General features: G+C 68.7%; 49 protein-coding genes (2 of these 49 cut by a window edge). 19 read left to right on the forward strand and 30 right to left on the reverse strand.

Annotated features, from left to right (window positions below):
* Positions 1-602, forward strand: partial view of a DUF4832 domain-containing protein gene (locus AB0M15_RS27200; protein ID WP_363824273.1) — the 3' end only. The gene continues 1,150 nt to the left of window position 1, outside the view; 602 of the gene's 1,752 nt are visible here — the last part of the coding sequence; its start codon lies off the left edge, out of view; its stop codon occupies positions 600-602.
* Between the two features lie 15 nt (positions 603-617).
* On the forward strand, positions 618-2,039 hold the full coding sequence (locus AB0M15_RS27205) for a DUF4832 domain-containing protein (protein ID WP_363824274.1): 1,422 nt from the start codon (positions 618-620) through the stop codon (positions 2,037-2,039).
* On the opposite strand, the gene AB0M15_RS27210 is transcribed toward AB0M15_RS27205, so the two are convergent.
* Complete coding sequence (locus AB0M15_RS27210; protein ID WP_363824275.1) at positions 2,040-2,507, reverse strand: VOC family protein; 468 nt, start codon at positions 2,505-2,507, stop codon at positions 2,040-2,042.
* A 153-nt stretch (positions 2,508-2,660) separates the two neighbouring features.
* Between AB0M15_RS27210 and AB0M15_RS27215 the strand changes: the two genes are divergently transcribed.
* Positions 2,661-3,500 (forward strand): helix-turn-helix transcriptional regulator, encoded by an 840-nt coding sequence (locus AB0M15_RS27215; RefSeq protein ID WP_363824276.1) that lies wholly within the window; start codon positions 2,661-2,663, stop codon positions 3,498-3,500.
* On the opposite strand, the gene AB0M15_RS27220 is transcribed toward AB0M15_RS27215, so the two are convergent.
* A complete protein-coding gene (locus AB0M15_RS27220; protein WP_363824277.1) occupies positions 3,487-3,960 on the reverse strand; it encodes a helix-turn-helix domain-containing protein in 474 nt (157 codons plus the stop codon). The genes AB0M15_RS27215 and AB0M15_RS27220 overlap by 14 nt on opposite strands.
* Complete coding sequence (locus AB0M15_RS27225; protein ID WP_363824278.1) at positions 3,957-5,201, reverse strand: MFS transporter; 1,245 nt, start codon at positions 5,199-5,201, stop codon at positions 3,957-3,959. Before AB0M15_RS27225 ends, AB0M15_RS27220 begins: the two co-directional genes overlap by 4 nt.
* Before the next feature lie 86 nt (positions 5,202-5,287).
* On the opposite strand from AB0M15_RS27225, the gene AB0M15_RS27230 reads away from it, so the two are divergent.
* The 4 genes from AB0M15_RS27230 to AB0M15_RS27245 all read left to right on the forward strand — a co-directional run bounded on the left by AB0M15_RS27230 (position 5,288) and on the right by AB0M15_RS27245 (position 9,661).
* Positions 5,288-8,026, forward strand: a complete 2,739-nt coding sequence (locus AB0M15_RS27230) for an AAA family ATPase (protein ID WP_363824279.1) — start codon at positions 5,288-5,290, stop codon at positions 8,024-8,026.
* A gap of 83 nt (positions 8,027-8,109) precedes the next feature.
* Positions 8,110-8,535, forward strand: coding sequence for a VOC family protein (locus AB0M15_RS27235; RefSeq protein ID WP_363824280.1), 426 nt, complete (start codon positions 8,110-8,112; stop codon positions 8,533-8,535).
* 11 nt (positions 8,536-8,546) lie between these two features.
* Entirely contained in the window at positions 8,547-8,933 is a 387-nt protein-coding gene (locus AB0M15_RS27240; RefSeq protein WP_363824281.1) for a VOC family protein, read from the forward strand.
* An 11-nt stretch (positions 8,934-8,944) separates the two neighbouring features.
* Positions 8,945-9,661, forward strand: coding sequence for an SDR family oxidoreductase (locus tag AB0M15_RS27245; protein WP_363824282.1), 717 nt, complete (start codon positions 8,945-8,947; stop codon positions 9,659-9,661).
* Here the strand turns inward: AB0M15_RS27245 and AB0M15_RS27250 are convergent.
* From AB0M15_RS27250 to AB0M15_RS27260, 3 genes are read right to left on the reverse strand one after another with little or no spacing between them, the layout of a single operon-like run.
* Positions 9,658-10,533, reverse strand: coding sequence for a redoxin family protein (locus tag AB0M15_RS27250; protein WP_363824283.1), 876 nt, complete (start codon positions 10,531-10,533; stop codon positions 9,658-9,660). The genes AB0M15_RS27245 and AB0M15_RS27250 overlap by 4 nt on opposite strands.
* Positions 10,534-10,553: 20 nt before the next feature.
* On the reverse strand, positions 10,554-10,994 hold the full coding sequence (locus AB0M15_RS27255; protein WP_363824284.1) for a hypothetical protein: 441 nt from the start codon (positions 10,992-10,994) through the stop codon (positions 10,554-10,556).
* 60 nt (positions 10,995-11,054) lie between these two features.
* Positions 11,055-11,678, reverse strand: coding sequence for a VOC family protein (locus AB0M15_RS27260; protein ID WP_363824285.1), 624 nt, complete (start codon positions 11,676-11,678; stop codon positions 11,055-11,057).
* A 125-nt stretch (positions 11,679-11,803) separates the two neighbouring features.
* On the opposite strand from AB0M15_RS27260, the gene AB0M15_RS27265 reads away from it, so the two are divergent.
* Together AB0M15_RS27265 and AB0M15_RS27270 are read left to right on the forward strand one after the other, a co-directional pair.
* On the forward strand, positions 11,804-12,160 hold the full coding sequence (locus AB0M15_RS27265) for a hypothetical protein (RefSeq protein WP_363824286.1): 357 nt from the start codon (positions 11,804-11,806) through the stop codon (positions 12,158-12,160).
* Positions 12,161-12,263: 103 nt separating this feature from the next.
* Positions 12,264-13,712, forward strand: a complete 1,449-nt coding sequence (locus tag AB0M15_RS27270; RefSeq protein WP_363824287.1) for an alkaline phosphatase PhoX — start codon at positions 12,264-12,266, stop codon at positions 13,710-13,712.
* A gap of 56 nt (positions 13,713-13,768) precedes the next feature.
* On the opposite strand, the gene AB0M15_RS27275 is transcribed toward AB0M15_RS27270, so the two are convergent.
* Positions 13,769-15,100, reverse strand: a complete 1,332-nt coding sequence (locus AB0M15_RS27275; protein ID WP_363824288.1) for a condensation domain-containing protein — start codon at positions 15,098-15,100, stop codon at positions 13,769-13,771.
* A 148-nt stretch (positions 15,101-15,248) separates the two neighbouring features.
* Here AB0M15_RS27275 and AB0M15_RS27280 point away from each other — a divergent pair, with 148 nt between their 5' ends.
* Genes AB0M15_RS27280 through AB0M15_RS27290 form a run of 3 tightly spaced genes read left to right on the forward strand, consistent with a single transcriptional unit; the run spans position 15,249 to position 18,429 of the window.
* Entirely contained in the window at positions 15,249-17,126 is a 1,878-nt protein-coding gene (locus AB0M15_RS27280) for an AMP-binding protein (protein ID WP_363824289.1), read from the forward strand.
* Positions 17,123-18,214 (forward strand): SDR family oxidoreductase, encoded by a 1,092-nt coding sequence (locus tag AB0M15_RS27285; RefSeq protein ID WP_363824290.1) that lies wholly within the window; start codon positions 17,123-17,125, stop codon positions 18,212-18,214. Before AB0M15_RS27280 ends, AB0M15_RS27285 begins: the two co-directional genes overlap by 4 nt.
* Positions 18,214-18,429, forward strand: a complete 216-nt coding sequence (locus tag AB0M15_RS27290; RefSeq protein ID WP_363824291.1) for an acyl carrier protein — start codon at positions 18,214-18,216, stop codon at positions 18,427-18,429. Before AB0M15_RS27285 ends, AB0M15_RS27290 begins: the two co-directional genes overlap by 1 nt.
* Here AB0M15_RS27290 and AB0M15_RS27295 read toward each other — a convergent pair.
* Positions 18,417-19,667 carry a cytochrome P450 gene (locus AB0M15_RS27295; RefSeq protein ID WP_363824292.1) on the reverse strand — a complete coding sequence of 417 codons (1,251 nt, stop codon included), beginning with the start codon at positions 19,665-19,667 and terminating at the stop codon, positions 18,417-18,419. The two genes, AB0M15_RS27290 and AB0M15_RS27295, sit on opposite strands and share 13 nt — an antisense overlap.
* A complete protein-coding gene (locus AB0M15_RS27300) occupies positions 19,664-21,079 on the reverse strand; it encodes an AMP-binding protein (RefSeq protein ID WP_363824293.1) in 1,416 nt (471 codons plus the stop codon). The genes AB0M15_RS27295 and AB0M15_RS27300 overlap by 4 nt, the downstream gene beginning before the upstream one ends.
* Positions 21,080-21,234: 155 nt before the next feature.
* Between AB0M15_RS27300 and AB0M15_RS27305 the strand changes: the two genes are divergently transcribed.
* Both AB0M15_RS27305 and AB0M15_RS27310 read left to right on the forward strand, forming a co-directional pair.
* Positions 21,235-22,068 (forward strand): class I SAM-dependent methyltransferase, encoded by an 834-nt coding sequence (locus AB0M15_RS27305; RefSeq protein ID WP_363824294.1) that lies wholly within the window; start codon positions 21,235-21,237, stop codon positions 22,066-22,068.
* Between the two features lie 3 nt (positions 22,069-22,071).
* The gene (locus AB0M15_RS27310; protein ID WP_363824295.1) at positions 22,072-24,066 is read left to right on the forward strand and encodes a hypothetical protein; all 1,995 of its coding nucleotides are present in this window, start codon (positions 22,072-22,074) and stop codon (positions 24,064-24,066) included.
* A 1-nt stretch (position 24,067) separates the two neighbouring features.
* Here the strand turns inward: AB0M15_RS27310 and AB0M15_RS27315 are convergent, their stop codons facing one another.
* From AB0M15_RS27315 to AB0M15_RS27365, 11 genes are all read right to left on the reverse strand, one after another.
* On the reverse strand, positions 24,068-25,426 hold the full coding sequence (locus AB0M15_RS27315; RefSeq protein ID WP_363824296.1) for an NAD(P)/FAD-dependent oxidoreductase: 1,359 nt from the start codon (positions 25,424-25,426) through the stop codon (positions 24,068-24,070).
* Between the two features lie 24 nt (positions 25,427-25,450).
* Positions 25,451-26,020, reverse strand: a complete 570-nt coding sequence (locus AB0M15_RS27320) for a class I SAM-dependent methyltransferase (RefSeq protein ID WP_363824297.1) — start codon at positions 26,018-26,020, stop codon at positions 25,451-25,453.
* Positions 26,021-26,090: 70 nt separating this feature from the next.
* A complete protein-coding gene (locus tag AB0M15_RS27325; RefSeq protein ID WP_363824298.1) occupies positions 26,091-27,026 on the reverse strand; it encodes a hypothetical protein in 936 nt (311 codons plus the stop codon).
* A gap of 69 nt (positions 27,027-27,095) precedes the next feature.
* The gene (locus AB0M15_RS27330; RefSeq protein WP_363824299.1) at positions 27,096-29,675 is read right to left on the reverse strand and encodes a DUF4153 domain-containing protein; all 2,580 of its coding nucleotides are present in this window, start codon (positions 29,673-29,675) and stop codon (positions 27,096-27,098) included.
* Complete coding sequence (locus AB0M15_RS27335; RefSeq protein WP_363824300.1) at positions 29,672-30,364, reverse strand: response regulator transcription factor; 693 nt, start codon at positions 30,362-30,364, stop codon at positions 29,672-29,674. Before AB0M15_RS27335 ends, AB0M15_RS27330 begins: the two co-directional genes overlap by 4 nt.
* Positions 30,365-30,434: 70 nt before the next feature.
* Entirely contained in the window at positions 30,435-30,911 is a 477-nt protein-coding gene (locus AB0M15_RS27340) for an alpha/beta hydrolase (protein WP_363824301.1), read from the reverse strand.
* 92 nt (positions 30,912-31,003) lie between these two features.
* Entirely contained in the window at positions 31,004-33,388 is a 2,385-nt protein-coding gene (locus AB0M15_RS27345) for a glycoside hydrolase family 65 protein (protein WP_363824302.1), read from the reverse strand.
* Positions 33,385-34,137, reverse strand: coding sequence for a beta-phosphoglucomutase family hydrolase (locus AB0M15_RS27350; RefSeq protein ID WP_363824303.1), 753 nt, complete (start codon positions 34,135-34,137; stop codon positions 33,385-33,387). Before AB0M15_RS27350 ends, AB0M15_RS27345 begins: the two co-directional genes overlap by 4 nt.
* 78 nt (positions 34,138-34,215) lie before the next feature.
* Complete coding sequence (locus AB0M15_RS27355) at positions 34,216-34,464, reverse strand: hypothetical protein (protein WP_363824304.1); 249 nt, start codon at positions 34,462-34,464, stop codon at positions 34,216-34,218.
* Entirely contained in the window at positions 34,461-36,710 is a 2,250-nt protein-coding gene (locus tag AB0M15_RS27360) for a transglycosylase domain-containing protein (protein ID WP_363824305.1), read from the reverse strand. The genes AB0M15_RS27355 and AB0M15_RS27360 overlap by 4 nt, the downstream gene beginning before the upstream one ends.
* An 80-nt stretch (positions 36,711-36,790) precedes the next feature.
* Positions 36,791-37,714, reverse strand: a complete 924-nt coding sequence (locus tag AB0M15_RS27365; protein ID WP_363824306.1) for an MBL fold metallo-hydrolase — start codon at positions 37,712-37,714, stop codon at positions 36,791-36,793.
* Positions 37,715-37,776: 62 nt separating this feature from the next.
* On the opposite strand from AB0M15_RS27365, the gene AB0M15_RS27370 reads away from it, so the two are divergent.
* Complete coding sequence (locus AB0M15_RS27370; RefSeq protein WP_363824307.1) at positions 37,777-39,471, forward strand: glycoside hydrolase family 9 protein; 1,695 nt, start codon at positions 37,777-37,779, stop codon at positions 39,469-39,471.
* On the opposite strand, the gene AB0M15_RS27375 is transcribed toward AB0M15_RS27370, so the two are convergent.
* Positions 39,456-40,613 carry an acyl-CoA desaturase gene (locus tag AB0M15_RS27375; RefSeq protein ID WP_363824308.1) on the reverse strand — a complete coding sequence of 386 codons (1,158 nt, stop codon included), beginning with the start codon at positions 40,611-40,613 and terminating at the stop codon, positions 39,456-39,458. The two genes, AB0M15_RS27370 and AB0M15_RS27375, sit on opposite strands and share 16 nt — an antisense overlap.
* 13 nt (positions 40,614-40,626) lie before the next feature.
* The gene (locus AB0M15_RS27380) at positions 40,627-41,721 is read right to left on the reverse strand and encodes a ferredoxin reductase (protein WP_363824309.1); all 1,095 of its coding nucleotides are present in this window, start codon (positions 41,719-41,721) and stop codon (positions 40,627-40,629) included.
* An 86-nt stretch (positions 41,722-41,807) separates the two neighbouring features.
* On the opposite strand from AB0M15_RS27380, the gene AB0M15_RS27385 reads away from it, so the two are divergent.
* Positions 41,808-43,076, forward strand: a complete 1,269-nt coding sequence (locus AB0M15_RS27385; RefSeq protein ID WP_363824310.1) for a helix-turn-helix domain-containing protein — start codon at positions 41,808-41,810, stop codon at positions 43,074-43,076.
* Positions 43,077-43,727: 651 nt separating this feature from the next.
* Here AB0M15_RS27385 and AB0M15_RS27390 read toward each other — a convergent pair.
* From AB0M15_RS27390 to AB0M15_RS27405, 4 genes are all read right to left on the reverse strand, one after another.
* Positions 43,728-49,217, reverse strand: coding sequence for a carboxyl transferase domain-containing protein (locus tag AB0M15_RS27390; protein WP_363824311.1), 5,490 nt, complete (start codon positions 49,215-49,217; stop codon positions 43,728-43,730).
* Between the two features lie 134 nt (positions 49,218-49,351).
* Positions 49,352-51,535: a catalase/peroxidase HPI gene (katG, locus tag AB0M15_RS27395; RefSeq protein ID WP_363824407.1), complete on the reverse strand. Its 2,184-nt coding sequence runs from the start codon at positions 51,533-51,535 to the stop codon at positions 49,352-49,354.
* A gap of 49 nt (positions 51,536-51,584) precedes the next feature.
* Positions 51,585-52,013, reverse strand: a complete 429-nt coding sequence (locus tag AB0M15_RS27400) for a Fur family transcriptional regulator (protein WP_363824312.1) — start codon at positions 52,011-52,013, stop codon at positions 51,585-51,587.
* Between the two features lie 58 nt (positions 52,014-52,071).
* Positions 52,072-52,785 carry a LysR family transcriptional regulator substrate-binding protein gene (locus AB0M15_RS27405; protein ID WP_363824313.1) on the reverse strand — a complete coding sequence of 238 codons (714 nt, stop codon included), beginning with the start codon at positions 52,783-52,785 and terminating at the stop codon, positions 52,072-52,074.
* Between the two features lie 32 nt (positions 52,786-52,817).
* Between AB0M15_RS27405 and AB0M15_RS27410 the strand changes: the two genes are divergently transcribed.
* The gene (locus AB0M15_RS27410; RefSeq protein ID WP_363824314.1) at positions 52,818-53,210 is read left to right on the forward strand and encodes a DUF5997 family protein; all 393 of its coding nucleotides are present in this window, start codon (positions 52,818-52,820) and stop codon (positions 53,208-53,210) included.
* Positions 53,211-53,247: 37 nt separating this feature from the next.
* On the forward strand, positions 53,248-53,766 hold the full coding sequence (locus AB0M15_RS27415) for a VOC family protein (RefSeq protein ID WP_363824315.1): 519 nt from the start codon (positions 53,248-53,250) through the stop codon (positions 53,764-53,766).
* On the opposite strand, the gene AB0M15_RS27420 is transcribed toward AB0M15_RS27415, so the two are convergent.
* Genes AB0M15_RS27420 through AB0M15_RS27435 form a run of 4 tightly spaced genes read right to left on the reverse strand, consistent with a single transcriptional unit; the run spans position 53,740 to position 56,437 of the window.
* Positions 53,740-54,933: a low temperature requirement protein A gene (locus tag AB0M15_RS27420; protein WP_363824316.1), complete on the reverse strand. Its 1,194-nt coding sequence runs from the start codon at positions 54,931-54,933 to the stop codon at positions 53,740-53,742. The genes AB0M15_RS27415 and AB0M15_RS27420 overlap by 27 nt on opposite strands.
* Positions 54,934-54,978: 45 nt before the next feature.
* Positions 54,979-55,203, reverse strand: coding sequence for a hypothetical protein (locus AB0M15_RS27425; RefSeq protein WP_363824317.1), 225 nt, complete (start codon positions 55,201-55,203; stop codon positions 54,979-54,981).
* On the reverse strand, positions 55,200-55,649 hold the full coding sequence (locus AB0M15_RS27430) for a cupin domain-containing protein (protein ID WP_363824318.1): 450 nt from the start codon (positions 55,647-55,649) through the stop codon (positions 55,200-55,202). The genes AB0M15_RS27425 and AB0M15_RS27430 overlap by 4 nt, the downstream gene beginning before the upstream one ends.
* 5 nt (positions 55,650-55,654) lie before the next feature.
* The gene (locus tag AB0M15_RS27435) at positions 55,655-56,437 is read right to left on the reverse strand and encodes an NAD(P)H-binding protein (RefSeq protein WP_363824319.1); all 783 of its coding nucleotides are present in this window, start codon (positions 56,435-56,437) and stop codon (positions 55,655-55,657) included.
* 154 nt (positions 56,438-56,591) lie between these two features.
* Here AB0M15_RS27435 and lexA point away from each other — a divergent pair, with 154 nt between their 5' ends.
* Positions 56,592-57,122 carry the 5' portion of a transcriptional repressor LexA gene (gene lexA / locus AB0M15_RS27440; RefSeq protein ID WP_363824320.1) on the forward strand. The gene runs 129 nt beyond the window's last position, so 531 of the gene's 660 nt are visible here — the first part of the coding sequence; the start codon lies at positions 56,592-56,594; its stop codon lies beyond the right edge, outside the window.

Below are 57,122 nucleotides of genomic sequence, written 5' to 3' on the forward strand. Positions count from 1 at the left end.
TCGAATATCCCTACTTGCAGTCCGACACGACGTACGTCGCGATGGGTGGCGAGACCTGTGGATCGAACCCGCCGCGGTCGAGCTGCCCGACGGCTTTGAGCGAGCTCGCACAGTTCCACTGGTCCTTCATCAACACCGACTACGAGCCGACCGTCCTCAACTCGTGGAACACCGGCGGCTGCCTCGCCGACATCACCAAGCGCCTCGGCTACCGCTTCACCCTGCAGACCGCGACTCTCCCGACGACCGCCACCCGAGGCGGCAGCCTCCCCATCTCTATCACCCTGCAAAACAACGGCTTCGCGACGCCGTACAACCCACACAACGTCCAGCTCGTACTACGTAACACCTCCAGCGGCGCCATCACAGCCCTGGCCCTGAGCACCGACCCGCGCAGGTGGACCGCCGGCGCGACCACCACGATCTCGCAGACGCTCACCATCCCCGCCAGTCTGCCGGTCGGCTCATATGCCCTGCTCCTCAATGTCCCCGACCTGCAGCTGTCCGGCCGCCCCGAGTACTCCGTCCGCTTCGCCAACCAGTCCACCTGGGAGCCGGCGACCGGGATGAACTCGCTCCTCCGCACCATCACCGTCAGCTAGCCCAAGGAGTCCACCGTGAAACGGCTGCTAGCCGCCATCGCTCTCATGAGTCTGGCCCTGCCGACCCAGGTCGCCGTTGCCCATGGCAATGGAACCACCACCCGCACCTACACCGCCTCCACCGGCGTGATCGCCAACCCCGAGCGCGGTTTCTACCACCACACCGAGACGCACTACTACGCCGACGGCACCGGGTACACGCCGCTCGACCAGACGACCCTGCGCAACTTCCGCACGCAGGAGAACATCACGCAGATCCTCCGCGTCTTCTACCTGGAGAAGTTCTCCGGCCAGGACAAGCTCGACAAGGCCTACCTGGACAAGGTCCGCGCCGACTTCGCCACCATCCGCGCCGCCGGCGTCAAGGCGATCGTCCGCTTCGCCTACGCCCTCCCCGGCGAAGGCTGGCCACCACCTACGCCGTACGGCGACGCGCCGCTGCCCCGCGTCCTCAAGCACATCAACCAACTGACCCCGATCCTGCGCCAGAACTCCGACGTCATCGAATTGGTCCAGGAAGGCTTCATCGGCCTCTGGGGCGAGGGTTACTACACCGACCACTTCTCCGACCCCGCAGACCCAAGCATCGTCACCGACCAGAACTGGACCGACCGCAAGGCCGTCTCGGACGCGCTGCTCAAAGCACTCCCCCGCGACCGGATGATCCAGGTGCGCACCCCGTATATGAAGCAACGCACGTACGGCGTACCCACCGGCACCGCCGGCGCCCTGACCGCCGCCCAGGCCTACAACGGCACCCCCGTCGCCCGAATCGGCCACCACAACGACTGCTTCCTGGCCAGTCCCGACGACTTCGGCACCTACCTCAGCGACCCGATCCAGCTAGACAAGGACTTCGTCGCGCAGGACAGCAAGTACCTGCCCCAGGGTGGCGAGACCTGCGCCGTCAACTCTCCCCGCTCCGACTGGCCGTCGGCCTCCGCCGAGATGGCCGAACAGCACTTCTCCTTCTTGAACACCGACTACAACCACGACGTTCTGAACACCTGGGGCGACACCGGTATCACCACCACGAAGCAGAAGCTCGGCTACCGCTTCACCCTCCTGAACGGCACCTACCCCAACACAACCCGCCCGCACGCCAAGCTCTCCATCACCCTGAACATCCGCAACGACGGCTGGGCAACCCCGTACAACCCGAAGAAGGTCGAACTGATCTTCCAGGGCGACCGGCACTCCTACGCCGTCACGCTGCCGACCGACCCGAGGCGTTGGGCCGCCGCCACCACGACGACGCTCGAGCAGCAGGTCCACGCGCCGGCGGTACCCGGCAAGTACAAGCTGTTGCTGAAGATCTCCGATCCGCAGCTCGCCAACCGGCCGGAGTACTCGATCCAGCTGGCCAACCAGGGCACCTGGCAGCCGGCCACCGGCGCCAACGACCTCGGCCAGACGGTCACAGTCAGCCGGCGGTGATCAGGCGCCCGCGCCGGGCAGCATCTCGGACAGCTCGATCATGTTGCCCCACGGATCACGGAAGAACGCCAGCCGGCGACTGATGTCGTCGATCTCGAACGGCTCGCCGACGAGCTCCACTCCTCGGCGAGCCAGTTCGGCGACGGTGGCGTCGACGCTGTCCACGTGCAGGCAGATGTGCTGGTAGCCGCCGTACTGCAGGCTGACCGCCAGGTCGTCGGTCGGCTCCTTCGGGAACGGGATCGGCCCGGCGAGCAACTCGAGGTGGAAGTCGTCATCGTTCGCGGGGCTGAGATAGGCCAGCTTCAGCTCGCCGTACGGCCACTCCTGCAGCACCCGGAAGTCGAGTTTCTCCGTGTACCACTCCTTGGCCGCCTGGTAGTCCGGCACCCGGACCCCGACGTGATGCCCGCCGAACGAGGCGAACGGGCTGGCTGGATTCTTCGGTGGGTTGGTCGGCATCGGCATGAGGTCACTCCAGATCGAATCGGTTGGATGCCCCAAGCCAAGCCGCCGGACCGATCTCGTTGAAGACACTGACTGGCACCGCTCAGACCAGGTCTGGCAGACCTACCCAGACCGTCGCCACCGCCGGCGGGCGTCGCGCACAATGGATGCACGATGACTGAGCTCAGTGATTTCCTCCGGTCCCGTCGGGCCCAGCTGACGCCGCCCGACGTGGGGTTGCCGTGGAACGGCGATTCCCGGCGGGTGAACGGCCTGCGGCGGGAAGAGGTCGCCGTGCTCGCGGGGGTCAGCGCCGACTACTACACCCGGCTGGAGCAGGGGCGCGCGCGGAACGTGTCCGAGCAGGTACTGGCCGCCGTCGCCGACGCCCTCCGGCTGGACGACCTGGAGCGCAGGCACCTGTACGACCTGGCGCGGCCCGCGACGGGTGGGCCGGAGGCGGGTACGAAGGTGCCCAAGGCAAGGGTCGCCACGCAGATGATGCTGGCCGCCCTCGACCCGGTCCCCGCGATCATCCACGGGCCGCGGCTGGAGGTGGTCGCGATCAACCGGATGGGCAGCGTGCTGATCGACGACTTCGACTCGATGCCGGCCGCCGAGCGGAACATGGCACGCTGGATGTTCCTCAACCCGAAGGCTCGCATCGTCTACCCAGACTGGGCCGAGGTGGCCGCGCAGATGGTGGCGATCCTGCGGGCAGCCGTCAAGCCGCGGACCCCGGACGCCGCGCTGACCCGGCTGGTCGACGGGTTGCGAGCGGAGTCGGCCGAGTTCGACCGCTGCTGGTCGGAGTACAAGGTGTTCCAGCACACGCACGGGACCAAGCGGTTCCACCACGACGCTGTCGGTGAGATGGAGATCAACTACGAGTCCCTGGTACCACCTGGCGACCCTCAGTTGTCGCTGATCATCTACACCGCCGCCACCGGCTCGCCGTCGGAGGAGAAGGTCAAGCTGCTGAGCAGTTGGGCAGCGACCGTCAACGCCAGATGAGGTGGTCGGCGGGGCCGCCGGGGACCGGTTCGAAGGCTACGTCCTCAGCGGGTACTTCGTTGCCGTTGGCATCGACGAAGCCGACGGAGACCAGTTCGCCGGTCCGGGTGTTGCGGCGGAGGACGGTGGGGCCGTCTTCGCGGGGTTCGTAGACGTCGCCCCATTGCTGGAGGGCGGCGAGGGTGAGCTTCAGGTCCTTGCCTGCCTGGGTCAGGTGGTAGGAGGAGCGGGTGCGTTCGCCTTCGGCGCGGTAGTCGCGCTTTTCGAGGACGCCGGCTTCCACCAAGGTGTGCAACCTGGCGGTGAGGATGTTGGGGGCGATGCCGAGGATCTCCTTGAACTCGGCGAAGCGGGTGTTGCCTCGGTGGGCCTCGCGGAGGATCAGGACGGACCAGCGGTCGCCGATCACCTCCAGGGTGCGGGCTATCGAGCAGGTCGGCCGCGCCGTCTCAGTCTTCATCGGACCTCCGTCTCCAAATTGCCCCGTACTGCGAGCAGCCCAGCCACTCCGAACGCCAGAACCGTCAGCACCCCGATCGCCAGGACCCCGAGCAGCAAAGCCGTGCTCAGACCCGATGCGGTGGCGATGGCTCCGAGCGACAGCGCGACCGTCCCTTGGCCGACGTACGCGACCAAGTAGACCGCAGAAACCGTGCCACCCCGGTGATGCGCCGGTGCGTGAGTTGCCACGAGTCCAAGCCCACCGGAGAACAGCAATCCGTAGCTGACTCCGCCAAGCAGGCTGGTGAGGATGAACAGCGGCAGCGAGTGAGCCTGCGCCGACACCACCAGCAGCGTCAACGCCGCAGCGACGAAGCCGGTACCGACGAGCACCTGCCGCCCAGCCGGAATGCCACGGGTCAGGATCGCCGTCACGCCGCCCGTCGCGGACAGGATGGCGAGTACCAGGCCGGTGACGAAGATGTTGGTCGAGCCGATCAGGTCGCGGGCGAGTTGGGCACCCAAGGCAAGGAACACGGTGCCGAACGCGAACGACGTCGTCACGGCGAGCGCTGCAGCGGCGTACAGGAGGCGAATCCCCTTCGGCACCCGGATCGGGCGCGGCCGCCAGTGGCCCTGGCTCTCATCCTTGGTGTGCCGCGGCATCGCCCACACGAACGGGAACACCAGCGCGATCACACCCACCAGCACCCAGAAGTCCAGATGCCGCGGCGCCGGACCGTACTGAATCAACCCACCCCCGACGATCGTCGCCAACGACAGGCCGACTGTCGTTGCCGCAGTAGTCACAGACGACGCCCGCGCAGCCTTCCCGCGAGCACTGAACTCCACCGCGGCAGCCGTCGCAGGAGCCAGCGCCAGCCCGACGCCCACCCCCATCAGCGCACGCCCGGCATACACCCAGCCCACCGAAGGAGCGACCGCGAACAGCAGCACCCCACCCAGCATCGCGCCGAGCCCGTACAGCATCGTCGTCCGCCGGCCGATGTAGTCGGACAACTGCCCGAACACCAGCAGGAACACCACCAGCACGATCGGATAGACCGCGAAGATCGCCGTCGTCGCGGTCGGCGTCAGATGCCAGGTCTTCGCATACAGCGGGTACGTCGTAGTCGGCGCCGCGCTCGTCCAGAGGCTGAGCCCCGCGACGACCGCCGCCGTCCAGAAGCTCGCCTTCCGGCTCAACGTCCGTGGTTCCCGAGCGGTCACAACAGGCAGTTCGAGTGTGGTCATGTCCATCCACAACACCTGAATATCAAGTTGCAATCCAGCTTCTCGGGTGACACCGGTCACACTGGCGCCGGATTCTGTGCGAGCCTGGCCTCGTGGCTATCGGAGACCGTGAGCTGCGGGGGCGCCGGCAGGAGAACGCTGTACTGGACGGCGTGGTCGACGGTGCGCGGGCCGGGCGGGCCGGCGTGCTGGTACTGCGCGGCGAAGCCGGCGTCGGCAAGTCGGCCTTGCTCGATGCGTTCGTCGCCCGGGGCAAGCGATGCCAGGTCGCCCGGGCGGCGGGCGTCGAGTCCGAGATGGAGCTTGCGTACGCCGGACTGCAGCAGATCTGTCACCCGTTCCTGAGCCGGCTCGACCATCTGCCCGGCCCCCAGCGCGACGCTCTCGGTATTGCGTTCGGACTGGTGACCGGACCAGCGCCCGACCGGTTCCTGGTCGGCCTGGCTGTCCTCAACCTGCTCAGCGACGCGGCCGACCAGCAGCATCCGGTCCTGTGCGTCGTCGATGACGCACAGTGGCTGGACCGGGTATCGGCGCAGGTGCTCGCCTTCGTCGCCCGGCGGCTGGAGGCCGAGTCTGTGGTGATGATCTTCTCCGTCCGCGACGGTGAGGAGCATGAGCTGACCGGCCTCCCCGAGCTGGAGATCCGCGGCCTCGACGGCGACGACGCGCGGGCACTGCTGGACTCGGTACTGCCCGGGCTCGCCGACCAGCGCGTCCGCGACCGGATCGTCGCCGAGACCCGCGGCAACCCGCTCGCACTGCTCGAACTGCCACTCGCGTGGACAACCGCCGAGCTCACCGACGGATTCACCTCGGGCGGTCTGGCCGGCCGGATCGAGGAAGGTTTCGCACTACGCCTCGAACCCCTCCCGGCCGACACCCGGCTGCTCCTCCTCACGGCCGCCGCCGAACCGCTCGGCGACGCGACCCTGCTCTGGCGCGCAGCCGAGCAACTGGGCCTCGGCGCAGACCCGGCAGCAGCCGCGATCGCGTCGGGACTGATCAGCTTCGGCCAGCACATCCGGTTCCGGCACCCGCTGGTGCGCTCAGCGGCGTACCGGATGGCTTCGCCGCAGGATCGGCAAGCCGTGCACCAGGCCCTGGCCGACGTGACCGACCCGGCGGTCGATCCCGATCGACGCGCGTGGCACCGCGCCCAGGCGACAGCGCGACCCGACGAAGAGGTCGCCGCCGAACTCGAGAACTCCGCGAACCGGGCCGCCGGCTGCGGCGGTCTCGTCGCGGCAGCCGCCTTCCTCGAACGCTCGGCCGCGTTGACACCCGAGCCCAGCCTGAGAGCCAGACGAGCCCTCTCGGCGGCCGGAGTGATGCGCAGTTCGGGTGCGCTCCGCGGCGCACTCACACTGCTCGGCAGCGCGGCCGCGGGACCACCCGACCCGCTCCGAGCGGCCGAGATCGAGCGCCTGCGCGGAGAGATCGCCTTCGACCAAGGGCACGCCGGCGATGCTGCCAGGCTCCTGCTCAAAGCGGCCAGGCAACTCGAACCGCTCGATCCCAGCCAAGCACGGGAGACCTACCTCGAAGCCCTGTCGGCCGCGATGTGGTCCACCGGGGCTGAGGCACCGGCCATCCTGATGGAGACGGCGAACGCGGTACCGGCTGCCACGGCCTCCGACCGACCGGCCGATCTGCTGCTCGACGCCCTCGCGGTGCGCTTCACCAGTGGGTATCCAGCAGCCGCTCCACTGCTGACCCAAGCCCTCACCCAGGCTCTCCAGAGCGAGATCGGCACCGACGAGGTCAGCAGCTGGCTCTGGCTGGCCGGGAACCGGGCCGGCGGCACGATCGCCATCGAAGTCTGGGACTTCGACGGCGCACTCGAACTCGCACTCCGGCAGGACCGGCTGGCTCGCCAGACCGGCGCCCTGGTGCAACTGCAGTTCGCGCTCAACTTCCGCGCCAACCTCCAGTGCCTGACCGGCGAGCTCGCCGTCGTCGCCGGACTGCTCGAGGAGGATCGCCAGATCGCGGCCGCGTCGGGCAACCCGCAAGTCGCGTACGGCAACCTCATGCTCGAGGCGTTCCGTGGCAACGAGGCGACGGCGACCCACCTGATCGACACGACCATCCGCGAGGCGACGGCCCGCGATCAGGGCCGGATGGCGGCGTTCGCGACGTACGGGAAAGCGGTCCTGCACAACGGCCTCGGCCGGTACGACGTCGCGCTCGACGCCGCTCGCCAGGTGTTCGAGCAGGACGTCGTCGGCTACGGCGTACTGGTGGTGAGCGAGTTCGCCGAGGCAGCCTCCCGGACGGGCGACACGAAGCTCGTCGAGACCGCCCTCGCCTGGCTGACCGAACGCACCGGCGCCCTCCCGACCGCCTGGGGGCTCGGCATCGAGAGTCGCGTCCGCGCCTTGCTGACCTCGGACGAAGCGGCGTACCGCGAATCCCTCGACCACCTCAGCCGGACCAACCTGCGCGTCGAGATCGCCCGCGCCAAGCTCCTGTACGGCGAATGGCTACGCCGCGAGGGTCGTCGCGTCGATGCCCGCGAGCAACTCCGCTCGGCGCACGACCTGCTGATCGAGATGGGACTCGGAGGATTCGCCGAGCGTGCCCGGCACGAACTGCTCGCGACGGGTGAGACCGTGCGCAAACGCTCACCCGAGACGGCGAACGACCTCACCGCGCAGGAAGCCCAGATCGCCGGCCTGGCCCAGGACGGCCTGACGAACCCGGAGATCGCGGCGCAGCTGTTCATCAGCCACCGGACCGTCGAGTGGCACCTGCGCAAGGCGTACTCCAAGCTCGGCATCACCTCCCGGCGGCAACTCCGCGGCGCACTCGCCCGCTCCCCCGCCTGACGACAGACCAGGGTGTTCCACGGACGCGACGCACCGCGGCCGGACGCGACGATGCAGGCAGGCGCGTTCGAAGGAGTGGACCCGTGGATTTCAAGCTCGCAGCGGTCGTCGTGCCGGTCGCGGACGTCGACCGGGCCCGGCATTTCTACCGGGCGCTGGGGTTCCGGCTGGACACCGACCGATCACCCAGCGCTGACGCCCGGATCGTCCGGCTGACCCCACCCGGCTCCACCTGCTCGATCCTGATCGGCACCGGAATCGACATCGGAATCGACACTGGAACCGGCAACGGGACCGGCAACGGGATCGGCTCGGCCGTACCGGGCTCGGCCCGCGGCCTGCTGCTCAGCGTGACCGACCTCGCCGAGGCACGAGACCAGCTACTGGGCTGCGGCCTGGCCGTGGGGCCGGTGAGCGAGTTCCCCGGCGGGTGCGCCTGTGCGGAATTCAAGGACCCGGATGGCAACGGGTGGATCCTCGTGGAGGCGCCTATTGTGGCAACTCCATGAAGGAGGTGGTGATGCCCGCACTCGATGCGATCTCACACCTGTCGCTGACCGTGCGCGACCCGCAGTACAGCGCCGGTTTCTACAACCGCCTGCTCGGCTCCGAGACGGTCTTCGCCGCCGACGACGGCACCCTGATCATCCTCGCCCGGCCTGGCGTGATGCTCGCGCTCCGCGGCCACCCCGGTACTGCGGACGACACGTTCGACCCGGCCCGGATCGGCCTCGACCACGTCGCCTTCCAGGTCCCGACCCGCGACGAGCTGGAGGCCTGGCACAGCACGCTGACCGCCGACGGCGTCACCTGCTCGGAGATCGCGCAGAGCCCGTTCGGCCTGCATCTCAACCTCAAGGACCCCGACAGCATCGCGATCGAGCTGTTCGTCCCCGACCCGCAGTGAATGGAGCAGTGATGACCGAACTGGACGGCCAGACGGTTGTGGTGATCGGCGGCAGCCTGGGTATCGGCCTGGAGACCGCCCGGCTGGCGCGGGCCAAGGGCGCCAAGGTGATCATCACCGCCCGCAACGCCGAGCGCCTGGCGGCGGCCGGCCAGGAGCTCGGCGCCGAGACCGCCGCCTTCGACGCCACGGACTTCGCCCAGCTCAACACCTTCTTCGCCGGCTTGCCGACCCCGATCGACCACATCCTCGTCACCGGCCCGGGCCCGTACTACGCTCCGCTGCCGGAACTCGATCTCGACCGGGCCCGCGAGGACCTGGAGTCGCATCTCCTGCTCCCGATCCAGATCGCCAAGCTCTCGATCGGCAAGGTACGCCCGGGTGGAACCCTGCTCTTCATGGGTGGCACCGGCGGCCGGCGCAGCGCCCCCGGCATGTCCGTCATCGGCGCGCTGACCGCCGCCGGACCTGCCCTGACCAGGAACCTCGCCGTCGAACTCGCCCCGATCCGGGTCAACCTGATCGCGGCTGGCTTCGTCGACACTCCCCTGTCGGCGACGCTGCTCGGCGATCAGCTCGACGCCCGGCGCGAACAGCTCCGGTCGACGCTCCCGATCGGCCGGGTCGTCGGCCCGGAGGACATCGCCAACCTGGCCGTTCACCTGATGATCAACACCGCCTTGACCGGCGCGACTTACGACATCGACGGCGGCCAGCAGCTCGTTTAGCCGAAGGTGAAGACGTAGGCCTCGGCACCGGCTTCAGCGAAGGTGACCTCCACCGTACGATCCCGCACCGGCCCGTCCTGCCGGATCAGCTGGTACATCCGGCCGGCCTCGAGCAAGCCGTTGCCCTCGGCATCGACATCGACGCCGTGGGACGCGCCGGGTGGCTGTCCGTCGAGGAGCACCCGGAACGGAATAGGGTCGCTCCGCCGCGACGACAGAACCAGATGTGCATCCCTCGCGTGGAAGGGGAAGGCGATGCTGCCACCGGCCTTGTCCAGTACGACGTACTCCCGCTCCACCCGCCAGTCGCCGATCAGCCCGTCGATCGGCTCACCGCGGGTGTAGCCGAGGTACGTCTCCGGAGTCCGCAGGTTGACCCAGTCGGCCTCCGCCTCGACGCCCACACCCGAGACGGAGACAAGCTCACGCTCGATCCCCAGCAACTGCTGAATCACGCGCTCGGACTGCTCGTACCGACCCTCGCCGAAGTGATGATCCCGGATCTTGCCGTCGCGGTCCACGAAGTACAGGGCCGGCCAGTAGTGGTTGGCGAAAGCCGTCCAGATCCCATAGTCGTTGTCGAGGGCAACGGGATAGTCGATCTCCCGCTCCGCGACCGCCAGCCGGACCCGGTCGAGTTCATGCTCGAAGGCGAACTCCGGCGTGTGCACCCCGACGACCACCAGCCCGTCGTCGCGGTAGGCACGCGACCAGGCCCGGACGTACGGCTCGGTGCGCAGCCAGTTGATGCAGGTCAGGGTCCAGAAATCAACCAGCACGACTTGCCCGCGCAACCGGTCCAGGGCCAGCGGCCCTGTGTTCAGCCAGGCGCTGGCCCGATCGAACGACGGCATGTGCATCCCTGCGAACATGACCAACCTTCCAGCCGGAGTCAGCCCCTGCGCTCGATCGCCCGGAGCGTCTTCTCGAACGTCTTGCCGATGATCCGCTGCCCGCCGACGGTCAGCAGTGCGCCCAGCAGCTTGCCCTTCAGACCCATCCCGACCCGGTCGACGACGACCGCGATGTCGGTCTTGCCGTCGGGCCGCTCGGTCAACGTGTACTCGTGGCCGGAGCCCGGGCCCCACAGGTTGGACTCGGTCGTCTTCAGCACGATGTGGTGCGGGTCGGTCCAGTCGTAGGCCAGCCGCTCCCAGATCCCGTTCGAGCCCTCGGTGACGTCGGCATGGCCGGGGCTCTGGCTGTGCACCTTCAGGTAGCCGTCGGTGCTGTTGCCGAACAGCTCGCCGCGGCCGGGGCCGAAGTCGGTGAGGCCGGCGATGAATTGCTCGGGTGTCGCGGTGGTGCTCTGGGTGAAGCGAATTGTCGCCATAGTCGAACCATACCGGCGGCGAGGCGGCCGGACGGCCACCTCGCCACTGCCTGTGGATGGCTACTCGGGCAGGTCCCCGCCGGACTGCTCGGCGACCATGTAGGCGGCGTACCAGGCGGGCCACTGCTCATCGTGTTCGCCGGTGCGCTTCTCGTGTTCGCCGTGCGCGGTGGCCGCCCGGATCAGGGCGTCCTGGACGTCCTGCACCGAGGCGTACGTCGTCTCACCGGAGTCGATCCGCCCGGGGAGGCGCTTCGTGATCTCCTGCAGGAGCCAGGTGTTGCCGTCGGGGTCGCTGAAGGTCGCGAACGAGCCGTAGCTGGCCGCGTCCTCGGCCCGGCCACTCTCCCGCCCTTCGCCGTCCGCCGCGAACTGGGCGCCGGGCGCCACGCTGTGGAACACCTCGCTGACCTTGGCTCCCTTGGCGAGGAGCTCCTCGCGAGCGGCCTCGATGTCGGTGACGACCAGGTAGAGCCCCTGGGCCGAACCGGCCGGCGCCGAGGTGATCTTCGACCCGAACTGAACGGACGCCGGCGACCCCGGCGACGTGAACTGCACAACCCGGAAACCGTTGTCGAACGCGAAGTCGGCGTCCAGCCGCCAGCCGAGATCGCCGTAGAACGCCTTCGCCCGATCCACGTCGGTGACCGGGATGACCACTGCTTCGAGCTTCAGATCGCTCATTGCCTTTTTCCTCCTGAGTAGGACTGCTGACTACCACCCTCGCTCTCCAGCCCCACTCTCGCACCAGTGCGACCCCCCGGTCATCGCACTGGCGTGCTGGATGTTGTAGGCGCATCATCGGCTGTATGGGGTGGTACGTCGTGCGGATCCAGGTGCGGATGGGCTGGCCCGCGTCGGCGTCCGAGTTGCACGAGATCCGGTACGCCGGGCACCGGCTGCCCTGGCCGATGCGGCTGCGCTCCGACCTCTGCTTCATCCACGGCGACGTCGAGTTCACCCTGCGCACCCGGAGCCAGACGCCCGCGATGGCGATCCAGCAGGTCAGGCTCGCGCTGCCGATGCTCCGGTTGCGTCGCGAGCGGGTCGAGCGGATCGACGTACGGCGCCTGCACCCACTCCCCTCGCGCCGGGACCTGCTGGCCAGCTGGATGCCTCCCCCGGATCGGCGGGGTCTCGAGAGGCGACGCTCCGTCGTACGCTGAATCCGGCGGGTAACAAGAACATTCGGCCTCCTGACTGTTCAGCTGTTGTTCGCCTTGGCCAGTGAGGATCAGCTCCTACGTCCAGGATCCAAGGAGTTCCACCATGTCTCTCGACCGTCGTTCTGTCCTCCGGGGTGCCGCCGTCGGCGCCACGGGTGTCGGCTTCGCCGCCGTCGGCGCCGTCCCCTCGCTCGCCGAGGCGACGCCCGAGCCCGCTGAAGGCGGCTCGCGGCCGTTCCCGACCAACCGCCCGTTCCCGCCGCTGATGGACGACCCCAAGGGTCTGCTCGCGCTGCCCCCGGGCTTCAAGTACGCCGTCGTCACGCACGCCGGCGAGACCAAGCTGAAGAGCGGCCAGCCGACTCCGACGCTGCACGACGGCACCGCGGTGTTCGGTAACGGCACCAAGCAGTACACGCTGATCCAGAACCACGAGATCAGCGCCAACGACCCGCTCGGCGTACCGCAGATCCCGGGCACCGTCTACGACTCCGGCGTCGGCTCGGCCGGTGGCTGCACCGTCATCTCGGTCGACCGCGACGGCACCAACCACGGCGAGTGGGTCGGCATCTCCGGCACCCTGACCAACTGCGCCGGCGGCCCGACGCCGTGGGGCACCTGGTGGACCTGCGAGGAGACCGAGAACAAGGCCAACGGCACCACCCGGCTGAAGGACCACGGCTACGTCTTCGAGGTCTGGGGCGACGGCAAGACCGCGCACCCGGTGCCGCTGAAGGCGCTCGGGCGGTTCGCCCACGAGGCGGTCGCGGTCGACCGCGACAAGCAGCACGTCTACCTGTCCGAGGACTCCTCCAACCCGAACGGATTGTTCTACCGCTGGACCGCGCCGGCCGGCTACCGGCTCGGCAAGGACAGCTGGCAGGACCTGCAGGACGTCACCTTCGGCACCCTCGAGGCGATGGCGATCCTGAACGACGACGGCAAGCCGATCCCGGACGTCGCGTACCTGACCTCGGCGCAGCTGCTGCGTCCGTTCCGGGTCGCGTGGGTGCCGGTACCGGACCGCGACGCGGTCTCGGTCTCCACCCGCAAGCAGTTCACCGACGGCCAGGTCACCCGGGGCAAGAAGTTCGAGGGCGTCTACGGCACCCACGACGGCGTCTACGTGGTCAACTCGTTCGCCAAGATCGGTACCACCGACATCCCGGCCGACGGTGTCCCGCACGAGGGCATGATCTGGTTCTACAACTACAAGCACCAGACCATCCAGCTGGTCACCTACTTCCCGGCCAACCCGGCCGCCGACAAGGGCGCCGCGGCCCGGTACGACGACTTCAACTTCGACGCGCCGGACAACGTCACGGTCACCCCGTGGGGCTCGCTGATCCTGGCCGAGGACGGCCTGGCCAGCAGCCACGTGCTCAGCTCGGTCCCCGGCGGCCCGACGTACGCGATCGCCCGCAACATGCTCAACGACTCCGAGTTCACCGGTCCGACCTTCTCCGAGGACGGCAAGGTGCTCTTCGTCAACATCCAGACCCCTGGTATCACGCTGGCCATCACCGGCCCGTGGCGCGACTACCTCGGCTGAGACTGAGCTGACTCGTCGACCGGCCGGCAGCGCGCACCCGCGCGCTGCCGGCCGGTTTACGTTCCGGTGGCGATCGTGTGCAGCTGCCGCAGGTACGTGTCCACGTGGGATTCCAGCGTGGACGCGTCGAACATGGCCGGGGTGTAGGAGATCTTCCCGGTGAGCAGGCCGCCCGGGCGCTCGTCGATCGTCCACAGGCCGTCCAGCGGCACCGCCACGCCGTGCGGGCGGGAGCCGGGGCGGCGATCGAAGGAGACATAGGTCGCCGGCCCGAACTTGCGAGGCTCCCGCCGTCCCAGCGGGATGTGCTGGAACGGCATCAGCACGAAGGACTCGTCTGCCAGCAACAGGCCGGCGTCCGGCACCTCCTCCAGCAGCCGCAGGATCGGGAGTTCGTTGCGGTAGGCATCCAAACACGTCCGGCGGACCTCGGCGAGCGCCTCGCCGGGCGACGTCGACGTACTGAGATCCGTGCGGAGCAGGAGCGCGTTCAGGAAGAAGCCGACCGTCTCGTCGAGCTCCGGTCGGCCGCGGCCGGCGGTCAGGGTCGGCACGGTGAGATCGGTGGCGCCGGTCAGCTCGCGCAGGGTCAGCAGGTACGCCGTCAGGTGGACCATGAACGGTGAGCACCTCGCCCGGCGCGCTGCCTCCGTGAGCCGGACGGCGAGCGTTTTGTCGATGTCGAACCGAAGCTGCGCCCGGATCCCGTCGTCCTTCGCCTCCCGCGGCCGATCGGACGGCAACGAGGTGACGTCCACATCGGCCAGCTTGGCCGACCAGTAATCGAGCGCCCGCGCCGACCGCGGGCTGTCGCGCTGTGCCTGGTCGTCGACGGCGAAGTCCGCATAGGTGCTGCCGGCAACAGGTTGTACCAGGCGACCTTCGATGCGGGCCGCGTAGCAGGTGGCGAGGTCGCGGACGAGCAGATCCATCGACCATGCGTCGGCCGCCGAGTGATGCGCGACAAGCGCCAGCACACCGCCCGCCGCCGACGGCTCGCCTCCGCGCCGCCGCCCGTCCGTCGGCGACAGCTTCGCGTAGTACACCCAGAGGAGTGGTGATTGGTCGCCCGGATGCTCGCGGGCGTCGAGGCTGTCGAGGAAGTCGTCGGGGTCCGCGCCGCTGAGGTCGATCGACTCGAACCGGCCCGGGCCGGCCTCGTGGATCTCCTGCCAGGGCATGCCGTCACCGCCGTGCAGGGTGGCGCGCAGCGCGTCGTGGCGGCCGATCAGATCGGTGACCGCGAGCCGCAGCAGCTCCTCGTCGACGGGACCGCTCACCCGGTACGCCGCACTGATCACGAAGGCCGGACCGGTCGCCTGCCCTGGATGCAACACATCGAAGAAGCGCAGCAAGTGCTGCGGGAACGCCAGCGGTACCCGCGTCACAAACCCTCCCGAGTCGGCATCAGCCCCGGACGAAACCAAATTCCACCGACCCTGTCAAGACACTTCCACCAGGATGCAGAGGCTGCCCCGATGAACCGCTGACCTGCGTAAGGTCGCGACGCGTTGCCCCCGGATCGAAGGAGATCGCATGCCCATCGCGGCCCGCGTCGCCGAGCTTGTCGCCGACCACGCCCCCGCCGGCCCGACCACCCCGGCGGCCCCCGCCCGGCTGGTGGAGGACCTTGGCTTCGACTCCCTGCACCTGATGGAACTACTGGTCAGCCTCCAGATCGAGTTCGACCTGGAGCCCTTCGCCGACGCCGAACTGGTCGGCCTCAGCTCGGTCGCCGACCTCACCACGTTCATCACCAGCAAACTCAGCCCCGAGATCGACGATGCGGGTGCTTTGCTCGGGTGGCTCGCTTCGCCGCGGACCGATGCCGGCATCTCCTGGCTCGGCGACGACGGCGAGTGGCGCACGGCGTCGTACGCCGACCTGGCCGCCGCCGCACTGCGCACCGCAGCCTGGCTCCGCGAGCAAGGCGTCGAGCCAGGCGACGTCGTCTCGCTGACCCTGGCCGGTGTAGACGATTTCGTCACAGCCTTCTTCGGCGTACTCGCGGCCGGCGCCGTCCCCTCACCACTCGCTCCCCCACTAGCCCTCGGCTCCCTCGACAACTACATCGACCACGCCGCCCATCTCCTCACCTTGGCCGCCCCACGCCTGATCCTCGCCGACCCCACCATCACAGACCACCTGACAACCGCAGCAACCAAAGCAGCCCTGCCCTGCAAAGTCACCCCTCTGCAAGACACCCACGCCACCGGCACAACCCCACACCAGCCCGACCCGGAGGCGATTGCGTTGTTGCAGTTCACCTCTGGGTCTTCGGGGCGGCCTCGTGGGGTGCGGCTGACGATGGGGAATCTCGGGGCGAACATCGGGATGATCCGCCGGTGGCTGGGACTCGGCCGGGACGAGCTGACGGTCAGCTGGCTGCCTCTGCACCACGACATGGGGCTGATCGGTTGCCTGCTCACCCCGATCGTCAACCAGAGTCCGTTGCGGACGATGCGCCCCGACCAGTTCATCCGCGATCCCCTCCGCTGGTTGCGCTGCCTCGGTGCGGACGGGGCTGCGGTCGCGGTATCGCCGACGTTCGGGTTCGCCTACACGCTCAGCCGGGTACGCCCCGAAGCGCTGGCCGACCTGGACTTCAGCAACTGGCGCGTCGCCATCGTCGGCGCGGAGCGGGTGGATCCCCTTGTCCTCCAGCGATTCGCGGCTCTGCTCGAACCACACGGCTTCCAACCGGGCACCTTCCGCCCCGCCTACGGCCTGGCCGAAGCGACCCTGGCAGTCACCGGCACCCAGGGCGAAACCCCGCTGGCGATCCGCCCCGACTGGTCGACGATGCTCCCCGGCCAACTCGTCTCGGTGCTTGAGCAGGCGCCGCTGGGAGTGGTACCAGCCGGCCCCGGCTGGGTCACCTGCTGCGGACAACCACATCCCAGCCTGCTGCTCGAAGTACTGGACGATGAGGGTCGACCGCTGCCGCCCGGGCACCTCGGCGAGGTCGCCGTGTCCGGTCCGTCGATCAGCACCCAGGCGCACCTCGGCGGCTCGACCTCGGCCACCCGCTTAGCCGGGACTCAGCTCAGGACAGGCGATGCAGGGTTCCTGTACGCCGGTCAGCTGGTCGTCGTCGGTCGTACCGGCGACAGCCTCAAGGTCCGCGGGCGGCACCTGTTCGCCGAGGAACTCGAAGCGCGCCTCGTCACCGAGACCGGGATCCCGGCCGGACGGATCGCCGTCGCACTCGGCATCGCCGCCGGTCGCGAGACCGCCGTACTGGTCTGCGAACAGCCCCTGACCGACGACCAGCGAGCAGCAGCCGAAGCGGTGCTCACCCGCGAGACCGGCGGCGCCGACATCCGGATCGAAACCGGCCCGCGCGGGCTCGTCCTGCGCACCTCGAGCGGCAAGGCACGACGTCGCGAGCTTTGGCAGCGGTACTGCGGATGAGCACAACAGCACGCCGCCAGATCGTCGACGGCAGCACCGGCTTCGTCGGCGCCAACCTGATCCACCGGCTACTTGCCGACGGCAACCACGTCACTGCCCTCGCCAGGCAACCGGCCGAGACCGTCCGCCAACAAATCAGCACCGCCGCAATAGCGGACGCCGATCTGGACCTGACCCGCCTGGAAGTACTGGGCTGGTCGCTGGACGAGCCGGACCTCGGCCTGCCCCAGGCAACCCTGGAGCAGTTGTTCTCAGAGCCCTGCGACTACTGGCATCTGGCAGCGGCCATCACCTTCCGCCCCGGCAACCACGAGGAACTCCAGCAAGTCAACGTCGACGGCACCCGGACGGCCCTCGACGTCTTCCACAAATACGCGTCACCAGGCTCGCGGTTCTTCCAGGTCAGCTCCGCCTACAGCTGCGGACTCGTGACCGACGAAGTACCAGAGCTCTGGCACCCCTCCGCCGAACCACACGAGTTCCGCAACTACTACGAGTACACCAAGCGCGAAGCAGAGGTCCTGTACGCCGACACGCCCGGTGCCGTCCTCCGACTAGGCCAGATCGTCGGCGATTCGCGAACTGGCCGCGCCGCCACCGACTACGGCCTCTACGACTACATCCGCGCAATCCACACCATCACCCGCCGACGCCCGAACGAAAGCCTCCGAGTCGTCGGCGACCCCACCGCCGAACTCCACCTGGTCCCAGTCGACGCCTGCGTCCGCTGGATGATCGACCTGGCGACCCGCGACCTCAGCCAACTCGACGAGCCGATCATCCACCTCGTCGACAGCGTCTCGGTGACCGCCGCGAAGGTCGCCGAGATGATCAGCGCCCACCTCCCGGTGGACCTGCGAATCGCCCCACAAGACGAGGTGGCGGCCACACCGCTGAACCAGCTCGAACGCGTGCTGGAGGCGCGAATGACCTACACCGGCAAGTACATCTCGCGATCGATCAGGTTCCGCCGCGACAACCTGCCCGCACTCGGCATCGACGACCCGCCGACCGTCACCGACGACGTCCTCGACCGCCTCGTCGGCAGCTACGCCCAAACCCTCCTCGACCCGAAGAGAGCCAGCTGATGGAAGCTCAGGTCCGACAGATCTGGTCGGAGGTACTCGGCGTCGACTGCGAGCCGTCGACCACCTTCTTCGACGCCGGCGGCAACTCACTCGCCGCCTTCCGGATCCTCGCCCGGGTCGAGGCCGAGTTCGGCGTGCAGTTGGACGTGTACGAGCTGTTCGAGGACCCCACCGCAGCAGAGTTCACCGACCTGGTGACCGCTCAGACCCGGTAGCCGATCCGCTTGTAGCCGTTGACGAAACTCGACGCCAACCGCTCCGGCTCGCCGGCGAGCTGGAGCCCGGGCGCCTGCCGGAGCAGCTCGCGGAACACCGCGGTCAGCTCGATCCGCGCCAGAAACGCCCCGAGGCAGTGATGCGGCCCGCCGGCTCCGTACCCGACGTGCGGATTCGGATCGCGCGTCACATCGAACCGTGCAGGATCGGCGAACACCTCCGAGTCCCGGTTCGCGGACCAGTAGAAGAGCAGCAGCCGGTCCCCCTCGGCGTACCGATTGCCGTTGAGTTCGCAGTCGCGGCTGACCGTCCGGCGCATCCAGACAGTCGGTGAGGTGAGCCGGACGATCTCCTCGGCCGCCGTACCGCCATACCGGTCGTAGTCGGCGAGCAGCACGTTGCGCTGGGCCGGATTGTCCTGCAGCAGCAGGAGTCCGTTGCTGATCGCATGCCGGGTCGTCTCGTTGCCGGCGACCAGCAGGAGGATGAAGAACGACGCGACTTCGGCCCGGGTCAGCCGTTCGCCGTCGATCTCGGCCTGGATCAGCGTGGTCGCCAGGTCGTCGCGCGGATCGGTCTCCCGTTGCTTGACCAGATCGTCGATCAGCTGGATCAGATCGGCACCCGCGGTGAGGATGTTCGTCGCGACGTCCGGCTGGCCGGCGGCGTACTCCGGATCGAACGCGCCCAGGATCCGGCTCGACCGGCTGAAGACGAACTCGTACTCCGAGGGCGGCACCCCCGTCATCGAGCAGATGATCCGCAACGGCAGCGGCGCCGCGACCTCGGCCACGAAGTCACCGGAGCCTCGCCGCACCGCGGTCGTCACCAACTCGGCGGCGACCTGGTCGATCGTGCCGGACAACTTGGCCAGCGTGCGCGGCGCGAACGCCCGGGTGACGATCCGGCGGACCCGCCGATGCCGCTCGCCGTCCATGCTGAGCAGCGAGCTGAACGCCTCGTTGAACTCCACCGGCAGATCCATCACGCTGACGGCGCCCTGCCCCGACTGGAAGTCCTCCGGCCGCCGGGTCGCCTCGACGACATCGGCATGGGTGACCAACGCGTGGAACCCCTGCCCACTCGGCAGCCCCCACTCCACCTTGCTGCCACCGGGAAAGTACCGAGGCGCCGGCTCCGAGCGCAGTACTGCGAACGCCGCGTCGCGCTCCGCGTCGGGCAACCGCCAGAAGGCCGAAGAGGCCAGGTCGATCTCGTCCACTGACTGAGTGCTCATCGCTGAAGTCCTGTCAGTTGATCACGGCGAAGTTTGCCGCTGGTCCGGCGTGGCAGTTCGTCGACGAGCGCGAACGTCAGCGGTACCTTGCCGGCCGTCAGATTCGCCCGGCAGAAGTCCGCCAGCTCGCTCAGCTCAACGGGAGCAGCCGGTACGACGAGCGCGTGCACGCTCTGGCCGAGGTACTCGTGCGGCACCCCGGTGACAGCGACGTCGGCGACCGCTGGGTGCCCGGCCAGCACCTCCTCGATCTCGGCCGGGTAGACGTTCTGCCCGCCCACGTTGAGAACGCTGGACCGCCGGTCCACGAGGTACAGATAGCCGTCCGCGTCGAGCCGGCCGAGATCGCCGATGGACAGGTGGCCGTCGCGCTCGGCCAGCTTCGGTCCGCTTCCGACGTACTGCGGCTGCCGCGCACCCCGGAAGTAGATCTCACCGATCTCCCCCGGCCCGACCTGCTCACCGGACTCATCGAGCAGCCGGATCGCGCCCTCGGCGGGGCGACCCACGCTGCCCGGATGCGCGAGCCACTCGTCACCCCGGATGGCCACTGCCCCGATCCGCTCCTGGCTCCCGTAGTCCTCGTACACCCGCTCCGGGCCGAGCAGCTCGATCCAGCGCCGCTTCACGTGCTCAGGGCAAGGGCCGGCACCGTGGTAGAGCGACTCGATGCTCGACAGATCGTGGTCGGCCAGGCCCGGGACGTCGAGCAGCATCCGCAGGTACGCCGGGACGATCCGGACGTGCTGGACGCCGTACTCGGCCACCAGCCGAGGCCAGAGCGAGCCGACGAAGCGTTCCATGATGACGACCTGGTGGCCGAGCGCGAGTCCTTGGTAGAGCGCGCCGAATCCAGCGTGGTACATCGGCAGCACTACGAGCTGGACCTGCCCCTCGCGGACACCGTGCGAGATGTCGCTCGCGGACAGATAGTTGCCCTCGTCATACGCCCAGGGCTTCGATCGGACGATCACCCGCGGCTGACCGGTCGTACCGCCGGTAAGGGACGCCGAGCGCGGCATGCCGACCGGCTCGCGCGGCCGCGGATCGTCGCCGTACCAGTCGAGCGAGTCGATCAGGACGTGCTCACCGATGGCATCCCGGAACGCCGCCAGCTCACGGCCGGCAGCGGCGGAGTCGATCGGGATCACCAGCGCGCCGAGCTTCCACGCGCCAAGGGTCGCGCGGACATGGTCGAGCCCGGCCAGCAGCGCGATGGCGACCGTACTGTCCGCCGTGACGCCCAGCGTCGCCAGGCCGTTGGCGGCGCGGTTCGTGTCCCGATCGAGCTCGGCCCAGGTCAGCGACGCTCGCTCGCCTCTGGGCGGGACGCTGACGACCGCCGTCCGGTCGGGATGCTCGGCCGCCAGTTGCGCGATCCGGCTGCCGATGGTGATCGGGGCGGGCTGCATCTGTCTCCCTCGACTCGCGGGCTGCTCGACCGCAGGCTACGACGCCGGAAGGCCAGTCCGCGCCACCTTTCGAGCAGGCCTGAAAGGTGGCGCGGTTGGCCGCCTTCGCGGCTAGCGTTGCCGGTCTGGGGAGAACGACAGTGAGGATCGATGCCTTGAGCAACAACTTGCCGCCGTTGTTCGCCGGTGCGGCCGAGTACTACGTCCGCTACCGCAGCGAGTATCCGGCCCCGATCTTCACCGAGCTGGCCGGCCGGCTCGGTCTGGACGGCCGGCAGTCCGCCCTCGATCTCGGCTGCGGGCCGGGGATGGCGACGTTCGGGCTGACCGACCATGTCGCCACGGTGACCGCGGTCGACCCCGATCGCGAGATGCTTGCCGCCGGCCACGCACTGGCCGTCGAGAAGGGTGTCGACGGCATCGACTGGCGCGAGGGCAGCTCGGAGACGCTGGCCGGCTTGGGGGTCGGTCCGTTCGATCTGGCGCTGATGGCGGCCTCCTTCCACTGGATGGATCGGCCTGCGACGCTGGCGACTCTGGACGAGCTGATCAATCCAGGTGGCGCGGTGGCGATCGTCACCGGCAGCATGAGCGGGCTGGCTCGGGACACACCCAACAGGCCTGCTTGGGCCGAGGCGGCGTACACGACGCGGGAGCGCTGGGCGCCGTCGCGGCGGCGCTGGCGCGGCGATTCCTCGGACAACCAGAGCACCTACACCCTCCAGCGGGGCGAGAACCGGGCTGTCCTCGAAGACTCCGCGTTCGCCGACGTCGACAGCTACGAGCTGCACTGGCAGCGCACGCACACTGTCGACGAGCTGATCGGTCTGCTGATGACCGTTCCCGATCTCACCCCGACCGCGCTCGGCGACCGCGTCGACGGCTTCCGCACCGAACTGCGGGAGGCACTGCTCGCGGCCCAGCCCGGCGAGCGTTTCGTCGAACCGATCTGGACCCAGGTCCTGATCGGCCGCCGGCCGACGGACTGACCGATGAACCTCGACCAACTGCTCGCCACCGATCCGATCCTCCGCCTGTACGCCGCCCCACCCGGCACCACCACGGTCCCCCTCCACCAGCTAGGCACCGTCCTCCCACCTGCCCAGCCGAGCACCACCGTGTCGCCCGCCCAGTTGAGCGGCGTGGACTTCGCCGACCCGGTCGAGTACTTCGTCCGGCCGTTGTTGCGGGTGTTCCGGCGTGGCCTGGACAAGTACGGCCTGCTCCTGGTCGACGCGGGATCGCCGCAGAACCACTTCGAGGTCGATGACGAACAGCGACCCACCGGCCGCGTGCTGGTCACCTGGCCGAGCAGGCTGACTACCAACGGACCGACCGCTGTCGAGGTGCTGGCCGACCTCTTCGGGACGGACATCGCCGAGGTGATCCGCGCCGAGCTGCGATTCCTGCAGCCGGAGATCGCCAAGCTGCTCGGCGCCGACAAGCGCTGGGCCGACTATGTCCACACCGCACCGGCCGCCGACCAGCAAGCCACCGATGCCGTCGCCGAGCTGGTCAGCAAGCAGCAAGCAGCGCGATGGCGGGGCGCCGACCTTCCTGCCTCGGTCGTCCGCTACGTCGGCACGCGGCCACCCGGCTGGGCCCGTTTCGAGACTGAGCTCTTCCATCTCGGCGGCCGCCTGGTCGGTCCGGAGTCAACCTGCCGGGCTGTTGCCGAGCTGCCCGGCCAGAGCCTCGACCGCGCTCCACACAACTGGGGCGACGAACCAGCGACCTCCCACCAGACAACGCTGTCCGCGCTGCGCCTCGGCGATCTGCGCCCGGCCCCGCTCGCCGCCCGCCACGGCGTCCACCTGTCCGCCCAGGAGACCGACGAACTCATTGATCGGCTCGTCAGCGAGGCGCACAAGGCCGCCGCCGCCCACGCCCAGAAGGTCCTCCGGACAACAACAGATCCACTCGAGCGGATCTACGAAGTACTCCAGCGGCGACCGTTCCGGGCCGGTTCGCGGGCGAACTACCGCCCGGCGGACATCTGTCGCGACCTCGCGGTCACCGTCGAACGCGGGCAGCCGCTGCGCCTGAGCAAGCTCCTGTTCGCCGTCAAACACTGGCACAACCGGCTGAAGGCTGCCGGCCCGCTGCCCGACCTGACCGAGCTCGCGATGATCGTCCGGATCGTCGAGCTGGTCACGACACTGCGGGCCGTCTACCCGCCGGGGGTCCAGGACTTCCACCTGATCAACGACGGCGAGCACTACCGCCCCCATCCGGACGCTCCCTTCGCCGATGGGGTGCGAACGCTCCGCCGGTACGCCGATGCCGTCGGCGCCGACTTCCTCCGGTTCCGCGACATCGACGAGTTGGCCGGCTGGACCTACGAACCCCACGTGCTGACGGGGCACGCGAAACTGGCAAGGGACAACCGCGAGGCCTACCGCGCCCGCTTCGACGGGCTGGACGTCACCGACGAGCCGATCGACACGCTGCATCGGGCGGCAGCGCTCGACCCGTCGCAGAACCTCGTCCCGCTGTTCCGGTCGCTGGTGTTCTCGGTGCCGATCCCGGGCGAGCCCGATCCACGCTGGTCACAGCGGGTGCTGGCCGAGCTGTACGACCTCGGCCCGTCCGTGCCTTCCGACGTGCGGTCCGCGCGGCGGGGAGTGCTGCTGGCCGCTTGGACGGATGCCCTCGAGTACCTCAGCATGTCCGTGGCGGACGCGGAGTACGACTATGTGGACAACCTCGTACCGGGGGCGCTCAGAATCACCCAGCGACCACGTCCTGGGCGAGCCGCTTTCGGTCCGCTGAGTGGCCGGTCGGTCGGGCCGGGCCACGCGACCGGAGTCATCGACGCCCGCGGCATCGTGACCGCCGACTTCCACGTGGCCTTGCTCGACCAAGGCTTCGTACCACTCCACACACCGCTGCTCGGCGATTCGCAGCCGTTCGCCATGGTGCCGGCGACCGCCGTCACCGACGGCCGCTTCGACCTCCTCACGGCAACCCGGCTCAGAACCAGATGACTCAACCGGTCTGAGTGCTCTTCGCCGTACTGCGCTCAGCCGCCTTGCCCGGCAGGTCCTCGGCCAGGAACGCGTCGCGCGGGTGCTGGACCGAGGCGAGCGAGACGATGTCCCGGCCGAAGAAGAAGCCGGTGATCCAGATCGACAGGACCCGGATCTTGCGTTCCCAGGTCGGGACGGCCAGGACGTGGTAGCCGCGGTGCATCAGCCAGGCGGGCAGGCCCTTGATGACGATGCGGCGGTACTGGAAGATCCCGCGATAGAGCCCGAGCGTCGCGACCGAGCCGAGGCTGTGGTGGACGTAGTTCTTGGGCTCGCGGCCCCGGAGTACGGCGATGATGTTCTTGGCCAGCAGCTTGCCCTGCCGGACCGCGTGTTGCGCGTTCGGCACCGTGAGGGCGCCGGGGACGCCGGAAGCGAGGTCGGGAACCGCCGCATCGTCACCGGCGCCCCACGCATCGGGGACCACCTCGGCCGCCGTACCGACGCGGAGGTCGGCGCGCACGCTCAGCAGCCCCCGCGGATCGATCGGCAGGTCGGTGTGGCTGCGGACCATCGGGTTCGCGGCATTGCCGGCCGTCCACACCATCAGCTCGGTGTCGAACTCCTCGCCGGTCGACAGCACCACGTGGCCGTCGGTCGCCGACAACACCTGGCTGTTCAGGTGGACGTGTCCGCCACGCTTCTCCAGTGACCGCACCACCCACTGGCCGGGCACATCGGTGACCTCGGGCAGGATCCGGCCCGCCGCCTCGACGAGGTGGAACTGCAGCTCGCTCGCGTCCAGCTGCGGGTAGGACTTCAGCAGCGAAGTCGCCAGCGACAGCAGCTCGCCGAAGCCCTCGACACCGGAGAAGCCGCCGCCGACGAAGGTCGTGGTGAGCAGCCGCTGGCGGAGCGGGCCGGGCTCGAGGGCGGCCGCCTGGTCGAAGGCAGTGAGCAACCGGTCCCGGATCGCGACCGCTTCCTCGACGTGCTTCATGCCGATCGCCTGCTCGGCGACGCCGGGGATCGCCAGCTTGCGGGTCACCGCACCCGCAGTGACCACGATGATGTCGTAGCCCACCTCCAGGTCGGGCCCGAGCGACGGCCGGACGGTCACCGTCTTGTGCCGATGGCAGATCGCGGTGACCGTACCGGCCAGGATCCGGGTCTTCTTGAGGTGCCGCCGCAGCGAGACGGCCGCGTGCCGGGCCTCGATCGACCCGGCCACCACCTCGGGCAGGAACGGCTGGTACGTCATGTACGGGCGGGGATCGACCAGCACGATCTGCGCCTCGCCCCGCCGCAACTTCTTCTCCAGCCGCCAGGCCGTGTAGAAGCCGGCGTACCCGCCACCAACCACCAGGATCGTCCGCACGATGTCCTCAGCTCTCTAGGTCTCTCACAAGATAAGACCAGATAGCCCTCCTGGATGTGACATCGCAAGCGGTCGAGACTTGATCACTGGCGAACAGGCGGGTGAGCCGTTCGCCTTGCCGGGCTGGGCAGTTCTACGACGCGGTCGAGCGAGGGAGGCGCCCGGCGTCAGTACGCGATGGATCTCGCTGAGCAGAGCGGCCTTGTCCTCGACCGTGCACAGCACTCCGAGACACCATGCGGCGTCGACGGAGCCTGTGCGGAGCGGAATCCGGGTTCCGTCGGCAGCCAGTACGGGCAACCCGAAGAGCCGCGCCGCAGCCCGGCCGGCAGCCTGCATCGGCTCCAACAAGATCGGCCGTACTCCGAACCGCTCAGCGGCCCAAGCAGCCGGCCCACCGGCTCCCGCGCCGACGTCGAGCAGCCGGGTGCCGGCCGACAACTCGCACGCCTCGGCCAGCCAAGCCAGTGCCGCGGGACTGGCACTGCCCCGGCAAGCAGCCGGGATCGCATACCGGATGCCGAGCTCCTCGACGGCGTCGGCAGTCCACCCCGCGACATCGTCGAACTCGGCAACCATCGCCGCCACTGTCACGGCACGCTCCCGTCTGATCCAAACACCAGGTCAGCACTAAAGACAGAGCAGCCCGTCGGCGTGTGACAGCTCAGCTCGCGGGAGTTCTGGTGTGCAGCCGACGCAGGCCGAACGCCGTCGCGATGGCGCCGGCGCTGAGGTCGTACCGGCCACCGAGTCCGATCACGAAGTCGAGCAGGAGGAAGAAGGCGATCATCCCGGTGATGACGCGGAGTGCGTCGCGGCCGTGGAGTCCGCCGCTCGCGTACCGGCGTACGAGGAGAATCGCCACGGCGATCGGGAGCAGCGAGATCAGGATGCCGATCGGCCAGGGCAGGTTCGTCGAGGGGATCGCGTAGACCAGGATGAAATGGGTCGCGGCGGCGACGAAGGCGATCCAGGCGAGGCCTCGTCGGCGGGCTGCCTCGACGGTCGGCGGCCGGCGCGGTGCGAGGAAGGCGCAGATCACCAGCAGGACGCACAGGGCTCCGGCGGCGATCAGCACCGGGATCGGGGGCACGTAGAAGTCGGCCGATCCGAGCGGTACGAGGATGAGGAACGCCACCGCCGCGATCGGAAGGCCGCGTCGGCCCGCCCAGGCACGATCCCGGTAGGTGGGGAACAGGCGCTCGACCACCAGGATCGAGGCGCAGATGCTTATCGCCGTGTGGAAGGCGGTCAGGTGGGTCGCCAGCAGCAGATTCGTGTGCCAGACCTCGCTGTAGTCGCCCACCTTCGTGTCGGCCCAGAACTTCGGGTCGAACCAGAAGCGGTCGATCAGCCCTTCCTCATAGACCCCGTACGCCGCACCGAGCAGACACAATCCGAGCAGGCCGAATCGGTACCGCCGGGCGATCTCCCGGCAGATCAGCGCTCCGCAGCCGTACAGGCCGACCATGATCGGCAGCCGCCACGGGAGCAACAGGTCGAGTGGTGCGGTCGCCGTCGAGAACGTCTCGCCGAAGAACGGCGCGATCAGCAGGATCGCCAGCGCGGGCGACTTGACCACCCGCGCCACCCGTCCCATGAGGCGAGTGAACCATCGGAGGGCCCGCCGTGACGCATCTTCGGTCTCGGGCCCGTCGACGAAAGTCCCTCAGCCTGGGGTGGTGGTGGGGCAGACTGCGGTGGTGCGGTCGGGGTGGGAGTTGAGTAGGGGCTTGGCGCGGTGGCGGCCGAAGTTGAATTCGAGCCAGTCGTCGTCGCTCGGATCATGGCCCTTCAGCGCGCAGTTGGCGGCCTGTTCGGGGAGTTTGGCGAGGACAGGTACGGCGTCGTCGGAGAGGCCCTGCAGGAAGATCCAGTCGACCTTGCCGGTGGTGGTGTAGCGGTCGACGTTGTGTTGCGCGATCCATGCGTCGGGGTTGATCGCGCCCAGGCCGAGTAGCAGCGCCGCGCCGCTGAGCAGGGCGGCTCGCGGCAGCCACGTCGCCTTGAGCGTGATGCCGGTGACGATGACGCCGACCACCAGCAGGCCGAGCCAGCCCTCGAAGACGTCCACCAGCAAGCGCAGTTGGGTGAAGCCGTACGCCTCTTGGTACAGGTGCATGCGGTAGAGCGCGGAGGCGACGACCACCAAGGTCAGCACGCACAGTACGCCGAGTGAGCCGCGCAACCAGGCGACGTCGGCGGGCGTAGTACGCGGTGCTTTGCGGGCGGCTGCCCAGACCACGAGCAGGGTGAGGGCGGTGGCGACGGTGAGCTGGCCAAAGCCCTGGTGGACGTACTCCGCGTAGGTGAGGCCGGTGATCCGCTCGACGTACTCGTGCCCGCCGAAGCTGGCCGTCGCCTGGGCGATGAGGAAGACGAGGAAGACGGCGTCCACGAGCAGTACCGGGGCCAGCCACTCGTAGCGCCGGGCGACCGGACGTACCGGGTCGTTGCCGGTCTCGACGTTCGGCGGGTTCAGGCCGAGGTAGGTGGCGGCCAGCACGATGCCACCGATGAAGACGGTCAGGAAAGCCCGCAGGACGAAGGAATCGAGGTTCAGGTCGGGGACGATCGCGCCGGCCCATTTCTTGAAGAGCGCATCGGCGGAGGCGAACAGCAGGCCGAAGACGAGGACGCCCAGGACGGACCAGATGACCGTACGAACCGCAGCCGCGCTCTTCCGCACGCTGGTTACGGCTTGCAGCGAACGGCCGAGCCAGGGCAGACCGCGCAGTCCGGCGAGCGGCAAGGAGATACCGGAAAGGATGAAGGCGGGCACGGTCCGGCCGTTGACGAGCCCGACCACGCAGAGCACGCCGCTGGCGAGGATGGACAGGACCGCGATCCACTCGGCGTCGCGGACGACGGTGGTCGTCGCCAGGAGGACGCACAGCGCCGCACAGGCCTGGGTGAAGCGGGATCGGCGGTTGGCGCTGAAGGTCAGGATCACGCCGCCGGCGGCGAGGATGACGATGGCATAGCCGATGCCCATGTCGCGGAACGGCAGGATGATCCCGGCCAGCAGCCCCGCCGCGAGGCTGTAGAGCACGGCCCGCACGTTGCCGGGCACCCGCGCATCAGGCCAGAACTTCCCGAACAAAGCGTCCATCGGCGACTCGGGCCCGCTGGGCCTGGCGGGTGCGGGCAGTGTCGGCGGTGCCGGGGTAACGGGTTGGGACATGGCGGGCTCCTTGGCCTGCTCGGGCAGCTTGGCGGGCAAGTGCGTGGCGGTGGGCAGCTGACGGGGTTGCCGTGGGAGGTCGACGCGGACCCGGGCGCCGGGGGCGTCTGGTTCTGGTTCGACGAAGTGGATGGTGCCGCCGTGGAGGTCGGTGACCCAGCGGGCGATGGCGAGGCCGAGGCCGGTACCACCGCCGCCCTCGGTCTCGGCCAGCGTGCCGAAGCGCTCGAAGACGCGGTCCCGATCGGCGACCGGGATCCCCGGTCCTTCGTCGGTGACCTCCAACCGCCAGCCGTCGGCAGTCGCGAGCGCCATCAGCCGGACGACCCCACCGGCCGGGCTGTGCCGGGACGCGTTGTCGAGCAGGTTCGCGACCAGTTGATGCAGCCGGGACAGATCGGCCGGCACTGTGAGCCACGTCGGCGTGACCTCGACCTCGTACCGGACCTCGCGACCCGACACCTTCGCCTCGGCCACCGCCTGCTCCAGCAGCGAACGCACCTCCACCTCAGTGGTCGACAGCTTGGCCTTCCCGGCGTCGACCCGGGCGAGGTCGAGCAGATCGGAGGCGAGCGCGGCCAGCCGCTCGGCCTGGTCGAGCGCAGTACGAAGGGCAACGGGATCCGGCTCAGCCACCCCATCGACGAGGTTCTCGAGGACCGCGCACAACGCCGCGAGCGGAGTACGGAGTTCGTGACTCACATTGGCCACCAGTTCGCGCCGCTGGCGGTCGACGGCTGCGAGATCCTCGGCCATCCGGTTGAACGCCCGAGCCAACTCCCCTACTTCATCGCTCGAAGTCGCCGTCACCCGAGCGGAGTAGTCACCGCGAGCCATCCCCCGGGCCGCCGCGGTCATCTCACGCAGCGGCGACGTCATCCCAACGGCCAGCAACTGAGTCACGCCGAGCGCGAGAGCGACCGTCACCGGGACGGTGAGCCAGAAGGGCACGCTGCCGACAGCACCGGTCGCCGCGAGGATCGACGCCACGGTGACACTGACCGCGACGAGTAGCCCGAGCTTGACCTTGACCGAGGTGACCTGGTTGAGGATCGGAGAGCTCATGCGCTCGGCTCCAACGCGTAGCCGACGCCATGCACGGTACGGACCCGGTCGGCGCCGGTCTTCGAGCGGAGCGCCTTCACATGGCTGTCGACCGTGCGGGTGCCGGATGCTCCCGGCCAGCCCCAGACTTCGGCGTACAGGTTCTCTCTGGTCAGTACTACGCCAGGACTGGCGGCCAAGCAGAGCAACAGGTCGAACTCGGTGGGCGTCAGATGTACTTCGCTCTCCGCGACCCAAACCCGCCGGGACGCCGCATCAATGCGTAGGTCGCCCAGGTCAGTGGTTGTCGAGCGCGTGGCCAATTCAGCCGCCCGGTCAACACGGCGAAGCAGTGCACCGACGCGGGCCACGAGTTCCCGCATCCGGAACGGTTTGGTGAGGTAGTCGTCGGCGCCGACGCCAAGGCCGACCAGGATGTCCGCTTCGTCGTCGCGAGCGGTCAGCATCAGCACCGGTACCGGCCGCGCGGCCTGGATCCGCCGGCACACCTCATGACCGTCGAACCCGGGCAGCATCACGTCGAGCAGAACCAAGTCCGGTGCCGTCTCGGTGAACTGCGAGACGGCACCAGGCCCGTCCCAGGCCTGGACGACCTCGTACCCGTGGCCGCGCAACCGATCGGTGACCGCCTGGTTGATCACCGGCTCGTCCTCGACCACGAGGATCCTGGCCCCTGCGCTGACTGACATAGCTTGAGACTAGGAGTCCGCACGGTCGGGAATGGCGGACGACTCGTGAAGGTTTTGTGCAGGTCCCGCCTCAGCCCGCGACGGCGGCGACCGCCTCGAGGATCGTCGCGGCGACCGCGGCCGGCTGGGAGACGCTCAACGCGTGCGACCCACCGGCGACCTCACGGGTACCGCGGGAGCCGGCCCGCTCGGCGAAGTACCGATGCGCCGCGACCGGGATGTTCAGGTCCTGGTCACTGATCACGAACCACGAGGGGATGGTGGTCCAGGCCGGCTTCTCGGTCGGCAGGGCATCGGTGAGCGCGGTCTGGGTGACCGGGCGCTGAGTGGCAGCCATCAGCGCGGCCTGCTCGACGGACACGTCCGCGCAGAACTGGTGATGGAACAGCTCCGGCCTGATGGCCAACTCGTTGCCACCGGTGGCCACCGGGTAGGCGTTGAGCGCCTCGATCGACTGCGCCTGCAACTGCTGGATCACGCCGTTCCAGCTCGCCGACTCGGCGAACGCGCCGTGGACGAGTACGACGACCGGCTTCTGCTCACTCATGTCTGTTGCCTTCTCTGGCTGCGGCGGCCGGCGAGTCCCGGCCCACCAGCTAAGACAGCGTGGACCCTCGCCCTGTGACGGGCGGGCGCCAGCTAACTGCGTGGGTGGCGAGTGGACGTGGTGTTGCCCAGAGCTGACATCGGCTCGCGGCCGACCGGCTGACTCGGCCGGGGCAGCAATGGTTTGCGGACATGGACGGGACGGGTCACCGGCTTGCCGGCAGCCACGTGGATCTCCTCCCCCGCATGGAAAACCGCGAGGCTCGCGTCCGGGCCGTCGTGGACGGTGTAGGTGACCTGCTCCTGGCGGATCTCCACCCGCAACCGGACGCCTTGCCAGCGGACGGTGAAGGCCAGCTTGTTCAGCCCGGTCGGAAGTACCGGCTCGAAGGAGAGCCCGGAATCGCGCGCCCGCAGGCCACCGAAGCCGGCGACGAGGGCGGTCCACGCACCGGCGAGCGACGCCATGTGCAGCCCGTCGCCGGTGTTGTGGTGCAGATCGAGCAAGTCGATCAGGGCAGCCTCGTACGCGTAGTCGTAGGCAAGGTCGAGATGGCCGACCTCGGCCGCCGTCACCGCTTGCACGCAGGCCGACAGCGACGAGTCCCGGACCGTGATCCGCTCGTAGTAGTCGACGTTGCGCGCCTTCTGCTCCGGCGTGAACTCCTCGCCACACCAGAACATCGCCAGCGTCAGGTCCGCCTGCTTGACGACCTGCTTGCGGTACAGCTCGAAGTACGGGGCGTGCAGCAACAGCGGGTACTTGTCCTTGTAGCCTTCGAAGTCCCACAGCGCATAGTCGGTGAAGCCCTCCGACTGCGGGTGCACGCCGAGCTCTTCGTCGTACGGGATGTAGACGGCGGCCGCGGCATCCCGCCAGGTGGCCTCTTCCTCGGTGTCCACGCCGAGCCGGCGGGCGTCGTCGGGGAACCGGGTGACGAAGGAGGCCGCGATCCGGAGGTTGCGCGCGGCCATCAGGTTGGTGAAGACGTTGTCGTCGGCAACGGCGCTGTACTCGTCGGGGCCGGTCACGCCGGGCAGGTGCCACTTGCCGTGCCGGTCGTGATGGCCGAGCGACATCCACAGCCGGGCGGTCTCGACGAGCAGCTCCAGGCCGCAGTCCTTGATGAAGGTGTCGTCACCGGTGGCGAGGTGATAGCTGTCCACCGCGGCGGCGATGTCTGCGTTGAGGTGGAAGGCGGCAGTACCGGCCGGCCAGTAGCTCGAGCACTCCTGGCCCCGGATCGTGCGCCACGGGAACGCGGCACCGCGCAGCCCGAGCACCTCGGCGCGCTCCTTCGCCATCTGGAGGGTGCTGTGCCGCCAGCGCAGGGCATCGCCGGCCGCGTCGGGCATGGTGAAGATCAGTACGGGCAGTACGAAGCCTTCGGTGTCCCAGAAGGTGTGCCCGTCGTAGCCGGCGCCGGTCAGGCCCTTCGACGGAATGGCCCGCCGCTCGGCCCGCGCGCCGGATTGCAGCACGTGGAACAAGGCGAACCGGACCGCCTGCTGCAGCTCAGGGTTGCCCTCGACCTCGACATCGGCCGCGTCCCAGAAGTCGTCCAGGAAAACCTTCTGCTGCGCGACCAGGCCGTCCCAGCCGGAGAACTTCGCGCCCACCAACGCCGCCGACACCTGGTCGGTGATCGCCGTCTCCGACCGCAGACTCGACCAGCCGTAGGCGAGGAACTTCACCACCCGGATGGACTCCCCCGGCTTCAACTCGGCCACCACCGTGGTCCGGCCCCAGTCGGCGCGGACGTCGACATCCACCTCGGCCCGGGCCGGGCACTCGACCGTGTGGGTCATGCCCGCGGCCATCAACTGGCCACTGGAACGGGTCCGGTGGACCAGGATCACCTCCTCGTCGTCGCTGTCCTGCGAGACCGCTTGCAGCGGGTTCTCCAGGACGGCCGAGACGCGGGGATCGTTGGACAGCTTGGGCTGGGTCTCGTTCGCGACCAACTCCGACTGGACGACGAAACGGACCGGCTGGTCGACCGCTTCCACGACGTACTCGATCGCCGCGACCGCACGCTGGGTCAGCGAGACCATTCGCCGCGAGGTCACCTTGATCCGCTTGCCGGCCGGTGAGCTCCAGTCGAGTTCGCGGGTGAGGATGCCGGTGCGGAAGTCGAGCCGGCGCTCGTGCGAGTGCAGTTCGCCGTACCGGACGTCCAGCGGCGAGTCGTCGACGAGCAGCCGGATCAGCTTGCCGTTGGTGACGTCGACCAGGGTCTGGCCGGACTCGGGGTAGCCGTAGCCGGCTTCGGCGTACGGGAGCGGTCGCTGCTCGTAGAAGGAGTTCAGGTAGGTGCCGGGGATCGCGTACGGCTCGCCCTCGTCGAGGTTGCCGCGCAGGCCGATGTGCCCGTTGGAGAGCGCGAACAGCGACTCCGCCTGAGCCAGCTTGTCCAGCGGCAGTTCGGTCTCGCGCAGTTGCCAGGGCTCGATCGGGTGTGGTCCGCGGTCGATCATCGGGTCTCTCCTGCATCGAGCAACTCGGCCAGATCCTTCACGACGACGTCGGCGCCGTCGTGCTTCAGCTGGTCGGCCTGCCCGACCCGATCCACCCCGACCACATAGCCGAACTTTCCGGCCCGGCCGGCCTGTACTCCGGCCAGTGCGTCCTCGAAGACGACGGCCTCGGACGGCTCGACCCCGCACCACTTCGCTCCGGCCAGGAAGGTGTCCGGCGCGGGCTTGCCCTTCAAGCCTGTCTCGCGGATGGTCACTCCATCGATCCGGTGCTCGACCAGCGGCGCGAGCCCGGTCACTTCGAGCACCTGCTGGGTGTTCGCGCTCGACGACACCACCACGCGGCGGAGGCCGGCCTGCTTGGCTGCCTCGAGATAGCGCCGGGAGCCTTCGAAGACCCGGACACCGTCGTCGTGGATGCGGCGCAGGACGGCGACGTTCTTCTGGTTGCCGAGCCCGTTGATCGTCTGCTTGCCCGGCGGATCGTCCGGGTCGCCCTCGGGCAGCGTGATGCCGCGCGAGGCCAGGAAGTCGCGGACGCCGTCGGCCCGCGGCTTGCCGTCCACGTGCGCGTCGTACTCATGATGGGCGTCGAAGGGGACGAACGGTATGCCCGCCTGCTCGGCGTGGGCACGGAGGAAGTCGTCGAACATCTCCTTCCACGCCGCCGCGTGCACCGCCGCGGTATCGGTCAGCACCCCATCGAGATCGAACAGGCAGACGGTGATCTGCCCCGGCAACCCCAACATCGCTCGCCTTCCGGTCGGTGACGTGGCTCGACTATCACGCTCATAGTCACCGTAGCCGGTGTCCGCCCGGCTCCCCTGTCAGGACGTGCAGAGGAACGGCGGCTGACCGCCGCCGGAATGGTAGTTGTACCGGGCACCGTTGGCCTCGAGTACTGTCCGGGTTCCGTTGACCACGGCCTGCGTGTAGAACCTTCCGGGCTTGGGGCAACCAAGGCTCCCGTCGGGCCAGGTCACCTCCGTGGAGCTGACCACGGTGACCTCGGACTCGTCGATGCCGAGCTGGACGGCCAGGTCGGCCTTCGCCAGGGCGACCAGGTCCGCCGTCATCGCTGCACCGCCGGTTTCGCGGGTGGCGGCGGCATCACGGGCGGTTTCACCGGTGGCTTCGTCGGTGTCACCGGTGGCTTGGTGGGCGGTTTCGGCGGCTTCGGCTTGTTCTTCGCTTCCTTGGCCTTCTTCGCCTCTTCGAACTTCTTGTCCAGCTCCGCCTGCGCCTTCTGCTGAGCGGGGGTGCCGTTGACCAACCGGTCGCTCGGGGCGGTGAAGCGCTGCAGCGGCATGCCCCGCAGCGCGTTCTGCATCGCCGTCTTCCACAGCGGTCCGGCGGTACCGGAACCGGTCGGGTCGGAGATGTCCTCGCCGTCGAGAGTGTGGCCGTACATCAGGTTCGTGTACGGGAGCGTCGCGTCGGCGACCACCGCGGCGCCGGCCAGGTTCGGCGCGTAGCCGGCGAACCAGACCGCCTTGTTCTCCTGGATCGTTCCGGTCTTGCCGGCCAGATCCCAGTTGCCGAAGTTCAGCTTGCCGCCGGTACCGCCCGGCTCCATCACCGCGCTCAGCACCCGGTTGACCCCGTCGGCCACACCCGGCTGCAGGGCCTGCCGGCAGGTGATACCCGGCGTCTTGATCGGCCGGCCCGCCTTGTTCACCACCGAGGTGACGATCAGCGGAGCGCAGAACTTGCCGCGGGCGGCGAAGGTCGCGTAGGCGCTCGAGAGCATCAGCGGTGTCGTGTAGCCGACGCCGAGGGTGAACGAGACCACCTGGTCCAGCGGGCCGAGGGTCTGCGCGTTGTACATCCCGAGCTTGGCCGCGATGGTCGCCGGCGCGCACAGTCCGGTGCGCTGGGACAACTGCAGGAAGTACGTGTTGGTCGACGCCCGGGCCGCCTCGATCATGCTCAGGTAGCCGCTCTTGGTCGAGTTCTGCGGCGTGTAGTCCGGGTCCTCGGTGGTGCCCGTGCAGGTGGTGAACTTCTTGCCGCTGAGGTCGATCTGCTTCGGCGAGTTGATCTTGTAGCTCATCGGCAGGCCCTTGGACAGCGCCGCCGCGATCGTGAAGGCCTTCATCGTCGAGCCGTTCTGGAACCCGCCGTAGCCACCGGCGTACGACTTCTCGACGTTGTAGTTGTACGCCGTCTGGTTCCGCCCGGCCCCGTACGGCCGGCTCTGCACCATCGCCTTCACCAGTCCGGTGCCGGGCTGGACGATGGTGATCGCCGCGATGGCCGAGTCGCTCTTCTTCGTGTGCTCGTTGATCGAGGCCTGCGCCGCGGCCTGGATCCTCGGGTCGATCGAGGTCCGGACGGTCAGTCCACCGGTCTTCAGGAAGTGATCGCGCTCGGCGCGGGTCTTGCCCAGGGCCGGGTTCTGCAGCAGCTTGGAGACGGCGTACTCGCAGAAGAACGGGTACGGCGAGTTGGCGCAGCCGTTCTTGACCTTGTGCATCTTGCTCAGGTCGATCGGCGTCTTGATCGCCGCGGCCGCCTGCTGGGCGGTGATCACGTTCAGCTCGGCCATCCGGCGCAGGACGACGTCACGCCGCTCCCGGGACCGCTTGAGGTTGTTGGTCGGGTCGTACCCGGTCGGGTTCTTCACCAGCCCGGCGAGCATCGCGGCCTGCGGGAGGTTGAGATCCTTGGCCGCCACGTGGAAGTAGTGCTGCGCGGCCGCCTGGATGCCGTAGGTGCCGTCGCCGAAGTTCACCAGGTTCAGGTACTTCTCCAGGATCTGGTCCTTGGAGTACTCCTCCTCGACCGCGATCGCGTAGCGCAGCTCGGCCAGCTTGCGCTCGTAGGTGACCGCGGTCGCCTGCTCGCGCTGCACCTGCGTCTTCGCCTTCTCGACCAGGGTCAGCTTCACGAACTGCTGGGTGATGCTCGACCCACCCTGCTGGACGCTGCCCTCGGACTGGTTGCGGACCAGCGCCCGCAAGGTGCCCTTGGCATCGAGCGCGCCGTGCTCGTAGAACCGGTCGTCCTCGATCGCGACGATCGCCTTCCGCATGATCGGGCTGACCTTGTCCAGCGTCACCGGCACCCGGTTCTGCTCGTACAGGGTCGCCACCAGGCTGCCGTCCGCGGCCAGGATCCGGCTTCGGGTGGCCAGCGGAGCGGTCGTCAGCTCCACCGGTAGGTCCTTCACTGAGCCGGCCACCGTGGCGGTGCTGCTGCCCGCGAACCCCGCGAACGGGATCACCAGCCCAGCCGACAGTGCACCCGCGAGAACACTCACACCGATCAGCTTGATCAAGGCCTGAGTACCACCGCGTACGCCTCCCCTGGCTGAACGCATGTACCCAAGGGTAGTCCACACCGGGTCACCAAGCAGCCACAGGCATGTTTCCGCTCGATGAGCACCCGAGCTGGGACGGGCTACGGGCGAGCCGGCAGGAGTCTCGGGGTGGGCGCCAGGACTGTCGAGGCGACTGGGTGCCAGGTGGCGGTGCCGTCGGGGTTGGTGAGGACGCGGCCGAAGGGCTGGTCGCCGAAGTGGCAGGCGAAGCCGAGGGTGCCGGGCTTGGTCAGTTCGGTGAGGAGTTTGGCGCGGGCGGCCAGGACAGCCTCGGCGTCGACGTCTGGGCGGGACGGCCAGCCCGGGTTGGTGATCTGCGCAGGGATGTGGAAGCCGTCACCGAACGCGATCACCCGGATGTCACCGGCCGTGATCACGTACGCCGTATGGCCCGGGCTGTGGCCGGGTGTCAGGAGCGCGTGGACGCCGGGGAAGATCTCCTCACCGTCCGTGATCTCGGTGTAGTCGGGGATTAGCGGTTCGATCACCGCGGAGCGGGCCGGTGCGCCAGGGATGAGTTCGCCGCGACCGTGGGGTGCCCATTCGGAGTCGGCGATCAGATACCGGGCCGTTGGGAAGTACTTGCTCGGTTCGTCGCCGGACGTGAACGCCCAGCCGGTGTGGTCGACGTGCAGGTGGGTGAAGGCGACGGCCTCGATCTCGTCCGGCGAGCGACCGACGCTCTTGAGTACCTCCGGCAGGCTGCCGCTGTTGCAGTAACCGATGATGCTCTCCCCGAGCGGGATCGGGCCTGCGTAGTCCCCGAGCCCGACGTCGAGCAGGATCGCCCGGCCGTCGCGTTCGACCAGCAACCCACCGGCCGACATCGCCACCAGCCCCTGCTCGTCGAGCGCCTCGGGATGCGCCGCCCAGTACGACTCCGGGATCTGCGGGAAGAACTCGTCGGGGATCAGCCCCATCGCACCGTCGACGACGAACGTCAGCCGGACCCCGTCCTGCTCCCACACCCGTACCGCCGATTGCTCCCCCAGCGTCCCAGGCATGTGTGTCCCCGCTCCTCGTAGCCGCTTTTCCGCCGAAGCTACCAGTGCTGTTGGATGCTCGAGTGCAGGCAAAAGACTCCCAGAACCCCGCCGTACTGGTCGCCCATCTCGGTTACGGGACCTCGGCAACCAAGGCCGTGGTAGCCGTCGTTCCCGACGGACCGCTGACGGCCGAACTCCACGGGCCGGAGGGGATCTCGGTACTCGATCCCGGCCCGGTCGAGCGGGTTCCGGGGTGGACCGGCGGGCCGTACTCCCGGATCCCGCTACCCGAGCTGCTTGCTGCAGGCACCTATTTCGTGCGGGTCGTCAGCGGCGAGCTCGAACTGCGGTCGGAGCCGTTCGTCGTTGCGCCGGAACGCCTGCAGAGACAGACGATGTCGGACGTACTGGCGTACTTCAAGGCGATGCGCTCCAGCGGTGAGATCGACCGCAAAGACCGGGCTGCCTGTCTGTGGGACGACTCGTCCGGGACGACCGTCGACGCCCGCGGCGGATGGCTCGACGCCAGCGGCGATACCAGCAAGTTCCTCTCGCATCTCACGTACACGTCGACGATGAGCCCGCAGCAGATCCCCCTGTGCGCCTGGGCGATGCTCGCCGCCCGCGACGAACTTGCCGCCCACACACCTTCTTTGATCCCCGTCCTGGGCGCCCGGCTGCGCGATGAGGCACTGTGGGGCGCAGACTTCCTCACCCGCTTCCGTTCCCCCGCCGGGTACTTCTACACCGGAATCTTCGACGCCCTCACCAAGCAACTGGAGGAGCGCGTCATCACCGCGCCCCTCCAAAACTCCGTCCGCACCACCCGCTACCAAGCCGCCTACCGCCACGGCGCCGGCCTAGCCATAGCCGCCCTGGCCCGAGCCTCCACCGTCGACGACGACGGCGACTTCCCCCGCTCCGACTACCTCGCAGCAGCCCAGGACGCCTTCACCCACCTGGAGACCCATAACCTCGACTACCTCTTCGACCACACCGAATCAATAGTCGACGACTACACAGCCCTCCTGGCCGCGACCGAGCTAGTAGCTGCAGACGGCTCAGCAGGTGAAGCAGCTCGCAGGCGGGCGACTTCCCTCATCAATCGGTACCAGCATGGGGGCTGGTTCCGTGCCGACGAGGCAGGACGGCCGTTCTTTCACGCTGCGGAGCCGGGGCTGCCGATCCTTGCTTTGCTGCGGTTCGCCGAGGTTCTGGCGGATGCGCCCGAGGCGCGGCCTGCCCGCGAGACTGCGGTTCGGGCGATGCTCGATGTGCTGGAGCGGACGGCAGGCGTGGCCAACCCGTTCGGGTATCCGCGGGCTCTGACGCAACCGCTGGGTGAGGAGCCGCGGGAGAGCTTCTTCTTTCCGCATGCCAATGAGACCGGGTACTGGTGGCAGGGTGAGAATGCGGCGATCGCCTCGTTGTCGGCGGCGGCCAGTGCGTGTGCGCGGCTCCACGAGGTTGACGGCGAGGTGCGTGCTCGGTCGAGGGTCTTCGCCGATGACCAGCTTGCGTGGATCACCGGGCGTAATCCGTTCGACAGTTCGATGCTGCAAGGGCGCGGGCGGAACAACGCGGACTACTCGTCGGACTTCCCCAACCTGCCGGGTGGGATCGTCAACGGGGTTACCTCGGGCTGGAGCGACGAGGACGACGTCGCGTTCCTGCCCGAGGACGCCCCTGAAGGTGACTCGTGGCGATGGGCCGAGCAGTGGATCCCGCACACAGGCTGGTTCCTGCTCGCCGTCGCGAGTCAGGCGGTGAGCTGACCGTTCGGCTGGCCTTGCAGGCGGAAACGAGCCGCCGCAGACAGCTTCTGGGCAAAGTCGTTCGGCAGCGACAGCCGGAACACCTTCGACCACGCCGACGCGACCTGCTTCGGCAGCGGGCCGGTCGTGTACGCGAGACCGTAGTCGCGGAACAACTGCTGCACCTTCGGTGCGATCTCCTGATACCGGTTGCTCGGCAGATCCGGGAACAGGTGGTGCTCGATCTGGTACGACAGGTTGCCGGTCATGATGTGCATCGCCCGCCCGCCGGAGATGTTCGCCGAGCCGAGCATCTGACGCAGGTACCACTCGCCCCGCGTCTCGCCGTCGATCGACTTCTTCTCGAACGTCTGCACGCCCTCGGGGAAGTGACCGCACATGATCACCGAGTGCGCCCAGATGTTGCGGACCACGTTGGCGGTGAAGTTGGCGGCCAGCGTGTGCAGAGCCGACGGACCGGACAGCAGCGGGTGGACGACGTAGTCCTTCGTCATCTGCCCGCGGATCTTCTTGAAGACCTGCTTGTAACGAGCCTTGAAGTCAGGGTTCTGGCGGCGATTCTTGGTGGCCAGGTTCTTACCGAGCTCCAGGTCGTACGCCGCGATGCCGTACTCGAAGAACATCGCGTTGACGAAGTTCCACAGCGGCTGCGCGAGGTACGCCGGGTACCACTTCTGGTCCTCGTCGACGCGCATGATGCCGTAGCCGAGGTCGTTGTCCTTGCCGACGACGTTCGTGTACGTGTGGTGCAGCTCGTTGTGCGAGTGCTTCCACTGCTCCGACGGCGACGCGTGGTCCCACTCCCACTTGGTCGAGTGGATCTTCGGGTCACGCATCCAGTCCCACTGGCCGTGCATGATGTTGTGGCCGATCTCCATGTTCTCCAGGATCTTGGCCACCGACAGGCCCGCCGTACCGATCAGCCAGGCCGGCGGGAACAGCGACGCCAGCAGGACCGCCCGGCTGCCCAGCTCCAGCTTGCGCTGCACGCTGATCACCTTGCGGATGTAGGCCGCGTCAGACGCGCCGCGCGCCTCGATCACCTCGGCCCGGATCGCGTCGAGCCGCCGGCCGATCTCCTCGATGTCGTCCGCCGTGAGGTGAGCGATCGGGTTGTCGGCCTTCTTCTGCAGAACAGTCATATGGTCGTCTTCCTCAACAGTCGATGTCGCACGCGCCGGCCGCGGCCGAGATGCAGGTCTGGATGAGTACCCCGTCGCCGGGTGCGGCAGTCGTCACGTCGCCGGAGCGGAGGTCGCGCACCGAACCGGAGCGCAGGGGCAGTACGCAGGAGAAACAGATCCCCATCCGGCAGCCGGACGGCATCAGTACGCCGTTCTGCTCGCCCGCGTCGAGGATCGGGGTGGTGCCGTCGAGCTCGATCGTGGTGCCCGTCCCGGTGAAGTGGACGGTCCCACCCTCGCCGGGCTCGGCGAGCGCAGTACGGAACCGCTCGGTGTGCAGGCCGCCCAGCTCCAGCGAAGCCCACTGCTCTTCGAGCGCATCGAGCAGACCGGCAGGCCCACAAGCCCAGGTCTCCCGCTCCGCCAGATCCGGTACTACGTCCGCGAGCGCCGCAACGTCGAGCCGGCCGTGGGTGTCGGTGTGCTGCTCGACCAACCGCAGGTGGCCGTCGCTGGCCCAGGCTCGCAGCTCGTCGCCGAAGATCACGTCCTCGGGGCAGGACTCGGAGTGCACCAGGACGACATCGTCGAGCCGGTCGAGGCCCGAGCGGAGCATGCCAATGACGGGCGTGATGCCGCTGCCGCCGGTGACGAAGAGAACCTTGCGAGGTGCTCGCTCCGGGAGTACGAAGTCGCCGACGGCCTGGTCGAGGTGGACCAGCTGGCCGGGACGCAGCTCCTGCGCGAGGTGGGCGCTGACGAGCCCGTCCGGGACCGCCTTCGCCGTGATGGTGAGCAGGTCGCTCCCCGGCGCGGAGGTCAGCGAGTAGGAGCGCCACAGCCGGATACCGTCGACCTCGAGGCCGATGCGGACGTACTGGCCCGGCTGGTGGCCGCGCCAGGCGGCGCCTGGGCGCAGTACTACCGTGACCGCGTCGGCGGTCTCGGGGCGGACCTCGATGACGCGGGCGCGCAGGTCGGCGCCGGCCCGCAGCGGGCGGAACATGTCGAGATACTCGGCAGGATCTAGCGGATGGGTTGCAGCCGCGGCGACCTTCCAGAGCCGGTCACGCAGCCTTCCCCGGAGGGTGGCCGGGGCCTCGGCGTCGGACGCAAACGTGGTCATGCGCTCCAGCATCCTCGACACGAGGTGTAGTTTCATGACCAGTAGCGGTGAATCTGTTCTTCGATCTTGTTCGGAGGGAACAAAGAATGGTCGATCTCGCTTCTGCTCGGCAGCCGGATCCGGCTCAGCAGCCGCCGGAGCACGCCAGCCGGACGGCCCGCGGCGCCGCGGAGCTCGAGCTCGGCGAGCCGGCGGTCGAGCTGCTGCGCTCGCGTCTGCCGGACATCGCCGGGCTGACCGTGACCGCGATCATCGTCGAGGTCCCCGCCTACACCAACGCCTTGGCCGGCCCGATGGGCGCCAAGATCGAGGGCGCCGTTCAGCTCGCCCTCGGTGGGTTCCTGCGGCTGGCCAGCAGCGGCGACCCCGGTACGCCGCTCGCTCCCGCCCTCGAAGGCGCCTACATACTGGGCCGAGGCGAAGCCCGCAGCGGCCGCACGATGGACGCCCTTCTGGCCGCCTACCGGGTCGGCGCCCGAGTCTCCTGGCGCGAGCTCTCCCGCACAGCCGTCGAAGCCGGCCTCTCAGCCGACACCCTCGCCAAGTTCGCCGAACTCGTCTTCGCCTACATCGACGAACTCTCCGCCGCCAGCGTCTCCGGCCACACAGACGAGCTGGCCACCACCGGCCGAGTCCGCGAGCGTTACCTCCAGGAACTGGCTCTCGGTCTCCTGCACGGCGACTCTCCCGAGCAGCTGACCGCCCGAGCCGAGCGAGCCGACTGGGAACCACCCCGCACCCTGACGGCGGTGATCCTGCCCAGCGCCCACGTCCGAAGCATGCTCGGCGCCCTGGACCCTCGCACTCTGCGCCCCGAGGCGGACCTGCCCGAGCTCCAAGAAGAGGAAGACACCTCGGAGACAGCAGTACTCCTGGTTCCCGACTCCGAAGGCTCCACCCGGCTTTCTCTGCTCAGGAACCTCCGCGGCTACCAGGCCTACGTCGGCCCACCTCAACCGTGGATGACCGTTCGCACGTCGTATCTGCGCGCCCTTCGAGCGCGGGACCTGCTCACCGCAGAACCCGATGAACCCGTCGACACCGAGCGTCACCTGACAACCTTCGTCGTCACCGCCGACCCAGCAGCGCTCGAAGACCTCCGTCGCCAGATCCTCGCACCCTTCGCCGACCTACGCCCAGCCACCGCCGACCGCCTCACCGAGACCCTCCGCGAGTGGCTCCTCCACCTCGGCCGCCGCGACGAGGTCGCCGCGGCCCTGCACATCCACCCGCAAACAGTCCGCTACCGCATGGGCCAGATCCGAGACCTCTACGGCGCCCGCCTGGACGACCCTCAGGTCGTCCTGGCCCTCACGATCGCCTTGGCCACGCCGCCCCGCTCCGCCAACGAATGAGCGATTGGGTGGCGTACGACTCTGTGGATTCGGGGTTGCCACCACCGGGTCGGTGCCCTGTTCGCCCGACCCACTGGCAGGTTATTGGGCCGCTGACGTCCTGCATCACGCCAGCGACACCAAAACCTGCCAGCCGACCCCATTCCGGCCGGCCGTCGCCGCGCGACACCACCATCCAGACCAACACACCTGTCGCGCCACGACGAAACGGACCCGCCCGGACCGCCACCACACACCAACCCCCACAAACCACCCCGACACGCCGAGGCAAGCGCATTCCTCACAGCCTTTGATGTGCTGGCGATCCGCCCGTTGCCCCCAGCCACCACACCCGGCCGGCCCTCGGCGACCCTTCCCCAGCAACCGACCGACCTCGCGATCAGCGCCCCGCGCCTCGACCGGCTCTGCGATCGGCACCCCCGGCACTCGACCAGCTTTGCGATCGGCACCCCGGCACACGACCCGCCTTGCCGAAGTGCTCCGCTGGCTCAGACCCCTCCGCGGGATCCGCGTAGCTGCGTCCTTCCCTGGTCGAGAGGGTGTGGGTCAAGAGTCGAACTTGTTCGATCCCGAAGGGACGCGAAGCACTTGACGCACACCCTCTCGACCAGGACACTCCCGCGGCGGAGACCGCAAACCACACCACCCTTGCTAGCAGGACAGTCCCGCCTCCAGCGCGGCGATGAGTTGTGGGCGGAGCTCCTGCGGGGTGATTACTGCGTCTACCGAGCCGACGGCTACGGCTCGGTGGATGCTGTGGACTCGGTCGAATTCGGCGGCTACCTCGCCGAGCTTTTCGGCGCGGACCGTCGAGCGGACGTCGGCCAGCTCGTTGGTCAGTGCAGCACGCTCGGCGCCTTCCGACTCGGCGAGTCGAGCCGACACCGACGTGACTCGTGGGTCGGCCGAGGTGCGGTTGTTGACCTCGCCGGAGAAGACGACGGCGGCGGCCGGCGCCCCACCGATCACCGAGGCGAACGAGCCCTCGACCGCAAGCACCGTCATCCGCGGGTTCAGCGTCTTCGAGAAGACGACGAACGCGCCACCGTGATACCTGGAGACGACACAGAACACGATCGGTCCCTGGAAGTTGACGATCGCGCGACCGATCTCAGCGCCGTACTCCAGCTGCAGGTTGCGCATCGACTCAGGCGACCCGTCGAACCCGGACAGGTTCGCCAGCACCACCAACGGACGGTTGCCACTGGCAACGTTGATCGCCCGGGCCGCCTTCTTCGACGACCGTGGGAACAGCGTCCCGCCGTTGTAGGTGTCCGGCCCGTCGGTGGGCGGGAAGCCGCGCCGCGCCACCGACTTGGACTCGATCCCGAGCAGGCAGACCGAGATGCCACCGAGCCTGGTGTCCACCACGACCGCGGTCTCCGCATCGGCCATCCCGGCCCAGCGCTCCAGCATCGGGTGGTCCTGGTCGGCGACCGCCCGCATCACCGTGCGGATGTCGAACGCCTTCTTGCGATCCGGATTGGTGGCATCGGAGAAGATCTCGCCGACCGTGCTGAACCCACCGTCGACCGGATCGTGCGGGAACGCCGTGACATCGCGATCATGCGGGTCGGAGCTGACAGCGCGACGCGGCCCGCTCTCCCCCGGTACGACGTACGTGTGGTCGTAGTGCGCCATCAAGATGTCCCGCGCACTGGCCAGATCGGGCGCCCAGTACTGCGCTTGCCCGTTCGGCCCCATCACCCGGTCGTACCCGCCGATGCCGAAGTTGTCCTCGGCCGACACGCCACCGGCGAAGTCGAGCGTCTGCTTGCCGGTCAGCACCATCGCGCTGTCCGGCGTCATCACCAGGATGCCCTTGGTGTGCATCAGCATGGTCGCTTCGGCGTTCCAGTACGGCTGGGCGCCGACATTGATGCCCGCGACAACCACATTGATCTCGCCGCCGGCCTGGGTGAACTCGACGATCCGCTTCAGCGCCTTCGCGACCCAGTCCATGTTCTCGGTGCCGGAGTCCATCGAGATCCGGGCACCCGCCGACACGGCGAACCACTCGACCGGTACGCCGAGTTTCTCCGCCAGGTCGAGTGCTCCGATGATCCGCGCACACTCCGCCTCGGCGACGGCACCCAGCGCCTTGGTCGGGTCACCACTCAACACGACCCGGGTGACGCCTTCGGAGTGCCGGCGGGTCGGCGTACTGACCACGCCCACGATCAGGCCGGCCTTGTTGAGCCCGCGCGGCCGTTGCACCGGTACCAGCGCACCCGAGTCGTCGAGGTCGTGCTCGACGAAGGTGCCGCCCGCGCCGACGACCATGCCGGCGACCTCGTACGGATAGACCGTGTTGCGCCGACGCGCCCGCTGGACCTTCTGCGCGTAACCATCCAGCGGCTTCAGCGGCTCGGTCGCGGGCCGCTCGACAGCGGTCACGACACCCGCGCCCGGCTGGTAGTAGAACCGGCCGACGACCGGGAACGGCTGACCATTCGAACCGATCACACGACCGGTGACGACAACTTCTTCGATCCCTGCGCCCGACGTCAGCGGCGCGATGTTGCGCTGCAAGGCGGTCAGCTCGGCGACCTGGCCGTCGATGACCGGCCAGACCGTCACCCAGACGTGGTTCATCTCCAAGCGGGCTCCGGCCGCGCCGCGCGCAGTACGGGCCCGGCGGATGCCTTCGAGACAGTTCGCGATCGCGCGCTCGACGTGCGGCAGCGAGGTGACCTTGCCGTTCTCGTCCCGCACGACGGCGAACTGACGCACCTGGGCCAGCGCGACCAGCCGCTCGTCGGCTTCGTTGTCCCGGGCAACACAGTGGTAGAGCAGGACGTCCTCGGGCGCTTCGAGCCGGGTGATCCGGAAGTCGCGCAGCCGCCAGAGGTTGAGCCGGCGGCCGACCATCGGGTGCACGCCACGGACGTTGTCGTCCTCGACGATTCCCTCCGAGGACGGACGGTAGGTGAAGTACCAGACCTCGCGGCCACCACCCGGCGCGACCGCGATCGCGACCCGACGGACCTGCTGGGTGAACGGCAGGCCGGCGACGATCTCGCGCAGCCGGTCGGACGCCTCCTGCTGGTTCTCCGGGGTGGCGGGCCAGGACAGGTACAGGTCCGCGACAGCCTCGTGCCCGGCCGGGCGGACGGCGATCTCGGCGGTCAGGTCATGAACCAGGCCGCTCTCCAGGTCGGCCAGATCAGCGACCGTACCGACCGTGCTGACCAGGTGCGTCGGGCGTTCGTCCAGCGTGTAGTCGGCGGTCGTGAAGGCCCGGCCGTTGACGCTCGCGTTGCGCAGATCGTGCAGCTCGTGCTCGAGGTAGTGCCGGCGGACCAGCACCTCCAGCATCGGTTCGTTGCCGTTGGCACCGTTCGTCAGCCGCTTGGCGAGGAACATGACGATCTGCTCGGGGATCGTCGCCAGCGCCTCGATGCGCTCCGCGTAGTCGGACGCCGCCGGATCCAGAGCCAGCGCGGCCAGCTCATCGCCGACGACCGACAACACCTCGGCGCGCGCCTGGTCGACCAGCGGCTGGTCGAACCAGCGGAACCGCACGCTGCGGGCCAAGTCACCGATGACCGGGAACCGCAGCTGCGTTGCGAGGACCAGGTGGTCGAGGACCGCGTTCGCCTCGGTGTCCAGCGGCGACGCGGGCAGCGGCCCGGCGAGCCACTGCTGCAAGAGCGCTGTCACCAGCAGTACGTCGGGAGACGTGCGCTGTTGTGCCAGGAAGATCCGGAAGACCGCGTCGGTCAGTTCCTCACTGCGATCCAGGTCCTTGACGCCGTACCAGCAGAGCACCCGGGCAAGCCGATCGACGAACTCAGGCGGCAGCCCGGCCCGCTCGGTGTCGAGCGTCTGCAGGTACGTGTGGAAGTGCTCCTTCGGGCTGTGCACCCGGAGCTCGGTGTTCAGGTCCTCGCCGACCGGCCGGTTGCGGCTCAACTCGGCGAAGTCCGCGAACAAGCGCAGTACGCCGATCTCGTCGGCCACCGGTGCCTCGGCCAGCTCGGCGCGCGCCTCCAGGTACTCCGCGAGCGTCCGGCCCTCGTCGCGCGGGTCGATGTCGAACCCGAGCAGCATGCTGCGCAGATCGTCCAACCGCCGCGTCGCGCGCTCAGCCGCCGTCGGCCGCGTCTGCGGTTCGGGCAATTCGAGATCGGCGCCGGCCGCGTCCTCGACCTTTGCATCGGCGTCACCGACGAGCTCCAGGCGGACCAGCGGCGTACCGGTCTCGACCTGGCTGCCTGCCGACACCGGCAGCTCGCGGACTATCGCCTTGAACGGCGCATAGAGCACCGTCTCCATCTTCATGCTCTCCAGCACCAGCACCGGAGCGCCCGCCTCGACCTCCGCGCCGACCGCGACCGGAGTCGCCACCACGAGCGCCGGCGCGGGTGCGCGCATGACGCCACCCTCATCGCGGCTGACCCGGTGCGTGACCCCGTCGACCTCGACCAGATGCACCGGTCCATGCGTCGCCGTGATCAGCCGGAATCGACGGCCGGCCACCGTGATGCGCGCGTCGTACGCGTCCAGCCGCTCGATCTCGACATCGAGGTACTGCAGGTCACCGTTGGAGCCGATGCCCGCGCGATACCGATGCGGCCCGATCCGGGCCACAGACACCTGGTACGCCGCTCCGCGCAACTTCAGCGCGATCGCCCGACCGACCTCGTGCTGGACCTGCGGCCGACCGCCGCGCGCCGTCTCCAGCAACCGCTGCCGCTCGACCCGCTCGGCCTCCTCGTACGCCTCGATCGCGGCGACGATCAGCGCGACACCGGAGTGCCGGCTCGAAACCAGCCGGCCCTCACCACGGACCCGGTCGATCCAGCCGGTGTCGGCGCTGCCGTCGATCACCTCGGGCTGGTCGAGCAGGTCGAGCACGAAGCTCTTGTTGGTCGCGCCACCCTCGAGCACGACCGTGGTGTCGCCGACCGCGCGCCGCAACCGGCCGAGCGCCTCGTCGCGGGTCCGGCCGAAGGCGATGATCTTGGCGATCATCGAGTCGAAGTCGGCCGGGATCTCGTCGCCCTCGCTGACGCCGGTGTCGACCCGGATGCCCGGGCCGGACGGCAGCCGCAGCCGGGCGATCCGCCCGGGCGACGGCGCGAAGTCGCGATCCGGATCCTCGGCGTTCAGCCGCGCCTCGATGGCGTGCCCGTGCTCAGCCGGCTGCGGACCCTCCAACTTGTTGCCCGACGCAACATGAATCTGCGCCTTGACCAGGTCGACCTCGGTGGTCAGCTCGGTGATCGGGTGCTCGACCTGGAGCCGGGTGTTGACCTCCAGGAAGGCGAAAAGCTTGTCGGCGGGCTGGTACAGGAACTCGACCGTGCCCGCGCCTTTGTAGCCGACGGCAAGCGCCAGCCGCTCGGCCGACTGCTTGAGCTCGAGGTTCTGCTCCGGCGTCATCACCGGCGAAGCGGACTCCTCGATCACCTTCTGGTTGCGCCGTTGGACGGAGCAGTCCCGCACGCCCAGCGCCCAGGCAGTCCCCTGCCCATCGGCGATGACCTGTACTTCGACGTGCCGCGCGCCTGTGACCAGGCTCTCCAGGAACACGATGCCGCTGCCGAACGCGCGCAGGGCCTCGTCGCTGGTGCGCTGGTACGCCTCGCGCATCTCCTCGTCGTCACGGATCATCCGGATGCCCCGGCCACCACCACCGGCGGTCGCCTTGAGCATCACCGGGTAGCCGATCCCGTTCGCCGACGCGATCGCGGCGTCGAGCGACTCGACCGCACCCCGGCTCCACGGCGCGACCGGTACACCGACCTCCTCGGCGATCAGCTTGGAGCCGATCTTGTCACCGAGCTTGCGCATCGCCTCGGCGCTCGGCCCGATGAACGTCACACCGATCCGGTCGCACAGCTCCGCGAACGCCGGGTCCTCGGCGACGAAGCCCCAGCCGACCCAGGCGGCGTCGGCGCCGGTCTCGACCAGCGCGCGCTCGAGCTTGGCGTGGTCCAGGTACGGACGGTCGGCGGCCGGGCCGAGCGGATAGCTCAGATCGGCCTCGCGCACGAAGGTCGCGGTGCGCTCGGCGTCGGTGTACAACGCGACCGTCTCGATCAGGCTCCCGGTCTCGGCGTTGAGCTCACGGACCGCGTTGATCAGCCGCATGGCGGCTTCTCCCCGGTTGACGATGGCGATACGGCTGAACACCGGGCAGTACTCCTGTCGTCGGGAAACCTGTCAGTGCACACATTCCCAGGCTTCAACCCCTACCGTCGAGTCGGGGTGCGAACTCATGGAAACAGCCCGGACCTTTCGGCCCGGGCTGTTCCTGTGACACTGAATCAGCTGATGTCGTAGCGATCCAGGTTCATCACCTTGTCGAAGGCGGCCACGAAGTCGTGGACGAACTTCTCTGCGGCGTCGTCGCTGGCGTAGACCTCGGCCAGTGCGCGCAGCTCGGAGTTCGAGCCGAACAGCAGGTCGACGCGGCTACCGGTCCACTTGACCTCGCCGTCGGCGGTACGGGCTTCGTACGTCCCGTCCTCGGCCGGCTTCCACGTCGTGCCCATGTCGAGCAGGTTGGCGAAGAAGTCGTTGGTCAGCTGCCCCGGACGCTCGGTGAGCACACCGAGCGACGTCTGCCCGAAGTTCGCCCCCAGCACCCGCAGGCCGCCGATCAGGACGGTCATCTCCGGCGCGCTCAGGGTCAGCAGGTTGGCCCGGTCGATCAGCAGGTACTCCGCCGGCAGCCGGTTGCCCTTGCCGAGGTAGTTGCGGAAACCGTCCGACGCCGGCTCCATCGCAGCGAAGGAGTCGATCTCGGTCTGCTCCTGCGACGCGTCGGTGCGGCCTGGCGTGAAGGGCACCTCCACGTCGTACCCGGCGGCCTGCGCGGCCGCCTCGACGGCAGCGACGCCGCCGAGCACGATCAGGTCGGCCAGCGAGATCTTCTTGCCGGTGGCGTTGAAGTTCTCCTGGACGCCCTCGAGCGTACGCAGCACCTGGGCCAGTGCGTCGGGCTCGTTGACCTCCCAGCCACTCTGCGGCTGGAGGCGGATCCGGGCACCGTTCGCGCCACCGCGCTTGTCACTGCCCCGGAACGACGCGGCCGACGCCCACGCGGTCGAGACCAGCTGCGAGACCGACAGCCCCGAGGCCAGCAGCTGCGCCTTCAGCGCGTTGATGTCGTCGGCGGTGACCAGCTCGTGGTCGACGGCCGGGACGCGGTCCTGCCAGATCAGCTCTTCGGACGGCACCAGCGGGCCGAGGTAGCGCTGGATCGGGCCCATGTCGCGGTGTGTCAGCTTGAACCAGGCGCGGGCGAAGGCGTCCGCGAACTTGTCCGGGTTCGCCAGGAAGTCGCGGGCGATCGGCTCGTAGATCGGGTCGACGCGCAGCGCCAGGTCGGCGGTCAGCATCATCGGCGTCCGGTTCAGCGTGCCGTCCTCGGGGTCCGGGATGGTGTTCTCCCCGGCGCCGTCCTTCGGCTTCCACTGGTGTGCGCCGGCCGGGCTCTTGGTCAGCTCCCACTCGTGCGCGAACAGGCTCTGCAGGAAGCCCATCCCCCACTTGGTCGGGGTCGGCGTCCAAGTCACCTCGAGGCCGCTGGTGATCGCGTCGCGGCCCTTTCCGGTGCCGAAGCTGTTCGCCCAGCCCAGGCCCTGCGCCTCCAGCGGCGCGGCCTCGGGCTCGTGGGTGACGTACTGCTCCGGGTCGGCCGCACCGTGCGTCTTGCCGAAGGTGTGACCACCGGCGATCAGCGCGACGGTCTCCTCGTCGTTCATCGCCATCCGGCCGAACGTCTCGCGGATGTCGCGGGCCGAGCCCAGCGGGTCCGGGTTGCCGTTCGGGCCTTCGGGGTTCACGTAGATGAGGCCCATCTGTACTGCGGCCAGCGGCGACTCCAGCTCACGGTCGCCGGTGTAGCGCTCGTCGCCGAGCCAGGTGGTCTCCGGACCCCAGTAGACGTCCTCGTCCGGCTCCCACACGTCCGCCCGGCCGCCGGCGAAGCCGAAGGTCTTGAAGCCCATCGTCTCCAGCGCGCGGTTGCCGGTGAAGATCATCAGGTCGGCCCAGGAGACCTTCGCGCCCCACTTCTTCTTCACCGGCCAGAGCAGCCGGCGGGCCTTGTCCAGGTTGCCGTTGTCGGGCCAGCTGTTCAGCGGCGCGAACCGCTGCATGCCCGCACCGGCGCCACCGCGACCGTCCTGCACCCGGTACGTACCGGCGCTGTGCCAGGCCATCCGGATCATGAACGGGCCGTAGTGCCCGAAGTCAGCCGGCCACCAGTCCTGCGAGGTGGTGAGCACCGCGTCGACGTCGGCGGCGAGCTCGTCCAGGTCCACGGTCGCGAATGCGGCGGCGTAGTCGAACTCCTCGCCCATCGGGTTGGCGACGGCCGGGTGCTTGCGCAGGATCTTCAGGTTCAGCTGGTTCGGCCACCAGGCCCGGTTGGCGCCCCCCTCGGTCGGGTGCTTCAGCTGTCCGTGATCTACGGGGCACTGGGCTCCGCTCTCGTCGTTCATCTCGCCGACTTCGGCGTTCGGGTGCTCAGACACGGCAAACCTTCCGGGATCAAGGGGTTCTGGACGTGGTGGAACAGTTGGGGCACAGGCCCCAATAGACGACTTCGGCCTCGTCGATCACGTAGCCGTGATCGTCCGACGCCGTTAGACAAGGGGCGGAGCCGTGCGCACAGTCGACGTCTTCGATCGCTCCGCAGGACCGGCAGACGACATGGTGGTGGTTGTCCCCGACGCGCCCTTCGTACCGGGCCACCGACCCGGTCGGCTGGATCCGCCGCAGCAATCCAGCGGTGGTCAGCGCCCGGAGCACGTCATAGACAGCCTGATGAGAGACATCGAGCTCACTGCGAACCGACTGAATGATCGTGTCGGTATCCGCATGCGGGTTCTCCTGCACAGCCGCGAGCACAGCCACCCGGGGCCGGGTCACGCGCAGAGCGGCCCCCCGCAACCGATGCTCGAACTCCGCCGTCGCCACAGTCCGGAGTCTTCCCCGTTTTCTGGAATGAGTCAAGATTAGCTGCGGAAGCAGCGTGTCACCGCTTGCGATTGCCTCGCTGGGGACGCTGGGGAGTCCTGGCCGCCGGCGTCGACCTCTTCGCCTTCGCCTTGGCCTTGGCCTTGTCGGTGGCCTTGATCTTCGGCGCCGCCACCGGTTGACGGGAGCTGTTGACGGTGCGGCCGCGGATGATGCCGATCAGTTGTTCCATCAGGTCGGTCGGCTCTCCCTCGGGCCAGCTCAACACGACCTGCGACTCCGGCGCGTCGGTGATCGGCCGGTACGTCAGGTCCTTGCGGTGATGAAGCCGGGCCAGCGACTGCGGTACGACCAGCAGTCCGACTCCCGCCGCGACCAGTTCGATCGCCAGCGCAGTCGTTTCCGGCCGCTCGGCGAAAGGGTGACCGGGCAACTGTTCCCAGTCGAGGGTGTCGTCGAGCGGGCGTAGTACGACGTCGTCGGCAAGATCGGCCGCGGTGACCTCCTCGGCCGCCGTCACCAGATGATCCTTCGGTACGACGACCACCGTCGTCTCCGTATAGAGCGGGATCGCGTGCAACCCGTCCCGATCGATCGGCAACCGCAACAACGCAGCCTCCGCGCCCCCGGACCGGACGAGGTCAGCCGCCTCGGCCGCCGGTACGCCGACGAGCTCCAGCGCGACCCTGGGCAGCCGCTCGTTCCAGATCCGCACCCACTTGGTCGGTGTCACGCCGGGGACGTACGCGAGCCTGAAAGTCGGTGCTGTCACCGGCCCAGGCTATCTCTCGATACCCTGACCCCATGACGTCGCCGAAGACCAGCCAGACCATGAAACCCGCAACGGCGGCCAAGAAGCTCGGTGTGTACCTCGAAGCCACGCCCGCGGAGTTCCAGGAAGGCCTGATCACCCGCGACGAGCTGCACACCCTGCAGACCGACCCGCCGCAGTGGCTGCAAGACCTCCGCAACAACGGCCCGCACCCCCGCCCGGTCGTCGCCGCCCGCCTCGCCGTCTCCATCTCCGGCCTGGCCCGGGCCGGCTACACCGAGCCCCTCACCACCGCCGAGATCGAAGAGCTCCGGGCCGAGAACCCCGACTGGCTCCAGCGCGAACGCGAGATCCAGGCGGACGTCCAGGCCGAGGCCGAGCGGGTCAAGGAAGCCAAGGCCGCGAAGGCCAAGGCGCGCCACTGAGCTACCCATCAATTGAGGTCTCAACTACCATGGGTAGATGGCGATCTTCCGGCTGAACCACGCTGTCCTGTACGTCCGTGACGTCCCCGCGAGCGTCGCCTTCTACCGCGACGTCCTCGGCTTCGACTACACCGAGGGCGGCGACGCCTACCAGGGCGCCGCGTTCCTCCGCGCCCCCGACTCCACCAACGACCACGACCTGGGCCTGTTCCAGCTCGGCAGTGAGGCGGGCCCGTCGGGCGCCGGCAAGTCGACGGTGGGTCTGTACCACCTGGCCTGGGAGGTCGACACCCTCGGCGATCTGGAGGACCTCGAGAAGGCCCTCACCGCCGCAGGCGCCCTGGTCGGCCAGTCCGACCACGGCACCACCAAGTCCCTCTACGGCAAGGACCCCGACGGCCTCGAGTTCGAGATCGTCTGGATCATCCCGTCAGACCTGCTGACCGACGCCGACCGCAACAAGGCCGGCGTCTCCCGCCTCGACCTGGCCGCCGAGGTAGCGAAGTACGGCCGGGATGCCCGCAGCGGCCTAGGAATCTCCCGCCCCAGCAATTGACGCGCGGTCCGCGGGCCAAGCGATGGTGGCTGCGGTCACTAGGACGACCAGGCCGGTGATGGCTGCGACGACGCCGGTGACGGTGAGGGCTGGGGTTGCCAGCGGGACCAGTAGGACGGCCAGGGCACAGGCGGCGATGGCTGGGCGACGGGTGATGGTGTAGCGGCTGATCGTCGACTGGACTGTGTGGAGCAGGATCAGGAAGGCGCTGACGGGGATGGCGACGGCGTAGGCGACTGTGGTTTCTGAGGCTTCCAGGTGGTGACCTGCCTGGGCGACACTGACCTCCAGGCCCGCCCCGAGGGCTGCGAGCGAGCAGAAGATGCCGTAGTGGAGATAGCCCCACTGGTACGACCTGTGGCGGCGGTCGGCCAGCCCCGAACCCGCTGGGTGCAGGAAGTACAGCCACCAGGTGGCGAAGATCAGGACCAGGCCGCACAGGGCGACGGCGATCAGGGTGCCGCTCACGTGTTCTGATTCGACCGCGTCCTGGACCGCGGTGGTTGCCGCGAGCACGCTTTCGCCGAGGACGATGATGACGAACAGGCCGTACCGTTCGGCGATGTGATGCGGATGCCAGCTGGTCTTGGCCGCGCGCTCGGCCCAGACCGGGACCAGCAGTTCGAGGACGACGAGCAGGAGGAAGGTCCACGGGCCGGCACCGTCCACCAGGAACAGCCGGGCGATCCAGAAGACCTGCAACAAGGCGATCCCGGCCGCGTACCGGAACGCCGTGGTACGACTGACCGGGTCCTCTATCCCGGCCCGGATCCACTGGCTCACCAGACCGAGCCGCATGATCAGGTAACCAAGCGTGATCCACTTGTAGTCCGAGTGCGACGCAGCCGCCGGTACGCCGGCAGCGAGCACCAGCGCACCGGCCATCTGCACCATCGTGGTCAGCCGGTAGACCACGTCGTCGGTGTCGTACGACGAGGCGAACCAGGTGAAGTTCATCCACGCCCACCAGATCGCGAAGAACACCTGCAGGAAGGGCACGACCGCGTCGTGGGCGTGCCCTTCCTCGATGCTGTGCGCGAGCTGGGCCACGACCGCCGCGATCGCGACCACGAAGGTGAGGTCGAAGAGCAGTTCGAGCGGGCTCGACACCCGGTGCGGCTCGTCGATCGGCCGGGCCCGCATCCGCACCCGGAACCGCACGGTCATGCTCACCAGTGTCCTCCAACCACTCGCCCGACTGCGCACCTCAGGCTAGCGAGTCGGGTCGGATTCGGTGGGATTCCCGCCCTCTTCCAACGCCTCGATCGCGCCTCGCAGACTGCGCAGGCTCGCCTCTTCGTACTCCAGCTCGGCCGGATCGACCTGCCACTGATCAGGTGACGCGGTCTCGTCCGGCCGGCTCGCCTCGATCGTGGTCAGCTCGACGTCCACGTCGACCTCGAGCTCTTCGAGGAACTCCTCGTCCGGCGTACTCATGATTCCGCCGGCACCCGCCGGTCCTTACGCTCTTCGAGCTCCTCGTCGCCGACCACGACGAACATCGGCTGACCCGGTACGCCGATCATGGTGACGACGAACTTGCTCGCGACGTCCGACCGGTTGTTGCCGTCGCGGTAGTGGATGACGTCACCACCCGGCTCCCAGAACGCCTCGCCGGCCTTGATCACCCGGGGCGCCTCGCCCTCCAGCTCGAACCACATCTCCCCCTCCAGCATGTAGCCGAAGGCGGGCCCCGAGTGCCGGTGCGGCGGCGCGCCCGGGTCACCCGGCGGGTACTCGATGATCGCCGTCATCACCTCGGCCTGCTCGGAGATGTGCGGCGGAGTCGTCGACTGCAGCATGGTGAGCCCGTTCTGCCAGGCGCCCGAGCCCGGCACGCCTTTGTCCTGCAGAACGCCTTCGTCTGTCGAGGTTTCAGTCATCGGGGTCACTTCCCTTCTGCGGCTTGGGCGGCGAGCCAGTCGCCGAAGTGGAGGTCACCGAGCAGCGCGTCACCCTCAGGTACCAGCGAGCGCTCGTCGACCGCGATCCCGAAGTACGTCGCGTTCGGGTCCTGTACCACCGTCCGCGGATCCTTCCGGGTGGTGAGCGCGATCCGGATGAACTCGTCCATCTCGTACTGCTCCGGCCCACCGACCTCGGTGATCCCGTTGGTGGCCGGCGTGACAGCGGCCCGCGCCACCGTCTTCGCGACGTCCTCGGCCGCGATCGGCTGGATCAGCGCGGCCGGCATCCGCACCGTGTCGCCCTCGGTCCCGGTGTCCGCGATCGCGGCGGCGAACTCGAAGAACTGGGTCGCGTGCACGATCGAGTACGGGATGCCGGACTGCTGGATGAGGTTCTCCTGCAGCAGCTTCGCCCGAAAGTAGCCGCTGGTGGACTGCGGGTTGTTGTCGGCCTTGGCCAGCCGGTCGGTACCGACCACGGACAGCGCGACATGGTGGCCCACGCCGGCCTCCTTCTCGGCGGCCAGCAGGTTGCCGTTGGAGGTCTTGAAGAACTCGGTCGCCGCGCCCTCCTCGAAGGTCGGCGAGTTGGAGACGTCGATCACCACGTCGGCACCCTTGAGCACCTGCTCCAGGCCCTCGCCGGTGAGCGTGTTGACACCCGACGCGGGCGAGGCGGCGACGGCCTCGTGACCGTGCTCTCCCAGCTTCGCGACGACTTTCGAGCCGATCAGTCCAGTGCCGCCGACCACGACGATCTTCATCGGGCATTCCTCCTTCTCAGCCGTCGGCACCCGTTGCCGACCGGTTCGACAGCTAAGACAGGACAGCCCCACCGGCTGTGACAGCTCCCCTTCGAACAGCCTGCACGCGGGTCGTACCGAGGCCGGGCGGAACCGACGCCCTAGAATCCGGCCGGTGACCTACGACGACCTTGACCCCTTCGAGCAGTTGAACGCGGCCGGGCTTCCCGAGCGGCAGCAGAAGATCCTGGTGGCTATCCGGGACTGGGTGGTCAAGCACGGGTACTCGCCGAGCACCCGGCAGATCGGCGAGGCTGTCGGGCTGCGGTCGTCGTCCACGGTCTCCCGGCACCTGACCAGCCTCGAGGAGAAGGGCTTCCTCAGCCGGAGTCAGTCGATGTCGCGGCCGATCGACGTACGGATGTTCCTGCAGGACAACCAGGCGCCGACGGCGACGGACGACTCGGTCTCCGTCCCGGTCGTCGGCGACATCGCGGCCGGTACGCCGATCTCCGCAATCGAGCACCTCGACGACTCGCTCATGCTGCCCCGCGAGCTGACCGGCCGCGGCACGATCTTCGCGCTCCGGGTCCGCGGCGACTCGATGATCGACGCGGCGATCTGCGACGGCGACATGGTGGTGATCCGGCAGCAGTCCGAGGCGCACTCGGGGCAGATCGTCGCGGCGATGATCGACGAGGAGGCG

It is taken from the genome of Kribbella sp. NPDC051718 (genome assembly GCF_040681515.1).
GTDB lineage: Bacteria > Actinomycetota > Actinomycetes > Propionibacteriales > Kribbellaceae > Kribbella.

Bases quoted from the DNA above. Each gene is read 5' to 3' on its own strand.
- AB0M15_RS27425 (WP_363824317.1), bottom strand. From the start codon at position 55,203: ATGAGTACGCCGGACGAGGAGTTCCTCGAAGAGCTCGAGGTCGACGTG.
- AB0M15_RS27280 (WP_363824289.1), top strand. From the start codon at position 15,249: ATGCCCATCGCGGCCCGCGTCGCCGAGCTTGTCGCCGACCACGCCCCC.
- AB0M15_RS27385 (WP_363824310.1), top strand. From the start codon at position 41,808: ATGGTCGATCTCGCTTCTGCTCGGCAGCCGGATCCGGCTCAGCAGCCG.
- AB0M15_RS27295 (WP_363824292.1), bottom strand. From the start codon at position 19,667: ATGAGCACTCAGTCAGTGGACGAGATCGACCTGGCCTCTTCGGCCTTC.
- AB0M15_RS27340 (WP_363824301.1), bottom strand. From the start codon at position 30,911: ATGAGTGAGCAGAAGCCGGTCGTCGTACTCGTCCACGGCGCGTTCGCC.
- AB0M15_RS27380 (WP_363824309.1), bottom strand. From the start codon at position 41,721: ATGACCACGTTTGCGTCCGACGCCGAGGCCCCGGCCACCCTCCGGGGA.
- AB0M15_RS27415 (WP_363824315.1), top strand. From the start codon at position 53,248: ATGGCGATCTTCCGGCTGAACCACGCTGTCCTGTACGTCCGTGACGTC.
- AB0M15_RS27225 (WP_363824278.1), bottom strand. From the start codon at position 5,201: ATGGACATGACCACACTCGAACTGCCTGTTGTGACCGCTCGGGAACCA.
- AB0M15_RS27240 (WP_363824281.1), top strand. From the start codon at position 8,547: ATGCCCGCACTCGATGCGATCTCACACCTGTCGCTGACCGTGCGCGAC.
- katG (WP_363824407.1), bottom strand. From the start codon at position 51,535: ATGAACGACGAGAGCGGAGCCCAGTGCCCCGTAGATCACGGACAGCTG.
- AB0M15_RS27345 (WP_363824302.1), bottom strand. From the start codon at position 33,388: ATGATCGACCGCGGACCACACCCGATCGAGCCCTGGCAACTGCGCGAG.
- AB0M15_RS27350 (WP_363824303.1), bottom strand. From the start codon at position 34,137: ATGTTGGGGTTGCCGGGGCAGATCACCGTCTGCCTGTTCGATCTCGAT.
- AB0M15_RS27310 (WP_363824295.1), top strand. From the start codon at position 22,072: ATGAACCTCGACCAACTGCTCGCCACCGATCCGATCCTCCGCCTGTAC.
- AB0M15_RS27245 (WP_363824282.1), top strand. From the start codon at position 8,945: ATGACCGAACTGGACGGCCAGACGGTTGTGGTGATCGGCGGCAGCCTG.
- AB0M15_RS27365 (WP_363824306.1), bottom strand. From the start codon at position 37,714: ATGCCTGGGACGCTGGGGGAGCAATCGGCGGTACGGGTGTGGGAGCAG.
- AB0M15_RS27355 (WP_363824304.1), bottom strand. From the start codon at position 34,464: ATGACGGCGGACCTGGTCGCCCTGGCGAAGGCCGACCTGGCCGTCCAG.
- AB0M15_RS27270 (WP_363824287.1), top strand. From the start codon at position 12,264: ATGTCTCTCGACCGTCGTTCTGTCCTCCGGGGTGCCGCCGTCGGCGCC.
- AB0M15_RS27265 (WP_363824286.1), top strand. From the start codon at position 11,804: ATGGGGTGGTACGTCGTGCGGATCCAGGTGCGGATGGGCTGGCCCGCG.
- AB0M15_RS27335 (WP_363824300.1), bottom strand. From the start codon at position 30,364: ATGTCAGTCAGCGCAGGGGCCAGGATCCTCGTGGTCGAGGACGAGCCG.
- AB0M15_RS27210 (WP_363824275.1), bottom strand. From the start codon at position 2,507: ATGCCGATGCCGACCAACCCACCGAAGAATCCAGCCAGCCCGTTCGCC.
- AB0M15_RS27375 (WP_363824308.1), bottom strand. From the start codon at position 40,613: ATGACTGTTCTGCAGAAGAAGGCCGACAACCCGATCGCTCACCTCACG.
- AB0M15_RS27330 (WP_363824299.1), bottom strand. From the start codon at position 29,675: ATGAGCTCTCCGATCCTCAACCAGGTCACCTCGGTCAAGGTCAAGCTC.
- AB0M15_RS27410 (WP_363824314.1), top strand. From the start codon at position 52,818: ATGACGTCGCCGAAGACCAGCCAGACCATGAAACCCGCAACGGCGGCC.
- AB0M15_RS27290 (WP_363824291.1), top strand. From the start codon at position 18,214: ATGGAAGCTCAGGTCCGACAGATCTGGTCGGAGGTACTCGGCGTCGAC.
- AB0M15_RS27250 (WP_363824283.1), bottom strand. From the start codon at position 10,533: ATGTTCGCAGGGATGCACATGCCGTCGTTCGATCGGGCCAGCGCCTGG.
- AB0M15_RS27255 (WP_363824284.1), bottom strand. From the start codon at position 10,994: ATGGCGACAATTCGCTTCACCCAGAGCACCACCGCGACACCCGAGCAA.
- AB0M15_RS27220 (WP_363824277.1), bottom strand. From the start codon at position 3,960: ATGAAGACTGAGACGGCGCGGCCGACCTGCTCGATAGCCCGCACCCTG.
- AB0M15_RS27430 (WP_363824318.1), bottom strand. From the start codon at position 55,649: ATGACTGAAACCTCGACAGACGAAGGCGTTCTGCAGGACAAAGGCGTG.
- AB0M15_RS27420 (WP_363824316.1), bottom strand. From the start codon at position 54,933: ATGACCGTGCGGTTCCGGGTGCGGATGCGGGCCCGGCCGATCGACGAG.
- AB0M15_RS27285 (WP_363824290.1), top strand. From the start codon at position 17,123: ATGAGCACAACAGCACGCCGCCAGATCGTCGACGGCAGCACCGGCTTC.
- AB0M15_RS27215 (WP_363824276.1), top strand. From the start codon at position 2,661: ATGACTGAGCTCAGTGATTTCCTCCGGTCCCGTCGGGCCCAGCTGACG.
- AB0M15_RS27300 (WP_363824293.1), bottom strand. From the start codon at position 21,079: ATGCAGCCCGCCCCGATCACCATCGGCAGCCGGATCGCGCAACTGGCG.
- AB0M15_RS27325 (WP_363824298.1), bottom strand. From the start codon at position 27,026: ATGGGACGGGTGGCGCGGGTGGTCAAGTCGCCCGCGCTGGCGATCCTG.
- AB0M15_RS27360 (WP_363824305.1), bottom strand. From the start codon at position 36,710: ATGCGTTCAGCCAGGGGAGGCGTACGCGGTGGTACTCAGGCCTTGATC.
- AB0M15_RS27435 (WP_363824319.1), bottom strand. From the start codon at position 56,437: ATGAAGATCGTCGTGGTCGGCGGCACTGGACTGATCGGCTCGAAAGTC.
- AB0M15_RS27260 (WP_363824285.1), bottom strand. From the start codon at position 11,678: ATGAGCGATCTGAAGCTCGAAGCAGTGGTCATCCCGGTCACCGACGTG.